The sequence below is a fragment of the Caryophanon latum genome (genome assembly GCF_001700325.1).
In the GTDB taxonomy this organism is placed as follows: Bacteria; Bacillota; Bacilli; order Bacillales_A; family Planococcaceae; genus Caryophanon; species Caryophanon latum.
Genome location: NZ_MATO01000028.1, coordinates 1 through 57,671, shown reverse-complemented (window position 1 = coordinate 57,671; position 57,671 = coordinate 1). Strand labels below are relative to the sequence as shown.

The 57,671-nt window shown below is 42.9% G+C and carries 54 protein-coding genes and 1 other annotated feature (1 of these 55 running past the window's edge); of the genes, 7 read left to right on the top strand and 47 right to left on the bottom strand.

The features are described 5' to 3' along the window. From A6K76_RS06570 to A6K76_RS06500, 15 genes are all read right to left on the bottom strand, one after another. Window positions 1-321, bottom strand: partial view of an acyltransferase family protein gene (locus A6K76_RS06570; RefSeq protein WP_066463301.1) — the beginning only. It extends 1,752 nt beyond the left edge of the window; 321 of the gene's 2,073 nt are visible here — the first part of the coding sequence; it begins with the start codon at window positions 319-321; the stop codon falls past the left edge of the window. 237 nt (window positions 322-558) lie between these two features. Next, window positions 559-1,185, bottom strand: a complete 627-nt coding sequence (pyrE, locus tag A6K76_RS06565) for an orotate phosphoribosyltransferase (RefSeq protein WP_066463300.1) — start codon at window positions 1,183-1,185, stop codon at window positions 559-561. Window positions 1,186-1,189: 4 nt separating this feature from the next. Further along, window positions 1,190-1,894 (bottom strand): orotidine-5'-phosphate decarboxylase, encoded by a 705-nt coding sequence (gene pyrF, locus A6K76_RS06560; protein ID WP_066463299.1) that lies wholly within the window; start codon window positions 1,892-1,894, stop codon window positions 1,190-1,192. Beyond that, window positions 1,894-2,805: a dihydroorotate dehydrogenase gene (locus A6K76_RS06555; RefSeq protein ID WP_066463297.1), complete on the bottom strand. Its 912-nt coding sequence runs from the start codon at window positions 2,803-2,805 to the stop codon at window positions 1,894-1,896. The genes pyrF and A6K76_RS06555 overlap by 1 nt, the downstream gene beginning before the upstream one ends. Next, window positions 2,802-3,575 (bottom strand): dihydroorotate dehydrogenase electron transfer subunit, encoded by a 774-nt coding sequence (locus A6K76_RS06550; protein WP_066463295.1) that lies wholly within the window; start codon window positions 3,573-3,575, stop codon window positions 2,802-2,804. The genes A6K76_RS06555 and A6K76_RS06550 overlap by 4 nt, the downstream gene beginning before the upstream one ends. Beyond that, entirely contained in the window at window positions 3,576-6,773 is a 3,198-nt protein-coding gene (gene carB / locus A6K76_RS06545) for a carbamoyl-phosphate synthase large subunit (protein ID WP_066463293.1), read from the bottom strand. Next, window positions 6,766-7,866, bottom strand: a complete 1,101-nt coding sequence (gene carA, locus A6K76_RS06540) for a glutamine-hydrolyzing carbamoyl-phosphate synthase small subunit (RefSeq protein ID WP_066463291.1) — start codon at window positions 7,864-7,866, stop codon at window positions 6,766-6,768. The genes carB and carA overlap by 8 nt, the downstream gene beginning before the upstream one ends. After that, the gene (locus tag A6K76_RS06535) at window positions 7,866-9,140 is read right to left on the bottom strand and encodes a dihydroorotase (RefSeq protein WP_066463290.1); all 1,275 of its coding nucleotides are present in this window, start codon (window positions 9,138-9,140) and stop codon (window positions 7,866-7,868) included. Before A6K76_RS06535 ends, carA begins: the two co-directional genes overlap by 1 nt. Next, window positions 9,141-10,019, bottom strand: a complete 879-nt coding sequence (locus tag A6K76_RS06530) for an aspartate carbamoyltransferase catalytic subunit (RefSeq protein ID WP_066463288.1) — start codon at window positions 10,017-10,019, stop codon at window positions 9,141-9,143. 450 nt (window positions 10,020-10,469) lie between these two features. Then, the gene (locus A6K76_RS06525; protein ID WP_066463286.1) at window positions 10,470-11,768 is read right to left on the bottom strand and encodes a solute carrier family 23 protein; all 1,299 of its coding nucleotides are present in this window, start codon (window positions 11,766-11,768) and stop codon (window positions 10,470-10,472) included. 24 nt (window positions 11,769-11,792) lie between these two features. Next, complete coding sequence (pyrR, locus tag A6K76_RS06520; protein WP_281181424.1) at window positions 11,793-12,428, bottom strand: bifunctional pyr operon transcriptional regulator/uracil phosphoribosyltransferase PyrR; 636 nt, start codon at window positions 12,426-12,428, stop codon at window positions 11,793-11,795. 792 nt (window positions 12,429-13,220) lie between these two features. Beyond that, entirely contained in the window at window positions 13,221-14,138 is a 918-nt protein-coding gene (locus A6K76_RS06515) for an RluA family pseudouridine synthase (RefSeq protein ID WP_066463277.1), read from the bottom strand. Continuing rightward, on the bottom strand, window positions 14,135-14,605 hold the full coding sequence (gene lspA, locus A6K76_RS06510; RefSeq protein WP_066463421.1) for a signal peptidase II: 471 nt from the start codon (window positions 14,603-14,605) through the stop codon (window positions 14,135-14,137). Before lspA ends, A6K76_RS06515 begins: the two co-directional genes overlap by 4 nt. Window positions 14,606-14,772: 167 nt before the next feature. Then, window positions 14,773-16,341, bottom strand: coding sequence for a sodium/solute symporter (locus A6K76_RS06505; protein WP_066463275.1), 1,569 nt, complete (start codon window positions 16,339-16,341; stop codon window positions 14,773-14,775). Beyond that, complete coding sequence (locus A6K76_RS06500; RefSeq protein ID WP_066463270.1) at window positions 16,316-16,690, bottom strand: DUF485 domain-containing protein; 375 nt, start codon at window positions 16,688-16,690, stop codon at window positions 16,316-16,318. Before A6K76_RS06500 ends, A6K76_RS06505 begins: the two co-directional genes overlap by 26 nt. 220 nt (window positions 16,691-16,910) lie before the next feature. Here A6K76_RS06500 and A6K76_RS06495 point away from each other — a divergent pair, with 220 nt between their 5' ends. Then, window positions 16,911-18,101, top strand: a complete 1,191-nt coding sequence (locus tag A6K76_RS06495; RefSeq protein ID WP_066463268.1) for a helix-turn-helix transcriptional regulator — start codon at window positions 16,911-16,913, stop codon at window positions 18,099-18,101. A 370-nt stretch (window positions 18,102-18,471) separates the two neighbouring features. Here A6K76_RS06495 and ileS read toward each other — a convergent pair whose 3' ends face one another. From ileS to A6K76_RS06400, 19 genes are all read right to left on the bottom strand, one after another. Continuing rightward, on the bottom strand, window positions 18,472-21,237 hold the full coding sequence (ileS, locus tag A6K76_RS06490; protein WP_066463266.1) for an isoleucine--tRNA ligase: 2,766 nt from the start codon (window positions 21,235-21,237) through the stop codon (window positions 18,472-18,474). Between the two features lie 60 nt (window positions 21,238-21,297). Then, window positions 21,298-21,519, bottom strand: a binding site (T-box leader). Between the two features lie 52 nt (window positions 21,520-21,571). Next, window positions 21,572-22,132 carry a DivIVA domain-containing protein gene (locus tag A6K76_RS06485; RefSeq protein ID WP_066463265.1) on the bottom strand — a complete coding sequence of 187 codons (561 nt, stop codon included), beginning with the start codon at window positions 22,130-22,132 and terminating at the stop codon, window positions 21,572-21,574. 92 nt (window positions 22,133-22,224) lie between these two features. Then, window positions 22,225-23,013 (bottom strand): YlmH family RNA-binding protein, encoded by a 789-nt coding sequence (locus A6K76_RS06480; protein WP_066463264.1) that lies wholly within the window; start codon window positions 23,011-23,013, stop codon window positions 22,225-22,227. A gap of 81 nt (window positions 23,014-23,094) precedes the next feature. Further along, a complete protein-coding gene (locus tag A6K76_RS06475; RefSeq protein ID WP_066463263.1) occupies window positions 23,095-23,385 on the bottom strand; it encodes a YggT family protein in 291 nt (96 codons plus the stop codon). 104 nt (window positions 23,386-23,489) lie between these two features. Then, window positions 23,490-23,996, bottom strand: a complete 507-nt coding sequence (locus tag A6K76_RS17250; protein ID WP_083995307.1) for a cell division protein SepF — start codon at window positions 23,994-23,996, stop codon at window positions 23,490-23,492. Window positions 23,997-24,021: 25 nt separating this feature from the next. Further along, window positions 24,022-24,696: a YggS family pyridoxal phosphate-dependent enzyme gene (locus tag A6K76_RS06465; protein ID WP_066463418.1), complete on the bottom strand. Its 675-nt coding sequence runs from the start codon at window positions 24,694-24,696 to the stop codon at window positions 24,022-24,024. Window positions 24,697-24,839: 143 nt separating this feature from the next. Next, the gene (gene ftsZ / locus A6K76_RS06460; protein ID WP_066463262.1) at window positions 24,840-26,030 is read right to left on the bottom strand and encodes a cell division protein FtsZ; all 1,191 of its coding nucleotides are present in this window, start codon (window positions 26,028-26,030) and stop codon (window positions 24,840-24,842) included. A gap of 30 nt (window positions 26,031-26,060) precedes the next feature. Further along, the gene (gene ftsA, locus A6K76_RS06455; protein ID WP_083995306.1) at window positions 26,061-27,371 is read right to left on the bottom strand and encodes a cell division protein FtsA; all 1,311 of its coding nucleotides are present in this window, start codon (window positions 27,369-27,371) and stop codon (window positions 26,061-26,063) included. A 424-nt stretch (window positions 27,372-27,795) separates the two neighbouring features. Further along, window positions 27,796-28,716 carry a cell division protein FtsQ/DivIB gene (locus tag A6K76_RS06450; RefSeq protein WP_169817988.1) on the bottom strand — a complete coding sequence of 307 codons (921 nt, stop codon included), beginning with the start codon at window positions 28,714-28,716 and terminating at the stop codon, window positions 27,796-27,798. Window positions 28,717-28,790: 74 nt separating this feature from the next. Next, window positions 28,791-30,140, bottom strand: coding sequence for a UDP-N-acetylmuramoyl-L-alanine--D-glutamate ligase (murD, locus tag A6K76_RS06445; protein ID WP_066463260.1), 1,350 nt, complete (start codon window positions 30,138-30,140; stop codon window positions 28,791-28,793). Window position 30,141: 1 nt separating this feature from the next. Then, window positions 30,142-31,110 (bottom strand): phospho-N-acetylmuramoyl-pentapeptide-transferase, encoded by a 969-nt coding sequence (mraY, locus tag A6K76_RS06440; protein WP_066463259.1) that lies wholly within the window; start codon window positions 31,108-31,110, stop codon window positions 30,142-30,144. A 171-nt stretch (window positions 31,111-31,281) separates the two neighbouring features. Then, window positions 31,282-33,645 carry a penicillin-binding protein gene (locus A6K76_RS06435; protein WP_066463258.1) on the bottom strand — a complete coding sequence of 788 codons (2,364 nt, stop codon included), beginning with the start codon at window positions 33,643-33,645 and terminating at the stop codon, window positions 31,282-31,284. Then, window positions 33,642-34,019, bottom strand: coding sequence for a cell division protein FtsL (gene ftsL / locus A6K76_RS06430; protein WP_066463256.1), 378 nt, complete (start codon window positions 34,017-34,019; stop codon window positions 33,642-33,644). The genes A6K76_RS06435 and ftsL overlap by 4 nt, the downstream gene beginning before the upstream one ends. Then, window positions 34,020-34,970 (bottom strand): 16S rRNA (cytosine(1402)-N(4))-methyltransferase RsmH, encoded by a 951-nt coding sequence (gene rsmH, locus A6K76_RS06425; protein WP_066463254.1) that lies wholly within the window; start codon window positions 34,968-34,970, stop codon window positions 34,020-34,022. A 513-nt stretch (window positions 34,971-35,483) separates the two neighbouring features. After that, the gene (gene bshC / locus A6K76_RS06420) at window positions 35,484-37,097 is read right to left on the bottom strand and encodes a bacillithiol biosynthesis cysteine-adding enzyme BshC (protein WP_066463252.1); all 1,614 of its coding nucleotides are present in this window, start codon (window positions 37,095-37,097) and stop codon (window positions 35,484-35,486) included. A gap of 330 nt (window positions 37,098-37,427) precedes the next feature. Next, the gene (locus A6K76_RS06415) at window positions 37,428-38,270 is read right to left on the bottom strand and encodes a ketopantoate reductase family protein (RefSeq protein WP_066463250.1); all 843 of its coding nucleotides are present in this window, start codon (window positions 38,268-38,270) and stop codon (window positions 37,428-37,430) included. Window positions 38,271-38,339: 69 nt separating this feature from the next. Further along, window positions 38,340-39,104, bottom strand: coding sequence for an enoyl-CoA hydratase/isomerase family protein (locus tag A6K76_RS06410; protein WP_066463248.1), 765 nt, complete (start codon window positions 39,102-39,104; stop codon window positions 38,340-38,342). Between the two features lie 606 nt (window positions 39,105-39,710). Then, complete coding sequence (gene rpmF, locus A6K76_RS06405; protein WP_066463246.1) at window positions 39,711-39,884, bottom strand: 50S ribosomal protein L32; 174 nt, start codon at window positions 39,882-39,884, stop codon at window positions 39,711-39,713. Window positions 39,885-39,904: 20 nt separating this feature from the next. Further along, window positions 39,905-40,438, bottom strand: a complete 534-nt coding sequence (locus A6K76_RS06400) for a YceD family protein (protein WP_066463244.1) — start codon at window positions 40,436-40,438, stop codon at window positions 39,905-39,907. 125 nt (window positions 40,439-40,563) lie between these two features. Here A6K76_RS06400 and A6K76_RS06395 point away from each other — a divergent pair, with 125 nt between their 5' ends. Then, complete coding sequence (locus A6K76_RS06395; RefSeq protein ID WP_066463242.1) at window positions 40,564-41,766, top strand: nucleotidyltransferase; 1,203 nt, start codon at window positions 40,564-40,566, stop codon at window positions 41,764-41,766. Between the two features lie 51 nt (window positions 41,767-41,817). Here the strand turns inward: A6K76_RS06395 and A6K76_RS06390 are convergent, their stop codons facing one another. The 4 genes from A6K76_RS06390 to A6K76_RS06375 all read right to left on the bottom strand — a co-directional run bounded on the left by A6K76_RS06390 (window position 41,818) and on the right by A6K76_RS06375 (window position 45,448). After that, a complete protein-coding gene (locus tag A6K76_RS06390; RefSeq protein ID WP_066463240.1) occupies window positions 41,818-42,861 on the bottom strand; it encodes a SepM family pheromone-processing serine protease in 1,044 nt (347 codons plus the stop codon). A gap of 75 nt (window positions 42,862-42,936) precedes the next feature. Continuing rightward, window positions 42,937-43,416 carry a pantetheine-phosphate adenylyltransferase gene (gene coaD / locus A6K76_RS06385; protein WP_066463239.1) on the bottom strand — a complete coding sequence of 160 codons (480 nt, stop codon included), beginning with the start codon at window positions 43,414-43,416 and terminating at the stop codon, window positions 42,937-42,939. 4 nt (window positions 43,417-43,420) lie between these two features. Then, a complete protein-coding gene (gene rsmD, locus A6K76_RS06380; protein ID WP_066463238.1) occupies window positions 43,421-43,993 on the bottom strand; it encodes a 16S rRNA (guanine(966)-N(2))-methyltransferase RsmD in 573 nt (190 codons plus the stop codon). 33 nt (window positions 43,994-44,026) lie between these two features. Next, complete coding sequence (locus A6K76_RS06375) at window positions 44,027-45,448, bottom strand: hypothetical protein (protein ID WP_066463237.1); 1,422 nt, start codon at window positions 45,446-45,448, stop codon at window positions 44,027-44,029. A gap of 53 nt (window positions 45,449-45,501) precedes the next feature. On the opposite strand from A6K76_RS06375, the gene A6K76_RS06370 reads away from it, so the two are divergent. After that, window positions 45,502-45,891: a DUF7147 family protein gene (locus tag A6K76_RS06370; protein WP_066463234.1), complete on the top strand. Its 390-nt coding sequence runs from the start codon at window positions 45,502-45,504 to the stop codon at window positions 45,889-45,891. Window positions 45,892-45,901: 10 nt separating this feature from the next. Here A6K76_RS06370 and A6K76_RS06365 read toward each other — a convergent pair whose 3' ends face one another. Continuing rightward, window positions 45,902-46,174: a YlbG family protein gene (locus A6K76_RS06365; protein WP_066463233.1), complete on the bottom strand. Its 273-nt coding sequence runs from the start codon at window positions 46,172-46,174 to the stop codon at window positions 45,902-45,904. Window positions 46,175-46,300: 126 nt separating this feature from the next. On the opposite strand from A6K76_RS06365, the gene A6K76_RS06360 reads away from it, so the two are divergent. Beyond that, a complete protein-coding gene (locus A6K76_RS06360) occupies window positions 46,301-47,203 on the top strand; it encodes a glycerophosphodiester phosphodiesterase family protein (RefSeq protein ID WP_066463231.1) in 903 nt (300 codons plus the stop codon). A gap of 112 nt (window positions 47,204-47,315) precedes the next feature. Here A6K76_RS06360 and A6K76_RS06355 read toward each other — a convergent pair whose 3' ends face one another. Beyond that, window positions 47,316-47,762, bottom strand: a complete 447-nt coding sequence (locus tag A6K76_RS06355) for a YlbF/YmcA family competence regulator (protein WP_066463229.1) — start codon at window positions 47,760-47,762, stop codon at window positions 47,316-47,318. Window positions 47,763-47,844: 82 nt separating this feature from the next. Between A6K76_RS06355 and A6K76_RS06350 the strand changes: the two genes are divergently transcribed. Beyond that, window positions 47,845-48,327 (top strand): PaaI family thioesterase, encoded by a 483-nt coding sequence (locus A6K76_RS06350; RefSeq protein ID WP_066463227.1) that lies wholly within the window; start codon window positions 47,845-47,847, stop codon window positions 48,325-48,327. Between the two features lie 38 nt (window positions 48,328-48,365). Here the strand turns inward: A6K76_RS06350 and A6K76_RS06345 are convergent, their stop codons facing one another. Continuing rightward, a complete protein-coding gene (locus A6K76_RS06345; RefSeq protein ID WP_066463225.1) occupies window positions 48,366-49,409 on the bottom strand; it encodes a CAP domain-containing protein in 1,044 nt (347 codons plus the stop codon). Between the two features lie 129 nt (window positions 49,410-49,538). Between A6K76_RS06345 and A6K76_RS06340 the strand changes: the two genes are divergently transcribed. After that, complete coding sequence (locus A6K76_RS06340; RefSeq protein ID WP_066463223.1) at window positions 49,539-49,931, top strand: YugN family protein; 393 nt, start codon at window positions 49,539-49,541, stop codon at window positions 49,929-49,931. 372 nt (window positions 49,932-50,303) lie between these two features. On the opposite strand, the gene A6K76_RS06335 is transcribed toward A6K76_RS06340, so the two are convergent. From A6K76_RS06335 to coxB, 6 genes are all read right to left on the bottom strand, one after another. Beyond that, a complete protein-coding gene (locus A6K76_RS06335; protein ID WP_066463221.1) occupies window positions 50,304-50,777 on the bottom strand; it encodes a DUF420 domain-containing protein in 474 nt (157 codons plus the stop codon). A gap of 17 nt (window positions 50,778-50,794) precedes the next feature. Beyond that, window positions 50,795-51,718, bottom strand: coding sequence for a cytochrome c oxidase assembly factor CtaG (gene ctaG / locus A6K76_RS06330; RefSeq protein ID WP_066463219.1), 924 nt, complete (start codon window positions 51,716-51,718; stop codon window positions 50,795-50,797). 181 nt (window positions 51,719-51,899) lie between these two features. Further along, window positions 51,900-52,244: a cytochrome C oxidase subunit IV family protein gene (locus A6K76_RS06325; protein ID WP_066463217.1), complete on the bottom strand. Its 345-nt coding sequence runs from the start codon at window positions 52,242-52,244 to the stop codon at window positions 51,900-51,902. Beyond that, on the bottom strand, window positions 52,245-52,874 hold the full coding sequence (locus tag A6K76_RS06320; RefSeq protein ID WP_066463215.1) for a cytochrome (ubi)quinol oxidase subunit III: 630 nt from the start codon (window positions 52,872-52,874) through the stop codon (window positions 52,245-52,247). After that, the gene (ctaD, locus tag A6K76_RS06315) at window positions 52,874-54,766 is read right to left on the bottom strand and encodes a cytochrome c oxidase subunit I (RefSeq protein ID WP_066463213.1); all 1,893 of its coding nucleotides are present in this window, start codon (window positions 54,764-54,766) and stop codon (window positions 52,874-52,876) included. The genes A6K76_RS06320 and ctaD overlap by 1 nt, the downstream gene beginning before the upstream one ends. A gap of 36 nt (window positions 54,767-54,802) precedes the next feature. Further along, window positions 54,803-55,894, bottom strand: coding sequence for a cytochrome c oxidase subunit II (gene coxB / locus A6K76_RS06310; protein WP_066463211.1), 1,092 nt, complete (start codon window positions 55,892-55,894; stop codon window positions 54,803-54,805). Window positions 55,895-56,685: 791 nt separating this feature from the next. On the opposite strand from coxB, the gene A6K76_RS06305 reads away from it, so the two are divergent. Further along, entirely contained in the window at window positions 56,686-57,609 is a 924-nt protein-coding gene (locus A6K76_RS06305; RefSeq protein ID WP_245671963.1) for a COX15/CtaA family protein, read from the top strand. Window positions 57,610-57,671 lie beyond the last annotated feature (62 nt).

The following is a 57,671-nucleotide window of genomic DNA, read 5'->3' as shown; positions in this document are numbered from 1 at the left end:
TTGTAAAACAGTTGACCATTGAGACATCGGGTAAAACATGTACATTAAAACGACCGTCATCATCGCTACCGTTAACGCAGGCGGCCATAAGCTTGTAATGGAGCGTAAAATAATTTGATGAATTGAAAATGTACGCTGACGTTCAATTTGCTGTTGCAACGATACCATCGCAAAATAACCAGTTAGCACAAGGAAAATATCAATACCACCAGATACTTTCCCGACCCAAATATGATACGTCATAATGAGCATGATACATAATACACGAAGCCCTTCTATTTCTTTTCGAAATTGTTTAGGCGCTACAGGCAGATCCTTCATTGCCTAAACCCTCCTCTAATCGTTCTTTCGAGCAATCACTTGTACAATTGTTAGTCTCGATTATTTTTAATAAATCTACACTTGCTATATTTTACATAATTTCACGCGCTATGCCAACCACCTATTAAACTTAAAAGCCTGCGTAGATTCCTACGCAGGCTTTTACTGTTGATCTTTGCACTACTATTGTACATATGTCGCCGATTTATTTCAACGATGCTATTGCTTTTTTGCCGCTTATAGCTCGCCTGCTTTTAATTTCGCATGCCAATCTTTTAAAAATGGAATTTGGTCTGCTTCAATCGCACCTGTTTCAGAAGCCGCTTCAATTAAATAATCGAAGTTCGTAAGTGATACGTATTTCACGCCGATTTGTTCAAATGCTTGCTCTGCTTTTGGTAAGTTGTACGTGTACACACATACTACACCTAGCACTTCACAGCCAGCTGCGCGTAACGCTTCTACTGCTGTAATCGATGAGCCACCTGTTGATACGATATCTTCTACAACGACAACTTTTTGTCCTGCTGTATATTTACCTTCGATTTGATTACCGCGACCGTGCTCTTTCGCCTTTGAACGCACGTACACCATTGGTAAATCTAAAATATCTGAAACCCATGCCGCATGTGGAATACCAGCCGTTGCTGTTCCTGCTACGATGTCTGTACTTGGGAAGAATTCTTGAATGTTTGCTGCTAAGCCTTTTGCTAATGCTTTACGTGCTGTTGGATCTGAAATCGTTAAGCGCGTGTCGCAGTAAATTGGTGATTTAATGCCTGAAGCCCATGTAAATAGCTCCGTTGCATTTAATTCTACTGCGCCAACACGTAACATTTCTTTTGCGATGTCTTTTTGTAACATAGTTTTATGCCTCCCATAATGTGCGTACTTCATGATATGCTGCGACTGGGTTAGCCGCTCCTGTAATCGCACGACCGACAACGATTTGTGTCGAACCGTCCTTTTTCGCTCCGTCTGGCGTTGCGATGCGCTTTTGGTCATGCGCCTCACCACCGAGCATACGAATGCCTGGTGTAACACGTAAAAAGTCTTCACCGCACGCCTCTGCAATGGCACGCGCTTCATGCACAGAGCATACAACGCCGTTTAAGCCTGCTGCATGCGTTAATTTTGCATAGTGCAGTACTGCCTCTTGAAGCGATAACGGAATTTGTTGCTCCTGCTGCATCTGCGCTTCTGTCGTTGATGTTAATTGTGTTACCGCGATTAATGCTGCGCGGCTTTGCCCTGCTGGCGTTCCTGCATCAAGCCCTTCTAATGCACCTTCCATCATCGCACGGCCTCCTGCTGCATGGACGTTTACTAAATCAACGCCAAGCTTAGCTAAGCCTTTCATTGCCGACTTTACCGTGTTCGGAATGTCGTGCAGCTTTAAGTCTAAAAAGACGTCGTGTCCAAGGTCTTTTACTTGCGCGACAATTTGTGGACCTTCCTGCATATAAAGCTCCATGCCGATCTTCACAAATAACGGCTCGTTAAATTGCTTTAAAAACGTTAGCACGCGCTCCTCTGTCGGAAAATCAAGTGCGATAATTGGTTTTGTGTTCATTATCGGTGGCTCCTTCCAATAAGCTCTGAAATATGATTTACACCTAATGCATCTAATTTTGCTGGTAATTGTTCAATAATGTTTGGGCAAACGAAGTGGTCAACGAAGTTCGCTGTGCCAACCGCAACGGCTGATGCACCGACAGACATAAAATCGATGACGTCTTGTGCGCACGTTACGCCGCCCATACCGATGATTGGAATGTTTACTGCTTTATATACGTCATACACCATGCGAATCGCTACTGGCTTCACAGCAGGTCCTGATAAGCCACCTGTACCATTGGCGATAACCGGTTTACCTGTATGCTCATGAATACGCATCCCAACAAGTGTGTTGATCATCGTAATGCCGTCTGCTCCGCCTGCTTCTACCGCTTTTGCGATGTCGACAATGTTCGTTACGTTCGGTGAAAGTTTCACGTATACCGGCACTTCTGATACTGCTTTAACGGCTGCTGTTAACTGCTTTGCCGTTTCAGGATCCGTACCAAATTGAATGCCGCCGCACTTTACGTTTGGACAAGAAATGTTAAGTTCTAATGCATGGACGTTTGGCGCTGCTGAGATGCGACGCGCTACTTCTACATAATCTTCAATTTCCGTACCTGCAACGTTTGCGATAATTGGCACATCGTAGCTTTCTAAAAACTTTAATTCTTCGTTCATCACTTTGTCGATACCAGGGTTTTGTAAGCCAATTGCATTTAGCATACCTGCTGCTGTTTCAGCTACGCGTGGTGTCGGGTTGCCGCGACGTGTTTCTACTGTCGTTGCCTTAATCATAATGGCACCTAGCTTTGATAAATCATATAGCTGTGCGTACTCGCGACCGAAGCCGAAGCAGCCTGACGCTGGCATAATTGGGTTTTTTAGCTCTAACCCAGGTAATGTCATATTTAAACGGCTCATAGTGCCACAACTCCTTTCGGGAATACCGGCCCGTCTGAGCATACTTTTACATACGCTTTGTCTTGCCCTTCTGTCGTATCACATACGCACGCGAAGCACGCACCGATACCACAAGCCATGCGTTCTTCAAACGACATGAAGCCTTTTTTATCTGGATAATACTGCTCTAATGCACGTAGCATCGGCAGCGGCCCACAAGAATAAAATACATCAAACTGTGGTGCGACATCGTCAAACACAGTCGTCACAAAACCTTTTGTCCCTTTTGTGCCGTCTACTGTTGCGTAATGCGTGTCACCAAGTGCGCTAAATTGTTCTTCATAGAAGCATACGTCCTCTGATTGGAAGCCAAGCACGTGAATAACGTTCACACCGCGAGCTTTTAATTGCTTCGATAATTCATGAAGCGGCGGTACACCGATTCCTCCTCCAACAAGTAGCGCCGTTTGACCAGGCTGTGCTTCCTCCACTGGGAAACCATTACCGATTGGACCTAGCACGTCGACTAATTGCCCTTCTCGGTTCGTTGAAAGAATTTGCGTACCGCGCCCCTCTGCACGATAAATCATCGTAAATTCCTGTTTGTCTTTGTCAATGTTTGCGATACTGATTGGTCGGCGTAAAAGCGGCTCATATGAGTCAGACACTTTAACATGGACGAACTGGCCAGGAGTCATTTCCTGTACCAGTTCCCCTTGAAGTGTTAATTCAAAAATGTTCGTTGCGATTTGCTTTTGCGCTACGACCGTCATTTTTTGTTGACGGATCATTTAGTGCACTACCTCCGCTTTTGGCATTGTTTCAGCCGTAAATGTCATTGATTCGATTACACGTAACATTGCTTCAGCTGTATCAAGTGATGTTAAACATGGAATACCATTTTCTACAGATTCACGACGGATACGGAAGCCGTCACGCGCTGGTTGTTTACCTTTTGTTAATGTGTTGACAACTAATTGTGCTTCACCGTTTTGAATGACATCAAGTAACGTTTTGCCTTTTGCACCGATCTTTTCGATGATGTCTGTGCGCACGCCTGCAGCTTCAAATGTTGCCGCTGTACCTGCTGTTGCCATAATGCGGTAGCCGACTGTTGAGAAGCGTTTTGCTAACACAACTGCTTCTTCTTTATCTTTATCAGACACTGTAAATAATACAGTACCTTCTGTTTTAATTTTCGTACCTGCTGCAACAAAGCCTTTGTATAATGCTTTTTCGTACGTTGCATCTTTACCCATTACTTCGCCTGTTGATTTCATTTCAGGACCGAGTGTAATGTCTACGCGGCGTAACTTCGCAAACGAGAATACTGGCACTTTTACGAACACGCCAGCTTGCTCTGGTGCTAAGCCAGTCGGGTAACCTTGCTCCACGATTGAGTGACCAAGAATCGCTTTTGTTGCGATATTTGCCATCGGAATGTTTGTAATTTTTGATAAGAACGGTACTGTACGAGATGAACGTGGGTTTACTTCGATTACGTAAACTTCGCCGTCTGATAATACGTACTGAATGTTCATTAAACCAACGATGCCTAAACCTTTTGCTAAACGTGTTGTGTAGTCTACTAACGTTTCTTTTTGTGCATCTGTTAATTTTTGTGGTGGGTATACAGAGATCGAGTCACCTGAGTGAACACCTGCGCGCTCAACGTGCTCCATAATACCTGGGATTAATACGTTTTCACCGTCGCAAATTGCATCGACTTCGATTTCTTGACCTGTTAAGTAACGGTCTACTAATACTGGGTGATCCGGTGATGCTTCTACCGCATTTTCCATGTAATGTGCAAGCTCGTCTAAGTTATAAACGATTTCCATTGCACGTCCACCTAGTACGTAAGAAGGACGTACTAATACTGGGAAGCCAAGGTCGCGACCGATTGCTAACGCTTCTTCTTTTGATACAGCTGTTTTCCCTTTTGGTTGTGGGATGTTTAATTCTTGAAGTGCTGCTTCGAACTTGTTACGGTTTTCCGCGCGATCGATATCTTCAAGTGATGTACCTAAAATTTTCACGCCGTGTGCTTCTAATTTATCCGCTAAGTTAATTGCTGTTTGTCCACCGAACTGTACAACAACGCCCATTGGTTTTTCTAAGTCTACGATATGCATTACGTCTTCGATTGTTAATGGCTCGAAGTATAATTTATCAGAAATTGAGAAGTCTGTTGATACCGTTTCAGGATTTGAGTTAATAATAATTGCCTCATAGCCTGCTTCTTGAATCGCCCATACAGAGTGTACTGTTGCATAGTCGAACTCTACCCCTTGACCGATGCGGATTGGACCAGAACCAAGTACGATTACTGACTCTTTTTCAGAGCGGATTGATTCGTTCTCTTCCTCGTACGTGCCGTAGAAGTAAGGTGTGCTTGACTCGAACTCAGCTGCACACGTATCAACCATTTTGTATACTGGTGTAATGCCTGCTTCTTTACGGAAGTTGTAAATTTCCATTTCCGTCATGTTCCAAAGCTCAGCTACTTTTTTGTCCGCAAAGCCTAAACGTTTCGCTTTATATAATACGTCTTTGTCGCCTTTGTTATCCGCAAGCGTTTGCTCCATATCCACAATCTTTTTCAGCTTGTGTAAAAACCAAAGATCGATTTTAGACCATTCGTGAATCGTTTCTACTGTTACGCCGCGACGTAATGCTTCACCGATGAAGAATAAACGCTCATCGCCTGCTTTTTTAATACGCTTTTCGATCCATGCATCCGTTAAGTCTTCCGCATGTTTCATTTCAATGTGTACGTGCCCTGTTTCAAGTGAACGCACCGCTTTTAAAATCGCCTCTTCAAACGTACGACCTAGTGACATAACTTCACCAGTTGCTTTCATTTGCGTGCCTAAGTTACGTTTTGCAGATTCGAACTTGTCGAACGGCCAGCGTGGAATTTTTGCCACGATGTAGTCAAGTGCCGGCTCGAAGCAAGCGAATGTTGAACCTGTTACTGGGTTTTTAATTTCATCAAGCGTTAAACCGACAGCGATTTTTGCTGCTAATTTTGCAATTGGGTAACCTGTTGCTTTTGATGCAAGTGCAGATGAACGAGATACACGTGGGTTCACTTCGATTACGTAGTATTGGAAGCTATGTGGATCAAGTGCTAACTGTACGTTACAGCCACCTTCAATTTTAAGTGCGCGAATGATATCTAATGAAATGTTACGTAACATTTGGTTTTCGCGATCAGATAACGTTTGTGTCGGTGCAACTACGATTGAGTCTCCTGTATGAATACCTACTGGGTCAAAGTTTTCCATATTACATACTACGATGGCGTTGTCTGCTGAGTCACGCATTACTTCATATTCAATCTCTTTCATACCAGCGATTGATTTTTCAAGTAAACATTGCGTTACTGGTGAATATTTTAAACCTGACGTTACGATTTCTTCTAAGTCTTGATCGTTGTAGCAAATACCGCCGCCTGTACCACCAAGTGTGAATGCAGGACGTACGATTACTGGGTAGCCGATACGTGCAACTAACGCATATGCTTCTTCCATGTTGTGAATAATATCTGACTCAGGAACTGGTGCACCTAGCTCATACATTAAGTTACGGAAAAGGTCGCGGTCTTCTGCTTTATGAATCGCGTCTAATTTCGTACCAAGAATTTCGATGCCTAGCTCGTCTAAAATACCAGACTCATCAAGCTCGATTGCCATGTTTAATCCCGTTTGACCACCAAGTGTTGGTAAGATTGCATCTGGACGCTCTTTACGTAAAATGCGTGATACGAATTCTAACGTAATTGGCTCGATGTATACTTTGTCTGCATTTTCTGTATCCGTCATAATTGTTGCTGGGTTTGAGTTAATTAAAATTACTTTGTAGCCTTCCTCTTTTAATGAAAGACACGCTTGTGTACCTGCATAGTCAAACTCCGCTGCTTGACCGATGACGATTGGGCCTGACCCGATTACTAAAATAGTTTCAATATCTTGACGTTTAGGCATTTTGTTTCTCCTTTGCTGCTTCATTTTCCATCATTTCGATAAACTCATCGAATAAGTGATTTGAATCTTCTGGTCCAGGTGATGCTTCTGGGTGGTATTGTACCGTGAAGATTGGGAATTTTTTATGACGTACACCTTCACAAGTGCCATCGTTTAACGCTACGTGTGTAAGCTCTAAATCTGTATCTTTTAATGATTCAATATCAATTGCATAGCCGTGGTTTTGAGATGTTAAATCTGTGCGACCTGTGCGTAAATCTTTTACTGGATGGTTCCCGCCGCGGTGACCGAATGGTAATTTGAATGATTTCGCGCCACATGCTAATGAGAAGATTTGGTGACCTAAGCAAATACCGAACATTGGTACTTTACCAACTAGCTCGCGTACTGTTTCGATTCCTTCTGTTACGTCCTCTGGGTTACCAGGGCCGTTTGAAAGCATAATGCCATCTGGATGCCACGCTAAAATTTCTGATGCTGGCGTGTTGTAAGGAACGACTAACACGTCACAGTCACGTTTATTTAATTCGCGTAAAATACCGTGCTTCATACCGAAGTCAATTACGACTACGCGCTTGCCACGACCTGGTGATGGATAAGCGGCTTTCGGTGATACTTCTTTTACGTGATGCGTAATATGTGGTGTTGCTTGTAACTGTGCTACAATTTCTTCTACATTTACGTCTGCGCCCGCTTCTGATAAGTATGCACGAACGGCACCTTTTGCACGGATGATGCGCGTTAATTTACGCGTATCGATTCCTTGAATACCTGGGATGTCTTTTGATGCTAAGTAATCGCCAAGTGAAGAATCTTTACGGAAGTTTGATGGATGCTCTTCTAATTCACGTACAACGAATCCGCGGATTGCTGGTGTAATTGATTCAAAGTCATCACGGTTAATGCCGTAGTTCCCTACAAGCGGGTATGTTAATGTAACAATTTGCCCGTAAAATGATGGATCTGAAATTGTTTCTTGGTAACCTGTCATACCTGTTGTGAATACAACTTCACCTTTACTTGCATTGTTGCCACCGAACGCTTCTCCGGTAAATACTGTACCATCTTCTAAAATTAATAAACGTTTTGTCATTATTGTGCCTCCTCGTATACGATCTTACCTTCAAAAATTGTCATCATCGGCCAGCCTTGTGCTACCCAGCCATTAAATGGTGTGTTGCGACCTTTTGATACGAATCCTTCTGCATCAACTGTTTTTTCTGCCTCTAAGTCAATTAACACGAAGTCTGCTGAAGCGCCTACTTCTAATGTTCCGTACGGTAAGTCAAAAATCTGTGCTGCTTTTACACTCATCCAGTCGATTAACTGTTGAAGCGTCCATTTCCCTGTTTTTACGAACTGCGTATATAATAGTGGGAATGCTGTTTCAAAACCTACGATACCAAACGGCGCGCCAACCATGCCGCAGCACTTCTCTTCAACTGTATGTGGTGCGTGATCTGTTGCGATACAGTCAATTGTGCCATCAAGCAGTGCTGCATGTAATGAATCTTTATCATCTGCTGCACGTAACGGCGGGTTCATTTTCCAGTTTGCGTCGTCTGACGGAATGTCCATTTCTTCTAATAATAAGTGGTGTGGACAAACTTCAGCTGTAACGCGGATACCTGCTGCTTTTGCGTCGCGCACGGCACGTACTGATTCTTTCGTTGATACGTGACAAACGTGGTAGCGAGCGCCTGCTGCTTCTGCAAGTAATACGTCACGTGCAATTTGTACTGATTCACAAATTGACGGAATACCTGGTAAGCCAAGCTCTTTGTTACGCGTACCTTCGTGCATAACCCCCTCATAAATAAGTGAGTTATCTTCACAGTGTGCAACAACGACTGCGTCAAGTTTTGCTGCTTGCTGCATTTGCTCATACATTGTTGATGCTAATTGAATGCCAACGCCGTCATCTGAGAAAGCAACTGCGCCGTTTGCTTTTAACTCTTCCATGTTCGTTTTCACTTCACCTGAAATATCTTTCGTAAGTGAGCCGTATGGAAGCACGCGGATAACTGCGCTTTTTTCGATTAAGCCGTTGATCAGCTGCATGTTTTCTACTGAATCTGGTACTGGCTTCGTGTTTGGCATCGCACAAATTGTTGTGAAGCCGCCCTTTGCCGCTGAAGCTGTTCCTGTTGCGATCGTTTCTTTATGCTCAAATCCTGGCTCGCGTAAATGTGTATGTACATCGACAAAACCTGGTGATACGACGTAACCTTTACCGTCGATTACTTCCGCGTTTGCTGGTTGCTCGCCACCGATTGCTGTAATTTTGCCGTTTTCAATTGTAATGCTAGACGTTACTAAATCATTGCCTTCTTTTACGATTTGAATATTCGTTACGAAAGTTGTCATTTATGCTCTCTCCTTTAAAATCGTTTCTAAAATTGCCATTCGTGCAAATACACCGTTTCGTACTTGTGAAAAAATGCGTGAACGTTCACATTCGACTAGCTCATCTGCAATTTCAACGTCGCGGTTAATCGGCGCTGGATGCATAATGATCGCGCCTTGTTTCATGCGTTTTTCGCGAGCTGCTGTTAAGCCGAACTCCTCATGATAGCCGTCCTTTGAGAAGTTTTTACTTACTGCATGACGCTCGTGCTGAATGCGTAGTAGCATAATGACGTCGCTATCTTCTAACACATCTTCCCAACTATGCGCCGCTTCAAAATCGCCCGCCCATTCTGCTGGACAAAGGAATCGAACGTTCGCTCCAAGTCTAGTTAATGCATTCGCGTTTGATTTGGCTACGCGGCTATGTGTAATGTCGCCAACGATCGTAATGTTTAAGCCTTCAAAATGCCCAAATTCTTTATAAATCGTGTATAAATCTAACAAACATTGTGATGGATGCTGACCTGCACCGTCTCCTGCGTTAATAACTGCACATTCAATGCCTTCAAGCAGCTCATTGTAGTACTCATCTTCTTTTGCGCGAATAATTACAGCATCAATACCGATCATCTCAAGCGTTTTCACTGTATCGTACATCGTCTCACCTTTTAATGCGCTAGAAAATCCTGCATCAAATGGGATGACCTCACAACCAACGCGGCGTTCTGCCATTTCAAAGCTCGTTTTCGTACGCGTACTCGGCTCAAAAAATAAGTTTGCTACATTGTATGTGCGGTTTAGCTGCGCAGCCTCTCCTTTTTCAAATGCAGCTGCTCGTGCAATAATGTGTAAAATTTCTTCTTTTGTTAAATGTTCCATCGACAATAAGTTTTTCATATCGCTTGCGCCTCCAATTTGAAATCGCTTCGTACTATTCTATAGTATAAATGAATTTAGACAATTCACACTTTACAGATTGATGAATTTTTGTACGGTTTTGTGTAAAAAAATACCCCACTTTTTAGAAAGTGAGGCATTTCAGGGTGCAACAAGCTAAGGCAGCATCATATTGATGTGCTTTTTTGCAAGCTCCCCTTCTTTGCCTCTCTGGACAATCTTTAAAAGGTGTTTATGTAGTTGAATGATGCTGTCCACTTCGAGGCAGGCTTTCCGCGGGCTCGGCGGCGAACACGATGTTTATTCTGAAGGTGATGGCTCGTGTAGTGGCGCTTATCACCTTCCTCAAGCCTCCTCGACGCTCATACTTCGCGTCTGTGAGGTCTTGAGACACGAGCTGTTCCCGCTGGAGTCCGCCTCTCATGTTAAGCATTTCAGTTATTCATACAATCAATAATCATGTGCGTCCGTTACGCCTTTTTCGCGTCCTGGTAACACTAAGTTCAGCACAACACCGACTACTGCTGCTAGCGCCATGCCTGACATGACGAACGCGCCGTCAAACAGCTCTAGCTTCGCACCACCGATTCCGATGACTAAAATAACCGAAGCGATGACCATGTTGCGGTTGTTGCCGAAGTCTACTTTACTTTCAACGAACATGCGCAGCCCGCTTGATGCGATAATCCCGAATAATAAAATCGAAATGCCACCAAGCACTGCTGTTGGAATCGTCGCAATGAGTGCCATCACTTTTCCGAAAAAGGCGATGAGCATTGCGACAACTGCCGCTCCTGCGATCACGTACACCGAGTACACTTTCGTAATCGCAAGCACGCCGATGTTTTCACCGTACGTCGTTTTCGGTGGACCACCGATTAACGCACTAACGAACGTTCCTAAACCGTCACCGAGTAACGAGCGATGTAAGCCTGGATCTTTAATGTAGTTGCGATTTACGACTTTTCCTAACACGAGCTGATGTCCGATATGCTCTGAGATCGTTACAATTACAATCGGTAGCATCGCCGCTAAAATCGTCGCTGTGACGTTTAGCTCATAATGCACACCTGGAATTAAAAAGTTCGGCATTTCAATCCAGCTTGCTTCTTTTACTGCTGTGAAATCGACAATGCCAATGACGATTGAGTAAAGGTAGCCGACGATTAAACCGAGTAAAATCGGCATCGCACTTAAAATATTTTTGAAGTACACATTAAAGACGATTGCTGCGAATAATGTGACAAGTGCTGCCGAGAAATGTAGCACACTATACTCGCCGTTTACATTCATCGCCATATCGACTGCTGTGCCTGCTAAGCCAAGACCGATAACGATAATGACTGGCGCAACGACGATTGGTGGCAGTAGCGCCATTAACCATTTATAGCCCGCTTTCCATATGAGGAGCGACACGAGCGCATACGTTATACCGACTGCCATCGAGCCGATCATCGCATTGCCAGGATTAACGGCTACACCTGATGCGTCTAAACTTGCGACTGTAATAATCGGTGCGATAAACGCAAACGATGAACCTAAGTAAGCAGGTACTTTAAATTGCGTAATCAGTAGGAAAATGATTGTCGCAATCCCGCTCGTTAATAGCGCAATTGCTGCGTCTAATCCGACTAATTTCGGTACTAAAATTGTTGAACCGAACATGGCGAACAAATGCTGAAAACTAAGTGTTGCTAGCTGCAATGGTGTTGGTTTGTCATGGATGTCTAACACTGGTTTATTGGACATAATTTGTTCCTCATTTCATTCAATTTAATCGCGATGGATGAGCACGACATCTTGGCCGTCCACTTCATCTAATTTTACGACGATACGCTCATGCCCCGCTGTTGGAACATTTTTCCCAACGTAATCTGCTCGAATTGGCAACTCGCGGTGACCACGGTCTACTAAAACAGCTAATTGAATTTGAGAAGGTCGCCCTAAATCCATTACTGCATCAAGTGCAGCACGTACTGTACGACCTGTATATAGCACATCATCTACTAAAATGACTTTTTGGTTGCTAACAATATGTGCAATATCGACTTGCTGTACTTGCGCTTCTTCATTTTCGTATTTCGTTGATAAATCGTCTCTATACAGCGTAATGTCTAACTCGCCTGTACGTACTTTTTTACCTTCAATTTGAGCGATGCGTTCTGATAAACGTTTTGCTAAATATGCGCCTCGTGTTTTAATACCGACAATAATGACTTCATCAATTCCTTTATTGCGCTCAATAATTTCATGGGCAATGCGCGTAATTGCTCTATTCATTGATGGGCCATCTAAAAGTTCTGTTACTTGTGGCATCCTTTTCTTCTCCTTCCTGTTTGTCGTACTGTGTTTCAAGGCAAAAGAAAAACCCTCTACATTAAAAATGATAGAGGGTTGAAAAGTTTGCATGTTGAAATAACGCAACGACCGCATTTTTGCGCACAAAAATACATGTTGCTTCACCAGTACCTTCTCAGCCTCTCTGGACTGCCTTTAAAGGTTAAATTGTATTGTTCATTAAAGTCTGTGCAGCAAGTGTTGCTCTCTGACAACGTGCTATGCTGTTCACTTGTTGCTAGTATATGCCTCATGCTACATGTTGTCAACAAAAGCAGTAAAGGTCGGACAACTAAATGGAATTGTCTTTTTTATCTGAATGAACAGTTTTTTCTGTCAATTAACGAATTATTCACACTACAAAGAAAGTTGACGTTTCAAGTAGTAATTGCGCACCAAATTTTATATATGTAGACGGTGAATATTAAGCGTGTTAATTAGCCAATCAATTGTCAGAAGCGTATTTCGGCTCGCTTACTGCCATTAACATGCAGCATTAATTTCCAATTTTTTCGCTAAAAACAGCCGATTTCACTGTATATAAATAGCTAATCAACAAACTTGGGGGAATATATTTTAGCATTTTGTTAATCGGCTCTCCACATCGAGGCAAGCTTTCCGCGGGCTCGGCGGCGAACACGATGTTGGTCATGAAGGCGATGACTCGTGTAGTGGCGTTTACTGCCTTCCGCGAGCCTTTCGTGTCGTGCTCATGCCTCTGCGATTACTCGAGGCAAAAAGAATTTTCGCTATTCCCGCTGGAGTCCGCCTCTCGTTTCGAGCCTCGTTCGCACTGTAAATTTCAATCACCTTGTATATATACAAAAAAGCTGCCCGAAAAAAATCGGACAGCTTTCAATATCATTACGCTTGCTGCTCACGTAACGTTTGTAATAATGTTGTGAAATCTTCTGGTAATGGTGCTTCAAATTCTAAATATTCACCTGTCGTCGGATGCGTGAAGCCAAGCACACCTGCGTGTAACACTTGTCCGTTAAACTCAACTGTTTTACGTGGACCGTATTTCGGATCACCTGCAAGAGGGAAATTAATGTAGTTCATGTGTACACGAATTTGGTGTGTACGACCTGTTTCAAGACGGCACTCTACAATTGTGAAATCTTTACCGATATGATCTAACACGCGGAAATGCGTAACAGCGTGCTTCCCTTTATCAACAACTGCTTGTTTTTGACGGTCTCGTTTATCGCGGCCGATCGGTGCATCAATTGTGCCTTTTTCATGTGCGATATGTCCGTGTACAAGCGCTGTATAACGACGTGTCACCGTTTTCGCTACTAGCTGATTCACAAGCGATTCATGTGCGATGTCGTTTTTCGCAACCATTAATAAGCCTGACGTATCTTTATCAATACGGTGAACAATCCCTGGACGTAACACGCCGTTAATGCCTGATAAATCCGTACAATGGTGCATTAAGCCGTTTACGAGCGTATCATTTAAATGCCCTGGCGCTGGGTGTACGACCATGCCGCGTGGTTTATTAACAACTAATACGTCTGCGTCTTCATACACGATTTCTAAATTCATATTTTGTGGCACAACGTCTAATATTTCTGGGTCTGGCACGTCAACTGAAATTTCATCGTTTAGTTTTACTTTATATTTCGGTTTTACTTGCTCGCCGTTTACAAGCACGATGCCATCCGTTGCCCAGTTGCCGATTTGTGTGCGTGACCATTCTGGCTGGATGCTGCTTAGCGCCTTGTCGATACGCTCGCCTGCGAATTCCTCTGTAATAATTAAAGTTTGTACTGTCATTGTTTCACCTGTTCCTTCTGCTCGTCTTTTTCAAAAAGTACGAGAATAAATAATAAAATAACGGCAATCGTTAATGCCGCGTCTGCGATGTTGAAAATCGGGAATTCATAATTAATGATTGGGATGAGTACGTCGAAGAAATCGACTACTTCTCCGCGGAATAATCGGTCGATAAAGTTACCGATTGCACCACCTAATAGCAGCATTAAGGTCATCTGCATAAACGGCTTGCCTTTTGCCTCTGTATGGTTGAAATAAATGATCCCGATAATTACGGCGATCGTTACAATTGTAAAGAACCACATCTGTCCTTCAAGAATGCCCCATGCTGCTCCGCGATTGCGATGCGATAAAAACGCAAACCATGGCTCCCAAAGTACGATGCGTTCTCCTAATTCCATATTTTTAACGACTAACCATTTCGTCCATTGGTCAATCAATATAACGAAAAATGCAAGTGCATACATTTTTTTCACGAATTACGCCCTCCTACTCATACGTCCTTTATTTTAACATAGCTATTCCACTATGTCCTACTGAAAAGAAAAAAGCGTACTTCCTCATGAAAGGAAAATCGCTTTCTATAACATAAAAATCGTGCCCAAGCCATTTTAGCCTGGACACGATTGTTTTATTAAATAGACTCCGCTTCTTTTGAGTGAACTTTTTTCATGAAATCGTTCACGTCTGCTGGTACGCGACGGTCAATTAATGACACGATAATTACCGCTAAGAAACCGGCTGGTACTGTTACGATACCTGGTACTTTGAATGTTAAGAAATCCGGTACTGTTCCAGGTAAGAAAATCATCCACATCGATACGATTAAGCCGACTAATAAACCTGCAATCGCACCTTTTTCAGTCATGCGGCGCCACCAAATACCTAATATAAATATTGGAGCAAACGTACTCGCAGCTACTGTAAAGGCGAGTGCTACTAAGTGACCAATCGATGCATCTTTTACTAATAAACCAAGTGCTCCGTATACGACTGCTAATACTAAAATCGCGACTTTACCAGCCATTACACGTTGCTTTTCTGTCATATCTTTTTTGATGAATGTTCCGTATAAATCATGGGCTAATGCACCCGAACTTGCAATGAATAAACCTGAAAGATTTGAGAATACTGCGGCGAATGCTCCGGCAATTACGAGACCGAGCAGCCACTCCCCACCAAGTGCTTGCGCTGTTGATGGAATAACCATGTTATTACCGCCTGTTACCATGTCGGACATAACTTGGTCACTCGCTTCTCCACTAATAAAGATGCCACGTCCAACTGTTCCTAAGTATACAGCGAATAAGAAGAACACAGAGGCGATACCAATTGCCATCAGTGCGGACTTACGCGCAGCCTTCGCACTCGGATTGGTGTAGAAGCGCAGTAAAATATGCGGTAAACCAATTGTCCCTAATGCTAATGCGATTGTAATGCTAATTGTATCCCAGAATGTTGGGAAGTAGAAGCCTGTACCAGACCATGCTTCACCATCTACTTCAACATCTTTGCCGTCTAATGCGTACGGTGATGTATCCGCGATTGGACCTGTTACAGAGTTAATGCCATCTAATACTTTGTCATAATGTAAGCCGCCATAAATCGCAACGACCGCCATAATAACGAATGCGGCTAAACGAATCCATAGCTCAAGCGCTTGGTTAATTGTCGTACCTTTCATCCCACCAACACCTACGTAGAAAATCATAACTGCACATGTGAAGATGATACCGAATTCATACGACGTACCGAAGAACATACTTAAAATTTGTGCAGCACCAAGCAATTGTGGTGCAGCGTAGAAGCCTGAAATTGAGAATACAACAAGTACAGCGACTAAGCGAGCACGTTTACTGTGGAAACGATAGCCTAAAAAGTCTGCTACTGTGTATGCACCGAATCGACGTAATGGACCTGCAACGAAAATGGCAAGTAACGTTAATCCGATTGAGAAACATAACGCGTAATACGCACCGTCATAACCTAGCTGGAACGTTAAACCAGCGATCCCTAAAAACGTTGCAGCACTTAAATAATCTCCACCGATTGCAGAGCCATTTGTGAACCAGCCAAAGCCACGTCCACCTACGAAGAAGTCTGAAGCGTTTTCGTTTTTCTTCGTCAAATATGTTATGTAAACAATCGTTCCCATAAGAATGATTGTCAAAAGCATTTTAGGAGATAGTAACGTTTCGAGCATCCTCATCATCCTCCTTCACCGGCTGTAATTTTTCTACGTTCTTTAAACGACGCTCATATAGCACTGTATGAATCAATGCAATGATAAACGCCATCGCCATCGTCACAAATGTTGTTAAAAACCACGTTAGTGACATGCCACCCCAAATTGGCTTAAATGCGATTTCTGGGAAATACCAGTTCAACACTGGAATTGAGAAAATAAAGGTGAAATAAATTGCCGTAAGAATGAGCCCTGTCGTTAACTCCCCGCGCATATTCTCTTTAATTTGCGGATCTAGCGGTGGCAAATCGTCAAACTTCACTGTACTCGCTTCAACGTAATCATAATCTTGATATTCTGCTGCCATGAACATAACCCCCTTTGTCTGTTACCTTTTATCGATAACGGTTTTCGTTTCACGTATTCGAGAAAATCTGCCCCTTTTTACAGAATTTCACTGAAACGGTCTTACTCATTAGTTTAAAATGTAACAGCTCGAAACACCTTACACTTTTTCGCTACAATAGTGCATTTTTTAACTGTTTAATGTAAAATATTTATAAGCAATCATACAAAGGAGGCTGTTTATGTTTCGCATTTGTAGTCATATTCATAATCAAACGTTATTGCATAAAATTAATACATGGCTAGATGAACTCGCTCCAACTCGTGTTCAATTCGTCAATTCCATCGAAAATGCGCATGTCTACATAAAAGAAATTACAACATTATTTGATTGGATTATTATTCGCAGGCTTCAAAAGGCGCATGCAACGTGCATTATTATCCCATTACTTCAAGAAAATCTCGCGTACTCTGCGCCAATCGCGATTGATTTACAGCTTACATATTTATTAGTCGAACCGATTCAAAAGCATAAGCTATTACGCGCTATGCGTAAAATTTATACACATATAAACGTTGAACAACAAACAGCTTTCAACTATAACGATTTATCTATTGCACTAAAAGAAAAAGATTCATTGTACTATGACACGCTGCTTCGTCATTTAATTCGTCATGAATTTCAAGATGAGACGCAATTTTTAGAAGCGAGCAAACATATTTCGATGGAGCAATTTCCAAACACCGTACTATTTTATCAAAGTTTTTCTGTTGAAAATGATAAAAGCTGTAGCATCATTTACGATACGCTCCGCCAATACATAAACGCTCCACTTCATTTTTTACCATTTGGCAAACATTTAGCCATTTTACTGCATGTGCAACAATCTTATAATAGCTTCCAACAATGGTCAGAAGGGACAAGTACATTCGAACAAGCAATTGAACAGCTGAAGCGAGAAGGCATTTATTCATACATTGGCATCGGGCAAACGTTTCGCGATCCACTTCAGCTACACATGTCGTATGCTCAAGCAAGGCTCGCTCGCCGCAAGCCACCTGCAAACTGGATTCATATGCGCTATTACGATGAACTGCCGAAGCACGACAGCATTTTGCAGGCAGTCCAATATATCGAAGCGCATTGCCATGAATCAATCAGCATTAGCCGCGTCGCTCAAGAAATCGGCTTTAGCGCACCATACTTTGGCAAGATGTTTAAAAAAGAAACCGGGTTATGCTTCCCTGAATACGTGTCGTATACGCGCATTATTCAGTCGCTCTTACCGCTTCGACGCACGACACAAACGCTCGAGCAAATTTCAGCAGAGTACGGCTTTAATACACCGAACTACTACAGCGGTACGTTCAAAAAAATTGTCTCGCTGTCGCCGAGCGAGTACCGACAGACGACGGAGATTTTATTTAATTGATTACTATAGGCAGGGCGCGTTATACGGCTCGCTTTGCCTTTGCGGTTGCTCGAGGCCAATCAATTCCTCGGGCTCGGCGGCAAACAAGATGTTGGTCATGAAGGTGATGACTCGTGTAGTGGCGTTTATCACCTTCCTCAAGCTTCCGCACCGCTCATGCTTCACGGCTTACGGGGTGTTTCGGCACGAGCTTTCCCTAAAGAGTCTCGCCGCACGTGCTCTGCCACGAATATACTGCGTAGTTTTCGGAACAGCTAGGAAACAAGCGATTTTGCTGAATATAGCGTATGAATAGATGTGAATTCATTACATAACAACATAAAAAAGGAGTGTCCAAACCAGTCTATACTGGCTCGGACACTCCTATTTATTATTCTACGTCTTTATAATGCTCTTCCACAACGGTTGCACAACGCGTACATAATGTTGGGTGTACTGCGTCTTGTCCAACTGTTTCAGAAATTGTCCAGCAGCGCTCACATTTTTCACCGTCTGCTTTTTCCACTGTTAATGCATAACCGTCAAACGTCATTGCGTTCTCTGGTGCTGACTCAAGTGAACCACCTACATTAAATTGTGATACGATTGCAAGCTGTGCAAAGTTAATGCGCGCATCATTTAAAAACTCGATCGCTTCGCCGTTACCGTAAACTGTCACTTTCGCTTCAAGTGATTTACCGATCACTTTTGCGTTACGCGCTTCTTCTAACACTTTTAATACGCTATCACGCACAGCGATAATGTTTGACCATTTCGCGCGTAAGTCGTCGTAGTTTGCATGCGTTACTGCTTCTGGGAAGTCTGTTAATTGAACAGATGCTTCTTCCTTGCCTAAGTACTGCCACATTTCGTCTGCTGTATGCGGTAAAATTGGCGTTAATACTTTTACAAGTGTCATTAACGTGTCATACATTACCGTTTGCATCGCTAAGCGGCTTGCATTGTTTGGCCCTTCAATGTACACAACGTCTTTTGCGATATCTAAGTAGAACGACGATAGCTCAATTGCAACGAAGTTATTCACCGTCGTATACACTGTTGAGAAATCGTAACGGTCGTACGCATCACGAATTGTTTGAAGCGTTTCTTGTAAGCGCATGTACATGTATTGATCCATTTCGTGCATGTCGTCGTAAGCTACGCGGTCTGCTTCGTTAAAGTCAGAAACGTTACCGTGTAAGAAGCGCAGTGTGTTACGGATTTTACGGTACACTTCTGCTACTTGCTTTAACATATCCATTGAAATACGTACGTCTGCTGTATAGTCCACTGATGCTACCCATAAACGTAAAATGTCCGCACCGTATTGATCCATTACTTTTTGTGGAATAATAACGTTACCTAATGATTTTGACATTTTGCGTCCGTCGCCGTCTAATACGAAACCGTGCGTTAATAGTCCTTTGTATGGTGCATACCCGTTAATTGCTACAGACGTAATTAATGATGAGTTGAACCAGCCGCGGTGTTGGTCAGAACCTTCTAAATAAAGGTCTGCTGGGTACTGCATGCCACGCTCTACAAGTACACCTTGGTGAGATGAGCCTGAGTCGAACCATACGTCCATAATGTCGTTTTCTTTTGTGAATTCACCGTTCGGGCTACCTTCGTGCGTAAATCCTGCTGGCAATAAATCTTTCGCCTCACGCTGGAACCAAATGTTTGAACCGTGCTCGCGGAATAATGCTGATACGTGTGCAATCGTTTCTGATGTAATGATCGGCTCGCCGTTTTCTGCGTAGAAAATTGGAATCGGTACGCCCCATGCACGTTGACGAGAAATTACCCAGTCGCCGCGGTCACGAATCATGTTGTAAAGACGCGTTTCGCCCCATGCAGGTGTAAACGCTGTCGATTTTACTGCTTGTAATAATTCATCGCGGAACATATCTACTGATGCGAACCATTGTGGCGTTGCGCGGAAAATTACCGGCTTTTTCGTACGCCAGTCATGTGGATATGAATGCTTGAATTTTGACACTTTTAATAACGCACCTAACTGTTGTAACTTTTCAACAACGATTGGGTTCGCTTTTTCATAAAATAACCCTTCAAAGCCTGGCGCTTCATCTGTATAGCAGCCGCGGTTATCAACTGGTGATAATACGTCTAAACCATATAATTTACCAACGTTATAGTCGTCTTCACCGTGACCTGGTGCTGTATGAACACAGCCTGTCCCAGCTTCAGTTGTTACGTGCTCGCCAACCATTACTAATGAATCACGACCGTAAATTGGGTGAACAGCAACTAAGCGGTCAAGCTCTTGCCCTTTAATTGTTTGGATTACTTCTGGCGCTTCCCAGCCAAACTCACCTGCAACCGTTTCTAGTAGTGCTTGTGCAACGATGTATTTGCCACCATTTGCTTCAACGACTACGTAATCGATTTCTGGGTTTAATGAAATTCCTAAGTTTGCAGGAATTGTCCACGGCGTCGTCGTCCAAATAACGAACTTCGCATCTGCTGGCACTAGCCCTTTTGTATCTTTAATGCCAAACGCTACGTAAATTGAATATGACTCGACGTCTTGATACTCGATTTCTGCTTCTGCTAATGCTGATTCAGAAGATGGTGACCAATAAACTGGTTTTAAGCCTTTGTAAATGTAGCCTTTTTCCGCCATTTTACCGAACACTTCAATTTGACGCGCTTCGAATTCTGGCTTTAACGTAATGTATGGGTTTTCCCAATCACCGCGTACACCTAAACGTTGGAATTGACCGCTTTGGTTTTCGATTTGCTCGTATGCATACTTTTCACAAAGCTCACGGAACTCAGCTACTGACATTTCTTTACGGTTAACACCTTTGTTCGTTAACGCTTGCTCGATCGGTAAGCCGTGCGTATCCCAGCCTGGCACGTAATTTACGTGATAGCCAGTCATTGACTTATGACGGTTGATCATATCTTTAATGACTTTGTTTAATGCGTGACCGATATGGATGTCACCGTTTGCGTACGGAGGTCCGTCATGTAGCATGAACGTTGGACGTCCTGCTGTGCGCTCCATTACTAGCTTGTTAATGTTTAGCGCTGCCCATTTTTCCTGTGTTTTCGGCTCGTTTGCCGGTAAGTTTCCGCGCATCGGGAATGGTGTATCCGGCATGCGCAATGTTTTTTTGTACTCTACCATGTTGTTGCTCCTCCTTTAATATGTGACGCTACAAATAAAAAAACGCCCCTCATCCCTCATGAAAGGGACGAGAAGCGATTGCTCGTGGTACCACCCTAATTTGTAAGCAACTGCTTACCTCTTAGACGCTTGTAACGTTGCGTAAACGAAATTATTTACTCGAAATTCAATAATTCAGCTCCAGAGTGATGTTCATTATGACGGCATTCGTCTAGGCTTGCACTATCCCTAGCTCGCTTTACTAGCACATATCATAACTACTGTCTCTTTCATCGCCTTAATATATGTCTTTCAGTATAAAGAATTCATCTACTATACGTCAAGCACTATTCATTTATTCGTTCGGCTTTTCATCGAGAACTTCAACGATTTGACCTTCATGTACGTTTCCATCCGATACTTGCAAATCACGAACTTCTGTAATTTCCTTCTCAAGCTTTAATAAATGATCCCAGTCATCTGTTTTTAATAGCTCTAACTGTGTTTCCACAAGAATTTGGAATCGTTTGCGGAAAATGCTTGATTGCTTTTTCAGCTCATCAATTTCAATCGTTGCTTTACGCGCATTTAATAATGCCTCGTTCACGATATGTTCGGCATTTTTCTCCGCTTCTTTTACGATTAATTTTGCTTCGTTAATCGCATTGCTTCTTACGTCCTCAGCAGTTTCTTGCGCAAGTAAAATTGACGTTTGCAGCGTTTCTTCCATCTTTTGATAGTTTTCTACAACCGTTTGTGTCTTTTTTAATTCTTCCTCTAACTCACGCTTTTCTTTAATTAAAATCTCATAATCTTTAATAACTTGATCTAAAAAGTCGTTTACTTCATCCTCACTATAACCTCGGAATGATTTGGTAAACTCTTTGTTATGTATATCAAGAGGCGATAACGGCATACTAGTCTCTCCTTTTCATGTGCATACTACGTTTATTATACATTGTCGTGCACAAAGTACATAATTTTTTTTATAATAAAGCGCTAAATTCCTTACACCTTTTGTTCTAGTCGACCGACAATTAAACGAATTTTATCCTTTTTCGTACGTCCTTCTGTCGCCATCACTTTCGCTCGTCCGAAGCCACGTACCGATAAAATGTCACCTTCTTGCAACTCAAACGCCACTTGCTCACGTACTGTCCAGTTCACCTTCACCTTACCCCCACTAATGAGTGCCTGTGATTTTTGACGTGAAATATTTAACACCGTCGCCATTACAACATCTAGGCGCATTGATGCAACCGTATGCGACTGTTCAAACCATTCTTCAGCAATCGTCAGTAACGGCTCCGTTTGTATAAGCTCCTCGACTTGAACTTTCACTTTGCCGATACTCGTCACATGCAGGCGTACGTAATCCGCAACTTCAGATGCTACCGCAAATTGCACGTAGCCATCTTCAATGCGAATATCGCCAAACTTACTACGCTCGAGCCCGCTTGATAATATCGCACCGAGCACGTCTGGATGCTTTAACGTCACAAACTTCGTCGGATACTGAATTGTACAAATTGTAATTTGGAAGTCTTCCTCAGCTGGCTCATAATACGACGGATAAATGAGCAGTCGTTTGCGCTCTGCCTCAGCAAAACAGCCGAACGTCGCAATTTGTAGCTCTTTATTTTGACGTACAACCGCCTCAACGATAAATTGCTGGCGCGGGTCTAAAAAGTCTGTCAGCTTCGGTGCATAACGGTCTGCTACTTCTCGCTGCCAACCGCTCGCCTGCTCAATAAATGGCTGTTCGTCTTGTCTGAAATGCTGAATAATATGCTCCATCGCTCACACCCCCTATTTTCTATTCGACGGAACAAATAAAACGCCCGATAGTCAAGCTATTCGGGCGCTTTATTCATTTTGTTACATCAACGCAACGAGAATGTATCGTAATACAGTAATCGCGCCTTGTTGAATAAAGCTTAATAAGAAAATCGCTACGATTGGTGAAATATCGATCATACCGATTGGTGGAATGAATCGACGGAAAATGCCTAAATATGGCTCTACAAACTTCGCTAAAATCTCACCGAATTTGGATTCTTGTAACGCGGGAATCCAGCTCATTAAAATGTAAATAATAATCATAAACGAATAAATCGTAAATAATACATTTACAAACGACAAAATATTACTTGCTAATGCTACTGTCATATATTCCCTCGCTTATTATTTTATTAGCACTACACCATTCATTAACGGCGTGAACCTTTTTCGTTCGCTTCCTAATTATTCCTCAAATTAGGAAGTATCAAACATTAAAACTCTTCCATGTTTAATAATGTAGAAATTTCACCTGTTACTTCCACATCAGCTGGTGTGCATAAATAAATATCTGCACCTACGCGTTGAATGTCACCTGAAATAACGTATACTGTACCGCTTAAAAAATCGATAATGCGTTTCTTTTGGTCGTGCTCTACACGGTGTAAATTTACGATTACTGAACGACGACTTTTTAAGTGGTCCGCAATATCTCGTACTTCTGCGTACACGCGTGGCTCCACTAACGTTACTTGTGTTGCGCCACCTTTTGATGCAGCAACTGATTGTAAATTTAAAATGCTTTTTGCTTGTTCCATTGGCTGTGTAACCTCCTTTGACATTGGTTTTTGAATATCTTGCTGAACAATAGGAGGTTGCGTCGTTTCAACATTTTGCTGCACTTGCTGATCGCCTTTTTTATTATTGCGCTTCACAAGCTTTTCTTCTGCTACTTCATTTCGTTCAGAGGCAATCAAAAGCCCTTTTAATTTATCAAACATCCCCACAAATCCGTTCCTCGCTTTCTTAGCCCACTAACGCTGTGCCAATCCGAACGAATGTTGCGCCCTCTTCAATTGCAATTTCAAAATCACCAGACATGCCCATCGAGAGCTCTTTACAAGGTGCGTAATCTAGCTGTAGTGCCTGTACTTGTAGTTGCAGTTGCTTCAATTGCTGAAAGACGTTACGAATGATTGCTTCGTCCTCGGTATTAGGCGCCATCGTCATTAGCCCAACAACTTCAATATGAGTAAACGCTGTTAGCTCATGTAAAAAAGGTTGTAGTTCCTCAGGTGTTAAGCCGTGCTTAGAATTCTCACCTGAAACATTTACTTGCACGAAGCATTTCACTGTTTTTGTCGCACGCTTATTAATTTCTTCAGCTAAGCTTAAACGATCTAACGAATGAATGTAATCAACCTCGTTTACGACTTGCTTCACTTTACGTGTTTGTAGCGAGCCGATATAGTGCCATACAGCGCGTTCTTTTTCAATTTGTTGCTGCTTTAATGCTAGTCCTTCTGGGCGATTTTCACCTACATGTAAAATACCTGCTTGCAATGCTTCTTCCGTACGCTCAACGCTTACCGATTTCGTTACCGCAATACACGTAACGTCTTGTCGAGAGCGTCCTACACGCACACAAGCATCGTTTATTTTCGCTTCAATTACTTGTAAATTATTTGTAATAGCTGTCAACTTCATTACCAACTTTGCATTTTTTCTTATATTGTAACAAGCTCTCATTAAATTATCAACGACTTGAAAAATGTACAGCTGTTCATGTCACATCCCATTTGCCGAAAAAAAGCCGACATGTACACATGCCGGCTTTTCCTCAATTAGCGGTTGTTACGACGGTTGCGAATAAATGCTGGAACATCTAAATCGTCCGTATTATATTGTTGTTGCTGCTGCTGTTGCGGCGGCGCCTGACGAAGTGGTTCTTGTTGTACTGGCGGCTGCTGCTGTTGCGGCTGTTGGTAGTAATCAAATTGTGGTTGTTGCTGTACTGGTGGCTGCTGTGGCATTTGACGACCCATACCCATACCCGGACGTGGTGCTTGACGCGTTGCCGACTCATCAGAGAAACCAGTCGCAATAACTGTTACAATAATTTCGTCTTTTAAGTTCTCGTTAATGACAGAACCGAAGATGATGTTTACGTCAGAATCTGCTGCTGCTTTAATAATATCTGCTGCTTCACCTGCTTCGAATAAGCTTAGGTTTGAGCCACCTGTAATGTTCATGATGACACCTTTAGCACCTTCGATTGATGTTTCAAGAAGTGGAGAAGAAATCGCTTTTTTCGCTGCTTCCGCTGCACGATTTTCACCTGAAGCCATACCGATCCCCATTAATGCTGAACCTTTTTCAGACATAATTGTTTTTACGTCTGCAAAGTCAAGGTTGATTAAACCAGGAACTGCGATTAAGTCAGAAATACCAGATACACCTTGACGTAATACGTTGTCTACTTCACGGAACGCTTCAAGCATTGGCGTATTTTTGTCAACGATTTGTAATAGCTTATCGTTTGGAATAACGATTAACGTGTCAACCGCTTCCTTCATCGAGTTCACGCCACCGATTGCTTGCTTTTGACGCTTGTTACCTTCGAATGTGAACGGTTTCGTTACAACACCTACAGTTAATGCACCTAAGTCACGAGCAACTTGAGCGATTACTGGTGCTGCACCGGTACCTGTACCGCCACCCATACCGGCTGTTACGAATACCATGTCTGCACCGCGTAACGCTTCTTCTAACTGCTCGCGGCTTTCTTCTGCTGCTTTTTTACCTACATCTGGATTTGCGCCCGCACCTAAACCGCGTGTTAATTTACCACCGATTTGAATGCGAATTTCCGCTTTAGATAAATTTAATGCTTGTGCGTCTGTGTTTACAACGATGAATTCTACACCTTGTACACCGTGTTCAATCATTCGGTTTACAGCGTTATTACCGCCGCCACCTACACCGACAACTTTAATAATTGCCATTTGGTCAATATTTGTATCAAATTCTAACATTTTTTCTCCTCCTACCAGGACATAAGCAAATTACTCAAAAATTTTTGAGATAAATGCCTTGAATGTACTCTTTACATTTTTAGTTTTCTTTGTTGAGTTCGTATCGTCATCGGCATCATCGTTTTCAGATGGTGTCCATTCTTGATTTTCATTACGATATGACGAATAGTTTTCCGGATCCGTTAATGCCCCTGCATTTGGCTCACCAAAAAATGCATCTTGATCTGCCATATAGTGAATTAAACCAACCGCAGTTGTATATCCTGGATCACGAATACCGATGTAATCTGGTGTATAAATGCGTACACGAGTTTGCATAATTTGACGCGCTAATTGAGCGATGCCTTCCATCTTTGCCATGCCGCCCGTTAATACGATGCCTCCTGGTAAATCTTGAACACCCATGCGCTCTAATTCATCTAACACCATATCAAATAATTCCGCTAATCGGAAACCAATAATTTCAGCTATGTATTTCTGACTGTATTGGTCCTTAGATTCCGCACCAATGACAGGTACTTCAAATAGCTCTGTATCGGAAGCTTCTTCAAGATAAGCATGTCCATATTGATATTTAATTTGCTCTGCTGATTCCGTCGTCGTTTTTAACACGATTGATAAATCTTTTGTTACATGATCACCACCGACTGGAATGATTGCAGTTTGCTGTAAAATGCCGTTTTCAAATAATGCGATTGTCGTAGAGCCACCACCGATATCGATGTAAGCTGTTCCTTGGTTTAACTCATCTTGCGTTAAAGCTAAATGACCTCCAGCTAAAGGTTGTAAGACGATTTCACGAATATTTAACCCAGCGCGCTCTACACAACGCATTAAATTATGACCAAGCGTGCGAGATGTCGTAATTAATGTTGTTTCAACTTCTAAACGCACACCCATCATACCACGAGGATCTTGAATTTCACCTAAGCTATCCACAATAAATTGACGTGGGATAATGTTGACTAATTCGCGATCCGGTGAAATAGACATCACTTGCGCTGATTCCATTACACGATGTAGATCTTCATCAGTAATTTCTTTGTTCTCGCTATTAACAGCGACTACACCTTTAGCAGACTGTAACGCAATTTGGTTCGCAGGAATCCCTAAAATGACTTCATCAATTTTTAAATTCGTCATTCGTTCTGCACTCTCAACCGCTCGTTTAATTGATTGAACTGTCGCCTCTATATCAACAATAGCGCTTTTTTTAACGCCACTTGACTGTGCATAACCGTCGCCAATTACGTGCAGCTGACCGTTGCTGACTTCACCAATAAGTACTTTAACTGCTGATGAACCAATGTCTAACGCTGCATAAATTTTTTGTTGACCCAACTGACTGCACCTCCTTCTTATACTCCTATTTACATTCTATTGTAAATCGTGTCAGTTGTCTAAGTAAAACAGTAGAAAAGCATAATTTTTTCATTCGATTATTTTTTTTTTTCATTTATGCCACGTTAGTCGAACATTATGTCACGCACAACGAAACTGCATATATAAAAATAATACGTTGTCGAATGATAACTCTTAACCAAAATATGTTCTTGACGGTCCCTTTACACAATATCAGTCACAAAGGCGTTATCGCTTAAACGCGAAGAACGTATCCTTTACTTCTCGATATTCGGCTCAGGCAACTTTTCGGTTACTGTAAAGAAAGTTTGTGCTCCTGCAATTGCTCGTCGCAAAAATCGCCGCCTTTTAGAACAAACATTCACATGTAGCAAACACCGATTTTGAAATAGAGTCCGAATGATTATGCAAATTTGTTCGATGTAATCATACCATATGATTGATCTTCACTTGAAGGTGATTCTTCTTTTTTCTCATCTTTATCTTGTTTTTCATCCTCATCCTCAGAAGCGTCATTTTGCTCCACTGATTCATCTAACGCTTCCTCCATATACGTGCTTTCATCAATGCGAATGCCGTACTCGGAGTCATATGATGTAAAATATGAGCCTACTTCTAAATCAACAATACCTTTTACATCTAAATCGACGAGCTGCTTCACGATCGACGGATAGTGATTAAGCTTGTCTGCAAATTCATAAATGAGTGCACGCACTTCATAGCCATCTGTCATATATAACGTTACAACGCTGTTATCTGATTTAGACGGCGTATAATTAATTTGCGAAATGAGCGCATGGACCTCATTGTCGAGCTGTGCAAGCTGCTTTAACAGCTCAGCTAAATACGCATCATCCTTAAAGTTCGTCAACAACGGCGCATCCATCACAAATGTTTTTAATGGCTCGCCGACAATTTCACCATTTTCTAAAATCGGGTAGTAGCTGCCGTCTCGTTGAAGGTAGCCAACGTGCGCGTATTCTTCAATTGTAACAATGACATGCGTTAACCATTCACGCTCAATTTTCACGCTTTTTAGCCAACGATTGTTCATCGCTAACTGCTCGACCTCTTCTACATCAAACCACATCGACTCACCGACTTCAATCGGGAGTTGATTTAAATGATATTGCATCGACTTATAATCTGCCCCGTGCAGCTCAATCGATTGAATTTGGCTGAACTCAGACTGACGATACCATAAAATAGTCACGAGTAACACAACAAGCAATACAATAAAGCTAACTTGACGAATAAATCGAAGTTTTTTGCGACGAGCTAGCTTTGGAATACGATTTTCCAAGTCGATTACTTTATCTGCCACCATCTCACCTCTTTCATATTACAAAAAAAGTGATAGAGAAGTCGCTATGATTCCTCTACCACTCCTTTTTGCTGTTAAAATTTCATCACTGCTTCAATAAATAAATCGCCACGTACTTCAAAGCTCTCATATTGATCCCAGCTTGCACATGCCGGTGATAATAACACTACATCACCTGCTTGCGAAATTTTACGCGCATAGGCAGCGGCATCTTCTACGTTAACAGCAACGATCGCTTCTTCTACGCCGCAAGATTTTGCGAACTCCGCAAAGCGCATACCCGTTTCGCCAAATGAAATTGACACGCGTACATTTTTCATTGCCTCTCGTAGCTCCTCAAAGGAATGCCCTCGATCTAAACCACCTGCAAGCAACACGAGCGGTGCATCAAATGCTTCGATTGCACTTTTCGTCGCTAAACAGTTTGTCGCCTTTGAATCATTGTAAATGCGGCGCCCTTGCCATTCACGTACAAATTGCGTACGATGGCGAACACCACCAAATGTAGCAAGCACTTGCGTCATCGCCGACACATCGCAGCTAAGCAACATTGACGCAGCGACTGCACATAAAATGTTTTCGACGTTGTGCTGTCCTGGTAATACGATATCTTTACGCTCAGCAATTTTTTCACCGTTCCAATAAATCGCATCAGCGTCTGCACTTGCGCCAACGTCTGTACGTCCCTTTGTCGTAAACGGAACTTTTTGTGCCTTTGACTTTTCTGCATATGCTACGACGATTGGCTGGTCCGCGTTATAAATAAAGAAATCATTCTCATCTTGATTGCGCGTTACGCCAAACTTCGCATCTGCATACGCATCAAACGTGCCGTGATAATCTAAGTGCGCATCGTATAAATTTGTCAAAATGGCGATGCGCGGCTTAAAGCTTTCTGTTCCCATTAGCTGAAATGACGATAGCTCTGTGACGATGACGTTATCTTTCGTCGCTTTTTCCGCTACGCCACACGCTACTGTGCCGATATTCCCTGCGATTAACGGCTGTAGCCCACCGACGCGTAGCATTTCATAAATAAGCGTCGTCGTCGTCGTTTTGCCGTTTGAGCCCGTAATACCGAGCATCGGTGCTTCGCTTACTAAATACGCAAGCTCCACTTCTGTCCAAATAGGAATACCGCGACGTACCGCATCTGCTACAACTGGGTTAAAGTACGGAATACCAGGATTTTTCACGACAAGTTCGAAGCCTTCGTCGAGCAAGTCTTCCGGGTGGCGACCGCAAATAACGGTAATGCCTTTTTGTAATAAGCCTTGTGCATCAGGGCTTGCATCAAATGGCTTTGCGTCGTTTACTGTAACGAACGCGCCAAGTGAATGTAATAATTCTGCCGCTGCAACGCCAGATCGTGCTAAACCTAGCACTAACACTTTCTTTGCGACTAAGTCTTTATATTGCTTCATGTTACAACGCCTCCACTAATACACCTATTATAGCAACGACTAAGCCAACTGCCCAGAATACGAGCACGACTTTCCATTCCGACCAGCCACCTTCTTCAAAATGATGGTGAATAGGGCTCATTCTAAAAATACGCTTCTTTGTTTTTTTGTAATACGACACTTGAATAATAACCGATAACGTTTCAACGACGAATACTAAACCGATTAGTAATAATAAAAATTCTGTTTTCGTTAGCACCGATAACATTGCAAGTGCGCCACCGAGTGCGAGTGAGCCCGTATCACCCATAAATACTTTTGCAGGCTTTGCGTTAAATAGTAAGAAACCAAGTAACGCCCCTGTTACAGCAAATGCAAATAATGCTACGTCCGCTTGTTCTTGTAGCGTCGCAATAATACCGAACGCCGCAAATGCAATTGACGATGTACCTGCTGCTAGGCCGTCTAAACCATCTGTTAAGTTGACTGCGTTTGAAAAGCCAACAAGCCAGAAAATTAAAAAGGCAATATAGAAAATACCAACGTCCACTGTTAAACCGAATAATGATAATGTCGGCTCAAAGGACTCACTCATTTGTAGCAGTAAATACGCTACGATGGCAATGCCAATTTGTCCGAGTAGTTTTTGAAGAGATGTTAAGCCTAAATTACGCTTAAAAATCACTTTTAAACCATCATCTAAAAAGCCGATGATGCCAAAACCAATAAATACTAATAGTAAAATCGTTGTTTGTACTGTAAAGAACCCATAAATAACACCGAGTATGAGCGTCGTTAATAAGATGGAAATGGTAAAGATTACGCCACCCATTGTCGGTGTGCCTGCTTTTTTCATATGTGATTGCGGTCCTTCTTCACGAATGCTTTGACCGAATTTCCAACGTGTTAGCATCGGAATCGCAAATGGCGCGATCACAACCGATAAAATTAATGCTACGATTAAAATAATTAATGTCGATGCGACTGTCATAAAATTCTCCTTTTGTATTTTGCTCAAAATGCGTGAATGTATCACACTTTATAATAGAGCTTTCTCGTCCATTTTAAAAGATGCGTTTCAAGCATTTTTATAATTAAATTGCATTTTCAGCAGAAAAATTGAAAGTCATTTGCAGTTATGCACCGCAAATGACTTTCTTGTTTACTGCTCGCTTTCAGTCGATTGCTCCTCAGCAGGTATTCGTGTTGGCGCTTCTTCTACTTCGGACGCATCATCTTGTTCGATTTCAGCTTCGGTGCCGTCATTCGCATCATCTTGTTCGATTTCAGCTTCGGTGCCGTCATTTAGTTGCAGTTCGTCCGTCACAGCATCTTCTTCTACAATTTCTTCCACCGTGTATTGCTCCTGTGGTGTTTGAAGCTGTAGATGAATGACACCGTTTTCTACGATGACCGATCCAGCCTTCATGTCCTGCTCTATTACGTAGCCTACACCTTCGAGCTCAATGCGAATGTTCGCAAGCTGCTCGAATGTTTTCAAGTGACGCAATGACCAGCCAGTGAAGTCTGGTAAAATCGTCGTTCCTGCTGTTTTAATAAATACGCGGTCGCCTTCTACAACAGTTGTACCTGCTGCAGGATATTGCCCTTCAATGCGACCACCTTCACCAGTAATAATCGCTTCAATGCCGCGTTCTTCTAGCTGTACTTTCGCTTCTTGCGCGGCGCTACCAACATAATTTTCAAGCTCAATTTTCTCAGCCGCTTCGATGTTGGCAGGATCGATATTTAAATACTTTAAGCTGTTTTCCATAACCGATTTAAACACTTCCGATACCGGCGTACTACCTGTTACACCGTCAAGCTTCGGTTTTTGTACAGCAACATATACAATTAACTGCGGATTTTCCACTGGTGCCATGCCAAGAAACGAGTATAAAAATTCCTCTGCGCCCCAATCGTACGTGCCGTTTTCATTAACGATTTGCGCCGTACCCGTTTTACCCGCAACGTTGTAGTTGTCGATTTTAAATTGCTTCGCCGTACCAGCTGGTGATGTAACTGTCGATGCTAAAATCGTTCGTACTTGCTCGGCTGTTTCTGGTGAAATCGGTGTACCTTGTTCAGTTGGCTCATTCTTTTCAATCATCTCGCCAGTATTCGGGTCAACAATGCTTTCGACAATGTATGGCTTCATCATAACGCCGTCGTTTGCAATCGCTGTCATCCCTTGTACTAACTGAAGCGGTGTCACCGTCGATGCTTGACCGAACGCTGTGGAAATAATATCTTGCTTATTTTTATTTAAAATAACACCTGTTGCTTCCTCACTTACTGGGAAGCCTGTTTTTTGACCGAAGCCAAATTTCTCTAAGTATTGTAAAAACGTATCCGTACCGATGCGCTCCATCATGTACGCCACTGCAACGTTAGATGAACGCTGAATCCCTTCTAAAAACGAAATCGTTCCCCAACCAACGCCGTTATGGTCGCGCACAATACGCATTGAGTTTGGCATGCGGTATTGACCTGATTTATATTGCGAATTTGGCGTCCAGTTGCCCGTTTCAATCGCTGTCGCTAGCGTAAACACTTTCATCGTCGAGCCAGGTTCAATCGTGTCCGACGTCGCTTGATTTAACCAAATTGACTGCGAGTTTAACTCCTCACGTGTGTTCGGGTTAAATGCTGGGCTTTGCGACATCGCTAAAATACCGCCCGTTTTCGGATCCGCTACAACAACAACCATTTCCTCAGGCGTATATTTTTCATACGCGCGCAACAATGCGTCGTCCACAAAGTTTTGAATCGTCTTATCGAGTGTTAGCTTCATGTTAAAGCCGTGTCGTGGCTCCTCAATGAAATGCGTCGCTCCTGGTAACAAGTAGCCACGACGATCCGCCTCATAGTTTTCATAGCCGTCCGTTCCTTCAAGCAATTTGTCGTAATAAGACTCTAAACCCATTTCACCGACTGTTCGAAGCTTGTATTTATTCGTGTGCTCGTCTTTCACTTCTTCCTCGCGCGCATAGCCGATTAAATACGACGCAAAGCTACCATTTGGGTAATAACGCTTCGTATCGCTAAAGAAAATAATTCCTGGTAGTTCTTCTGCTTCAATTAACGTTTTCGTTTCATGTGATAGCTTTCGACCGAACGCCCCGAACTCTACTTGCTTTCGATCTGGCTGGTCGAGTATTTTATAAATTTCGTCCTCTGTTGCATTTAAATAATTCGATAAAATGCGCGCTGTTTCTCGCTTATTGACAACATGCACTGGCTCGCGTCCTGGCTGAGTTAACGATTCATCAAGCACCGCTGCAACGCGATAGCTCTGCGTATCCTCTGCGATAATGCGCCCGTAACGATCGACTATATCACCGCGCTTTGCATCTAAAATATATTCACGCTCATACTGTGCCGCCGCACGCATGAGTAAATCTTGTCCGTGCGTCTCGCCTGAAGTTTGTAAAATGAAAAATCGTCCGATGAATAGCAAAGAGAGCCCTGCGAAAAAACTTAGTAATGCAAAGGCTCCCCATTTTGATACTGCTTTTTGCTTCATTGACCAGGTACTACCCGCACGTTTTGTTCATTTTGTGTAAGTCCTAAAGCTTGTGCACGTTCCCAAATACGCTCGTAACGTGAAAGCTCGGATACTTGTACGTATAGTTCTTCATTTTCATCGGAAATTTTACTAATCTCTGCTTCAGTTTGCGAAATTTTAATGTTTGTTTGTTGTACCGAAGATTGCGCACTTAAATTCATGCCAATCGTAATTGCTAATATAATACAAAGGAATGCTGCAATTCCTTTTTCCCCAGGTGTAATATGAAACCAGCCATATTTTTTGCCATCTTTTAATTGACGGCTTTGATGTTGTTCATCATGACGTGGTTGTTGCGGCTCATATTGAGGCTGTGGTGCACGTAATGCCATCTAATCACGTCCTTTATCGTTGATTTTCTCCGCGATTCGTAACTTCGCAGAGCGAGCTCGATTATTGTGTTCCAGTTCTTCATCAGATGGTAACATCGGCTTGCGCGTTACAAGCTTCAATACTGGCTTTAAATGGTCTGGAATAACAGGAAGCCCATGAGGTAAGTCTGGTAACGATGATGCTTCTTTAAAAATCGTTTTCGTTAAGCGGTCCTCCAATGAATGGAACGTAATGACGCTAATACGACCACCGATTTTCAAACAATCAATTGCTGCTGTTAATGAATCCTCAGCTGCTCCTAATTCGTCGTTCACCGCTATGCGGATTGCTTGGAAAATACGCTTCGCTGGGTGTCCACCTTTACGACGCGCTGGCGCTGGAATACCGTCTTTTATTAATTCAACGAGTTCTCCTGTTGTACGAATCGGTGCAACTTCACGAGCCGCTTCGATTTTACGTGCAACTTGCTTGGAAAACTTCTCTTCTCCATAACGGAAAAAAATACGCACTAAATCCTCATAGCGCCATTCATTCACGACGTTATATGCGGATAATTCGGCTGTTTGATCCATACGCATGTCAAGCGGTGCATCATGATGATAGCTAAAACCACGCTCTGGCGTATCTAGCTGTGGTGACGATACACCTAAGTCATACAAAATACCGTCTACTTCGTTAATTTGTAATGCAGCAAGTTCCTCTTTTAAGTAACGGAAATTTGAATGTACAAATGTTACGCGATCTATATAAGGTGCTAAACGTACCTTTGCATTTTCAATTGCTGTTGTATCTTGGTCAAAACAAATTAAACGACCTTTTTCTGATAATTGTTTGACTAAATATTCACTGTGTCCAGCTCCACCTAATGTACAGTCGACATAAATGCCATCTGGTTTGATGTTCAAGCCATCTACAGTTTCTGCCAGTAAGACAGTAGTATGATCGAACATACTAGTTGACGCTCCTTCACGGCTTCTTTAAATTAAAAGCCCATTAAATTTTCGACAAGCTTCCTCGTAGTAGACGTTACGGCATGCCAAAAGTTGCGCCTGCCTTGCGTGCTTCGTATCGTTTATGTATGATGAACAGCTCGCACATCTTTCTACAATGGTGATTGCTTGTATGTGAGCATTATACATTCGTCCGTCGATGCAAAAAACACGAACATTCGCCCTATGTCTTATAGAAAAAGCACTTCAATACGGACATATTTCGAGCATGTAATTCGCGCGATCGATTTCACGTTCAATCACAGTGTATAACCCGATGCTACAACACCTAATGTACCACAATACCCGACTTTCCTCCACAGCATTTCTGCAATTGTAATGTACATTACAAAAAATAGACCAAAATACCCTTTCTTTTTAGAAACATCATAATTTATCGTCATGCAAAACGACCGCTAACCTATAGAAAAAGCAAGCAAAAAAGGCAACACCTCATTCACTTGCTTACAAAATTTATAGCGTCACAACTTTATGTGTATCGTCCACATCATACGACAATGTAAGTAAACGGTCAACGAAATCTTTACCGTATAAGTTCATCATATAATGCGGTGCATAAACGCGTTCTTGATATGAGCCGTTTGGACGAATGCGGCTCGCTAACTCATCATAACGAGACAACGTAACATGATGCTGCTGTAGCACTTGCTCCTCGATTTTTGTCATCAAATAGTCAAACTGGCTCGCGTCATTCGCCATATTTTTTTTAATGACGTTTGATACGTCGATGTGCTGCTGCTTCAGTGTACTTTGAAGCTGCACGTATTGCGCTCGTAGCTGCTGCGCCATGTCGACTACCGGTGCGAGCGCGTCTTCTGTTTGCAGCGATGATGTAAACGCATCACGTGCAGCGGTCACATTTTCGCCAATTACTTGTGCAATGGTCATATTCACGTCTGTGGCACATTTTTCTAAATGCGCATCAACAATCGTAAACATGAAGCGCGGCACGAAAATCGGCATTTGTAGACCTATTTCCTCAAAACCTTTGCCAAGCGTTGCCCAGTAAGCTAACTCACCAGGTCCACCAACGAATGCGAGCACTGGAAATACCATCTCTTGCATCATCGGGCGCGTGACGACGTTATTGCTTAGCTGCTGTGGCATTTGACGCGCAATATTCTTTAGCTCTTCTGCTGTAAAGCGCACGTTCGCCTGTTCGTTAATGAACAAGCCTTCTGTAAGCGACAGTAAAAAGCGTTCGCCGTCTTTCACATAAAATAAATTGGCGTTCGTCTCCGTTGCATAAATCGGTGTACCGTAGCCTGCTTCGCTAAATGCTTGCTCCGTTTTCGTCACAATGCTTGCAACGTTTGCAGCACGATCAATTAAACGTACAAAATACTCGCCTTGTAGTGCGCGCATGTCGTCACTTGCTGCATCAATCATGAGCAAGCCGTACTGTTTAAATAAGTCGTGCATAACGTACGTAAAGAACTGCGTAAATGTTTCGCTTTTATTTGCCGCTTCCTTTACGTCTGCAAGCAGTTGCTTCGTATACATCGTCTCGCCGTAATCAAAAAACACCGTATCGATTAATTGCTCAATCGCCTCGTTCGATAGTTTCGTTTGTGAAGCCATCGTTTTACGGCGCGAGCGCTCACTATAGCCGCGCTTTTTCACAACGTTGTTTACATTTGTAAACGTATGGTTAATTTCATCGATGTCATGATCTTCACCGGCAATCCAAAACACCGGCACAACGTCTGCACCGAGCTTATCGCTTTGCTGCTGCGCTACTGTTAACACCGTGATCGCTTTATATACTGAATAAAGTGGTCCTGTAAAAACGCCTGCTTGCTGACCACCGATAACGGCGACTGCACCGTTTGCGAGCGCGTCAATATTTCGCTGCACGGCTTCTGTCATGCCAAATGGTGCCATGTAAGTCGCAATTGCCTCTGCTAGCCCTACTGTACGCGGCTGTGCTTGTAAATAGCGATAGCGCGCCTCAAATGCGTCGTCATTTAACGCATATGGAAAAAATGGCGTCAGTTGCTCATTTGCCTCGTAATAATGCTCTAAAATTTTATTGTTCAATGGGACACGAATTTGTTCCAGTTGCATAGTCAAATCTCCTCTACTTGCACGTATGTGTAAATGTTTTGATCAAGCTCGTTGTTTAGCCTGCTAATCGGCAGTGCGCGGTTTGCGGCTCGCGTTCCTCGGCCCTGGCTTGAGCCTGTAGTCTCATCGCACGCGCTCTGCCACTAACATGCATCACTTCTTTTCAATTTGTTGCTGAAAACAATTAATTTCACTGCATAAAAATAGCTAATCACCATACATATGTTTTCATCTCGTTGTATTATAGTATGTCAAAAATTCATCTTTAAAAATATACCATAACTTTAGGAGAAAAAATAAGCGGCAAGCGTTATTCGTATAAGTCGCGCTTTATTGCATTGATTTTATTTGTAAATACAGCATACGGAGCGTCGGCAAGCGATGTGTTGTTGCCATCATAACTGCACCGACGATTTCATCAATTTCTGTTTGGCGTCCGTCGCGCACATCGACACACATCGATGAATAATTCGCCGCCGTCTTGTCACATAGTGCGATAATGTCTTGTATCGACACGTCCTCCATTTGCACCGGGAATGCTTCGTTTAGCTCGTCAAACAGCTGCATGACGATTGCACGTAACGATTCATTTTGAATAATATCACCGTTACGCACTTGCATAATCGCCGTTAGCGGATTAATGAAGCAGTTGAGCAGCGCTTTTCGCCACACGATGCGCTCAATATGTTCACTATAGACGACTGGTAATGCGTCCGATGAATCGACGTCAGGGCTTTTTCCACCTGTTAACGAGCCAATGACGATGCGCCCAATGCCTGTATGGACGACTGTCGCTTCATCTTTTTTGAATGCGCCGAACTCGACGACGCATGCGTTACTGTTTCGTAGCGTGCGGAGCAGTTCCATATGTGCTAAGCCGTTTTGACAGCCGCTTACTGTACGATACGCTACGTGCTGCAACTGCTCAATCACCTCTACTAATGCATACGCCTTCGTGCAAATGAAAATGTGCTGCGTGTCGTCATTTGGAATTGCCGTTGTGACCGTCACACGATATGTCGTTTGCTCGTCACCGCAAATGCGAGTGAGTCCGTTTTGTAGCGTTTCTTGCTGCGCCGCTCTTCTAACAACGATTGTAACGTCTCCTTGCTGCACTAAATAGCTTGCAAGTAGCAACCCTACTGCACCGCCGCCAATGACTGTAAATTTCATTTGTTGTCCTCCTTATAATTACTCATATAAAAAGTCTAGCGATGACGTGCATCACTAGACATTCATTACTTATTTTGCTTTTTTCGATAAGAAATTATTTACTGCTTCGTGGTGTGCGTCGCTTTCCCAAAGCTTTGCACATAAACGAATTTCTTCCATGACGCGGCCATACATGTTACGCTCGCGCCATTTGCGAAGCTCGATTTCTTTGTACGCATGGTGAACAGACGGATGAATGTGACGCATATTTTCGATAAACTCATTTAACGCCTCTTCCTTGTCGCCATCAAATACGCGCATTGCCCAGCCGATGTCGTATAAAAGCTCTGCATCGTACGGTTTTGCGTCAACTAACATTTTCAGCGCACGGTCGTGACGTAGCCCGCGCTCGAATAAGTACGTGCCGCCTCCCCAGCCGCTCGTAATTGCAAGCGTTCCTTGAATGAACCCTGCTTTTGCGCCGCGCTTCATTAAACGAAAGTCACATGCCGTTGCGATTTCACAGCCACCGCCAACTGCTGTCCCGTTAATAAGTGCAATTGTTGGAACAGGTAATGTCGCAAGCTCGTATAAAATGTTGCCCATTTTACTTAACATGCCGAACGCCTCGTCCTCTGTATGTAACGAGTGGAACTCCGCTAAGTCGCCGCCTGAACAGAACGAACGGTCACCCGCACCTGTTACGACTAAAAAGCGCACGTCGTCATGCTCTTTTACGTATGTAATAACTTCCTTTAAGCCATCCATTACTTCATTGTTGATCGCGTTACGCTTTTCCTCGCGATTAATTGTAAACGTTAAAACCCCATCTTGTTTCGTGATTTCGTATGCCATTTTTATATCCCCCTTAGTTTATATGTGTGGACTATTTTCGTATGTGCTCTTCACTTCGAGGCAGGCTTTCCGCGGGCGTGGTTCGAGCCTGTAGTCTCTCACTCACGCTTTTCCCGCTGGAGTCCGCCTCTCGTTTCAAGCAACCTGTATGCGTCAATCCCAATTTATCGTGACGAACGAGTTCCAGGTGGTTATAAAATAGTTTTTAGACAGAACCTAGCCATTTTATACAGCTGAATCGATTGTATTCAGCAGCAAAACTGAAATAAGTGCAGCAGTGTAGTGGCATGGAGCGTGCGGCGAGACTCCTTGGGGAAAAGCTCGTGACTCAAGACCCCGTAAACCGCGACGTAGGAGCGGTGCGGAGGCTTGAGCCGAGCCCCAGGAACGCGAGCCGCCATACGCGAAATGCCAATTGACTGGCTAATCAACATGCTTGATTAAAAACATATTTTATTGAAAAGCAAAAAACATAGCGAACTTATTGTATCACACGACATTCACCGAATATTCAGAAACGACATGAATTAGCATTTTTGTGCATAGAAAAAAGACGGGAAAAGAGCCATGGTCTCTTTTCCCGTCTTCGAATTTGCAAATACTGAATTATTTGCTTACTACTTCTTTACCTTTGTATTGTCCGCAAGCTTTGCAAATGCGGTGAGATAATTTTGCCTCACCACAGTTTGGGCAAGCTACCATACCAGGTACAGATAATTTGAAATGCGTACGACGCTTTCTTTTTGCAGTTTTAGATGTTCTTCTAAATGGTACAGCCATTGTGGCACCTCCTTACAGATCTATTCGTCTGTTTGATCAAAATACTTAGCTAAAGCAGCCAGTCTTGGATCCAATTTTGGTTCGTCTTCTTCCGCTTGACGCGCAACATCTTCTTCCGTTAAATACGACCAGCTTTTCCCACCTTGCATTTGTCCTTCGGTATCCGGTTTGAATACTTGCATCGGGATTTCAAGAAGAATAATTTCCTCTAGTACTGGCTGTAAATCGATTACGTCTCCATCCACCCAGTGAATGTCGGCGAACTCATCTACACGTTTTTCAGGATCGATCCAGCTGAAAACTTCAACTACCTCTACCTCAATCGGGTATTCAACGTCTTCCCATGTGCGTGCACACGGTAGCGTTAACGTTGCTGTCATCGTCAGTTGACAAGTCAGTTGCGATGCACCAAAAGTACAAAGCCCTTTTAAATGAACGGGTGAAATTTCGCGAATTTCTTGGTTCCGATCTTTTACCTCATCCAATTGTACATGCGCATCAATCGGCATCCCGCTTTGGCGATACTTAGATAATTGATGAATTGACCATTTCATTCGTTTCATCACCTCGAGACAACACTGTTGATTATATAATGTGTATTTTGGGATGTCAAGATAATTTCTTGTCACTACGTAAAATCACCTCTATAATTAAAAAAACATGAATTTGAGGTGATTTTATGCGCGCTACAGGTATTGTCGTTGAGTACAATCCATTCCATAACGGACATCTTTATCACGTCGCACAAGCAAAAAAAATCGCACAAGCAGACGTTTGTGTCGCCGTCATGAGCGGCTCGTTTTTACAGCGCGGTGAACCAGCTGTCGTCGATAAATGGACGCGCACGAAAATGGCACTGCACGCAGGTGTCGACATCGTTATCGAGCTTCCCTATGCATATAGTACCGCACAAGCACGTCAATTTGCGAGCGGTTCGATTTCACTTTTACACGCAATTGGCTGTGAATCGGTCGTTTTCGGCAGCGAAAATGGCGATATTGCCCCATTTTCACATACACATCATTTAATTTCGTCACATCGTACGGAATATGAGGCAAAAATTCACGAGGCGATGCAGCTCGGCTTAAGCTACCCAAAAGCGCTGCAGCACGCCTATCAGCACGTATTAACATACGCGACAGAGGCAACGGTCGACTTAGCCCAACCAAACAACATTTTAGGCTACCATTACGTCGAGGCAGCACATGAGCTAACGATCCGTCCATTAACAATTCCGCGCATCGCTGCTCATTACCACGACGAGAATATGGCACACGATACGATTGCAAGCGCGACCGCTATTCGAAAAGCGCTGTTTGATACGAAAAATTTACGCGACATCGAAGCGTTCGTGCCTGCACCAACGTATGAAGCATTAACGGACTGGCAAACGCATAGTGACTTTATTCAATGGCAAACGTTTTGGCCGTTGCTCCAGCATACGATTTTACAAAAAACGCCTCAGCAACTCACGCAATACGTCGACGTGTCCGAGGGCATCGAGTTCGCCTTTATAAAAGCGGCTAAAACTTCAACGTCATTTGCGGAGTTTATGCAAAAGGTAAAATCAAAGCGCTACACATGGACGAGGTTGCAGCGCATGATTACGCATATTTTCACAGGCTATACGAAAGAGCTGAATGCGACGTTTACTGCGCCGCGCTACATTCGATTGCTCGGCATTACGAAAAACGGACAAGCGTTTATTTCGCAGCAAAAAAAATCAATTCCGCTACCGCTCATTAGTCGCGTTGCCTCAAGCGACGATGCGATGCTACAATTCGATTTACAAGCGGCTAACCTTTATGACGTCGGGGCAAATATGACACGCTCAGCACCACGTTTAAACGTCGATTACCGCACCCCACCTCTTCGTCTATAAAAAATAAAAAAAGCTCTCTACAGCACGTCACAATGCGTTAGAGAGCTTTCGTCATTTTTTCGGCTGTAGCTGCGCTAAATAAGCGAGCGCATCGTCTACTGTTTTGACTGGTACAATGTCCATATCCGTCTTTAATGATTTAGCGGCTTCGAGCGCTTCCTCATAATTCGATTGCAGCTTTGGATTTTGTTCGCGCATTTCATCGGTTACATCATCTGGCACGAAAAAAATGTCCATGTCGTCATTCGCTGCAGCAATCACTTTGAACGCTGCGCCACCGATGCGTCCGACTGTACCATCTTTGTTCATTTCACCTGTTCCTGCAATGTGATACCCCTTCGTAATGTCCTCATCGACGAGCTGGTTGTAAATTTCAAGCGTAAACATTAATCCTGCTGATGGGCCGCCAATATCTTGCGCTTGTGACGTCACAGTTGGCGTCGTAGTAATCGTTTCGTTGCCTGCATACGTAATGCCAATGCCGATACGTTCCTCCCCTGGAAGCGGCGCTAATACGACATCCTTTTGTAACTCCTTGTCGTCGCGCACAATGCGAAGTGACACGACATCTCCTTGCTGCTGATCTTTTAATAAAGCAGCTACATCTTCAGTCTGTTTAATCGATTTGCCGTTTAGCGCGATGATTTCGTCACCTGCTTGTAGCACGCCGTCTGATGCACTGCCGTCTAGCACACTTAGCACAAAAATACCTTCGCCTGTTACAGTAAATGGCTTATTCGCTAACGTAAACGCCACGTATTTTGCATGAAACTGTGAATCAGTCATCATCTTCAGCTGGCGTACGTTATATTCCTTGTCGTCCTCTCCATCATAGCGCACGTCCTCCGTTTTTAATAGCTCACGGTTTGGCAGCACTTTGGCCATCGCATAGCTAATCGGTGAGGCGGGCATCATCGCAATTGTCATTAAATTTAATGTGCCTTCGTCGCCTGTATCTCCGTCTTCTACTGCAATGTACTCGGCGATGTCATGCGCATTACCTGGTTTCATAATGTAATAATCAAGCGGGTAAATAGCTAACGCGCCACCGAGCACGATGCCAAGAACGGCTGCGATCATCGTTCGTTTTGTCATAGTTTCTCCTTTCGTTATCGCGAAATGAAAAAAAGAACGTGCTAATGTCTATTGACTTTTAGCACGCTCCTTTCCTTAAAATTTTTCTTTTAATGCGGCTGCAACAACAGGTGGCACAAGCTCTTTTACGTTGCCACCATATTTCGCGACTTCCTTGACGATGCTTGAGCTTAAAAACGAGTATTGATTTTTTGTCATAATGAAAAATGTTTCAATCGATTCGTCTAAAAAACGGTTCATCGATGTAATTTGCATTTCATATTCAAAATCCGATACTGCACGTAAGCCACGTACAATCGCCTTTGCATTTTTTTCACGCGCATAGTCAATTAATAAACCCGATGAACTTTCGATGCGAATGTTCGGTAAATCCTTCGTTACTTCTGCCATTAACGCTTTACGCTCCTCGACATCAAATAACGGATTTTTTGAAGAATTGTTTAATACCGCCACGTACACGACGTCAAACACATCGGCTGCGCGACGAATAATGTCTAAATGACCATATGTAACTGGATCAAAGCTTCCTGGTACAACTGCGATTTTGTCTCCCACGATTTTATTCCCCTTCTCCCTGTTGTGTCACACGATAAATTGAAACGACCGTACTGCCATACGTTTCACGACGCACGCACGTAAACGGACCATATGCCTTTGGTAACGTCACGTCGTTCGCATGTTCGCACATAATAACCCCTTTGTCATCTACTTTGCCGTGATCAATTAATACACGCACTAAATCATAATAATCTACCTTATGATACGGTGGGTCAAATAGCACGACATCAAATACGACGTCCTCGCGTTTTACGAGTGCCTTTACCGCACGCACCGCATCGTTACAAAAAATTTCTACTTGATCGTCATAACGACATTTTGCGACATTTTCCTTCACGATGCTAAACGCTTTGCGATCCTTTTCAACGAAGATCGTACGCTCGATGCCACGGCTTAACGCCTCAAGCCCTAAGCCGCCGCTTCCTGCGAATAAATCGAGTGCGACACCACCGTCAAAAAACGGACCAATCATGTTAAAAATAGATTCTTTTACTTTATCTGTCGTCGGACGCGTGTTGTTGCCTGGCAATGCTTTTAACGGCATGCCTTTACGGTCACCTGCTACTACTCTCATATTGAAGACACCAAACTTTCTGCATTCGGGCGCTTATTGCTCGCCTTGAATCGTTGTAATTTCAATGACACGGTCTTTTTTGCGAACGTCTACTTTAAATAAACGTACTAACCATGCTTCTTCAATATAATACTGTCCGCCGATTTTGTCGAATGGACGTGTTTTCACATCATAGCGGCGCTCATTAAATACGTAAAACATCTCTGATACTGGGAAGCGATATGAATGCCCATTACCTGTCACATAGAAGCCATTTTCCCCTTCTGCGCCTTTATAGCCGAGTGTTTCTAATAGTGGCGTCGCTAAATAATATGTTAAGTCGTTATATTTAATTGCCTTTAATTCGTCGATGCGCACCTCGTCAATATAAATGCCACGCTCATCTTCAAATAATAACGGATACAATGTTTTGCTCGTTGCGTTCGCTGTGAAGAAGCTCGTTTTTTCTCCAATAATTGACGTTAACATCGTATCTAATTGCTCTAGCGTTACCGTTTCGCCTTTTAATGCGACAATTTTTTCGTGGAGTAATTCGTTTTGCTTCGTCGTTAAACGCTTCGTTAGCTCTTGTCTAATTTGCTGCGCGCGTGGATCCGTTAATGTAATGTCCGCAACTTCCGCAATTAATAGCTGACTAAGCCACGCTGGTGAATCGGCTGGTACTTTATATTTCGTTGCAAGCTGTGCCGCAACAATTTGTGTCTTCACTTGCGCCAAGTTTAACTCTGGCATAAAAATAAAACGTGAATTTTCATGTACATTTTGCTTCTTCGCCTGAATGATCGCTACATGCTGATTAAATTCGATTTCCATCTTGCTTACTTCTTCTACAAACTTATCCGTTACGTTATATGCGCTATAAATAGAATAATCCTCTGTTGCTGTTTTTAGCGCTATATCGCCTGCTTGCCAATATAAATCATAGACGTTTCCTTTACCTGAAAATACCGTATACGTTAAGCCATCAAGCGTGTTCGTACTTGAAAGCGGCAGCCCGGTAATCCATTGTCCTTTTTGACCGTTCTTTGTCGAAATATGAACAGTCGATGTGTCGGCAGTGCCTGCTTGCAGCTGTACGAAAACATTTTGCATTAATGTTTGGCTTTTTAATCCACCTGCAATTGGCACTTTATACGTCAGCACTTGCTGATTCGTATCGCCTGCTGTAAACGTCGCAGAGTTGCCTGCTAATCGGTTACATGCACCTTCCTCACAAGCAATCGCCGTTGCAGCTTTCGGCCAAACGAGCGTCAATTCGCCGCTTGGTAAATCGGTAAATGTATGACGTACTTCGAGCGTTGCATTCGCATACGTCACTTCAATTTCTTGCGCGTACGAAAAATCAACGAGCGCTTTTTCGTCGCCGCCCTCTGAAAAGCCGTAATACTGGAAAAATACAAGCCCTGCATTTACAAGTAATAAAACAACAAAAAGTGAAACTGCAATTTTTTTCATGTGCTTACCTCCTGCAGCATGATAAGATAAATGGCGAAAGGAAGTGTACTAAAATGATTCAACGTTTTATTGAATTAGGTGAAGGCTATGGTGATATTTTTGAGCTGTGCGAGCTTGCACGTACAAACGCAAGTCGCCTTGACCAAACATACATTATGTATGCGAAAAAGAATGATAAAGTCGTCGCATCACTTGCAATTAGTTTAAAGCCAGTCGGTGATAGCAAGTTTATGCCGATTTATTTATGTCGAGAAGGCATTCCATATGAGGATGAGAAGCCATCAAAACGACTTGACATTTTCGAGCAAGCAATGACAGAGCTTGGACATGTGCCAAACCGCTTCGAAATTAAGCATTCATCTATATTTTCGGAAAATAATTTGTATTATCAATACTTAATCGGTATTTTACGACTAAACCACTACATCCCACCTATGAACTAAAAAGCAACCATTATAAGCCTGTTTTATAATCGTACTCTTTCGCTTTATCGGGCTTCGCGTTTTCGAACTCCGTTTTCACAAATGGGCGGTACGAAGGTACAACGTCTTTCACAAAAGGAAGGCGTTGTAGCTTTTCCATTAATGCCTCCACATCTTGCTGGTTACAATACATCACAACATATTTAAGCTTGCGTGAAATGTAATGCACATTGCCATATTTGCGCAACGTCTTCGCATGCTTTAGCTGATTGACATAAATAATAATTCCTTGGCGTTCGTTCATCATTGTTCCCTCATTTCTTACTTTTGAGCTTACCATACCATTTTCAATCGTGGCAACAGCGATTAGCTGACTATTTCCCAAATTTCGTATATAATAGATTGGAGAATATTGTTAAGGAGGATGACGATGGGAAAAAAGACAAAAGTAGCAATTGCAATCGCTGCAGCAAGTGCAGCTGCTTGGGCAGGTACGAAAGCTTTATCGAAGCCGGAACGACGCCCTGGTAAACCCGCTCTACAATCCGAACGACCATTAATTTTTGCACACCGAGGTGGCTGCCAGCTAGAACCAGAGCATACGATGCTTGCATTCAAACGCTCCGCTGAACTTGGTGTAGATGGATTTGAAATCGATATTCGTTTAACAAAAGATGAAGAAATTTTAGTATTTCATGACGAAACAGTAGACCGCACGACGAACGGTACAGGAGCAGTGGCATCATTAACGCTTGACGATTTACGCGAGCTAAACCACGGCTACCATTTCCAAAACTTAGACGGTGAATACGTATATCGTGAAAAGCAAGTCGCACCGGTTACACTGCGTGAGCTATTAACGGCATTCCCGACAACACTCATTAACATCGATATGAAGGACGGTCCAGATACTTATGAAGGTAGTTTAATGCCTTCAAAACTATGGCGTCTTATTGAAGAGCTTGATGCAGCAGAGCGCGTAATTGTGACGAGCTTCCACTGCGAGCAAATCGATCGATTCAATTTATATGCACAAAACCGCGTCGCATTAGGTGCAGGCGAAGCAGAGGTGCGCAACGCCTTTACGACATTTACAGGGCAATTTGGACATTTATATCATCCAAAAGCAGATGTATTCCAAATTCCAATTAAACATAATCGCATCGCACTCGACTCACCAAAGTTCATTCAATTTTTAACGTCTTTAAATATCCCAGTTCATTACTGGGGCGTTGACGACGTCGTGACGATGCAGCGCTTAATTCGCCTCGGTGCAAAAGGAATCGTAACCGGTCGACCAGACTTAGCGCATTTCTTATTGCAAGAAGCATAAAAAAAGGGAGATTCAGAAGTCTATCTTGACTTCCGAATCTCCCTTTCGTTCGTTCATCTTACAACATATTCGCCGTTCCATGACTAAACGCATAAAGCTAAAAAGAGCTGAATTACGCTGAACAGCCGCAGCCGCCACCAGTACCACAGCTGCTTCCACAAGATGAATTCGTTTCAAAAAACGGATTGCTCATCGGTACTTTTACAGCGTCTGATACCGAACGCCCAATAAGCAAGCTCACCTCGTCTAATAAATATTGTACTTCGTTTTCTGCTACACGCAGCGCAGAAATAGCCTCGTTCAAATCAAGCTCGCGTTTTTGTTTGCGAATCGATTTCATAATTGTATTGTAATCCGGATGGTACTTACCGAAACGTTGCACGTCTTCATACTGATCCTTCATTCGTTGAAATGCGTTTATTTGCTGAACAAGGGCTTCGTTTTCATATACTGCTTTATATGCAAGACGATATTGCTGCACCGGCTCTGATTGTAAAATCATCGCACTCAGCTCGTCTGCTCCATCAAGAATATGCAGCCATTCTGATGTCATCATCATGATTAACTCCCCCATTCTCCTTCTATCATATCAAACAATGTGCTATTTTTACATTACACGAACAAAAAAGGAGCTGTAACATATGAAAAAATTTCAACAACTGCTCGACCAAAGCAACGAGGAGCAACGAAAATTAATCGATGAAGTTGTTGATCGCCTGCTTCTGCATACAGCAGGTGACGACACATACCGCTTCCCGCTAAATGCGCTTATCGGCTCGACAGGTGAAACACTTGAAAATGCTGGTATTGTGCGCGTCAAAAACACGAGCGCAATCGGCAATTCACTTGGCTACCCACACGGCGGCATTATCGCAACGATTGCAGATGGGGCGATGGGACGCATTGCAAACGCCCACGCACAAAAGCATGGCAAACGCGTCGTTACATCTAATTTAAACGTCCATTACTTAGCCACGACGACCGACGACGAGCTCATCGCAACTGGCTCCATTATTAAAGAAGGGCGCACCGTTATCGTCGCTGAATGCACAGTAACTGATTCTACTGGACGTGAGCTTGCATTTGCTACTGCAACGTTCCAGCTCATTACACCACGCACGTAAATAAAAAATCAATCGCCAATGAATGCGCGATTGATTTTTTATTGTGCGATGAACATTTGCGTATAATTATTTAAAAAAACACCAGAGCCCATCGCTGTAAAGCTTTTATTTAAAATCATCGAACGATGGCTTTTTGAGTTTAACCAACCGTGCATTGCCTCAATTGCATCAATGTACGATAATGCGACATTGGAGCCTGCCTGCTTGTACGTCATACCAATTTGCGCAAGCTGCTGCTTAATATCCCCTTTTGTTGGTGATTCACTTGATAAATAACCTTCTCGCACCATTTCCTCACTATGTGTTCGCGCTAATTCACTTAAACGTGTTTCAACAAGTAATTCCGGCAGCTGCTCCTTCGCACGTGCTACATTCGCTAAATCTGTTAGCAGCAACGCTTGTGCGGCATCAATTTCCGTTTGCTCATACGACGTTGGCGGCTTCGTATTAACAAGTTCACCCATAAAAATCATTTCATACGGCTGTTGTGCGACGAGCGTGCTCGCATTTAAAAAACGCACCCCTTGAATCGTCCCTACATTTTCACTAACATACACTTGGGCATATAAATCCTCATAGGCAATTAGCAAACGCTGATGCAAATCTTCCTCCGACAACGTAAAGCTATATACGCTCTCACCGATCGTGACGTTGACCTCAGATTGAATAATCATCGAGCGATACAGCTCCTCTAACGGCTGATTAATCGCAAATGGCGACATATCAATACTTGCACCACCGACATAAATTTGTGCGACGTTGCCATCTTCTACGCCGACAAGCATAAACGTATCATGCGAAGCGTTGTAAACGTGCCACTCCTCATTAAACTCCGCTACGTCAATGCGATCAGCTTTGCCATACTTCTTTTGAAACGCTTCAATACTTCCGTCAATAAATGTTGAAATGCCATCATCTGGACGTGCGAGCGCATCATGCTGTACATTTATTTGTTGCTGGGGCAACGGTTCGGTAACATTTGGCCCTTCTAAAACTTCATTTTCTTTCACTGAATTCGTTGTGTAATATGTAATCACACCAATAATAACAACAGCAATGACGATTTTATAAAACGTTTGCAAGTCTTTTCCCCCAACATATTTTTCATAATTATAGCAATTTCATCAGCCTTTATACAATGTAAGCATTGCAACTACAGAACTGTTCATCTATTATGAATAGTAAGACAATTGCAAGGGAGGAAGTTCATTATGTATTTGAATCACCACCAGCTTGACGGCGTCATTGCAGAACAAGAATTACTCGAAAAAGTTATGGCACAGCAAGGTCTTGAATGTACCGGTGCATGGGATTACGACCGTAAAACATTTGACCGTCGCTTCGATTTACAGGAAGGTTGCTATTATTTACGCGTTTTCACGTATGCGATCGAAGGCGATGTCGGCGCGCACAATGCCGTACTAAAAATCGTCAAACCTGCACTCGGAAAATATTACTATCCACACGGCGTTGAATATACAGACGAAGTATTTCCATCACACCTCGTCGAAGCATGTGAACGCATTTTGCAAAATGTGGAGCAAGCATTAAAGGAACACGGTCGCGCTGTTACATTCCCACACGAAACAGAAGAAACTGTCTAGGTTCTGTCTAAAAACTAGTTTATTAAGCGGGTTGATTCGCCATTCCATTGGCAGTTCGCGTATGACGGCTCGCTTTGCCTCTGCGGTTACTCGCGGCAGATCAATTCCTAGGGCTCGGCGGCGAACACGATGTTTGCCATGACAATTCCGTATAGATTTCAAGTTGGGTCCTTACAACAACCGATTTTGCTCTATAAAAGTGGCGAATTAACCGACCTACTTTTGAATCAACTAACTCTACCAAGAGCTGATAAAACTACTCATTCGTTTACAGCGTTCATTTATGCGGATGCGGAATTATAAAGTTTTTAGACACGTCCTAATACAAAAAGGGCTACTCGAAAAAATTTTTTCGAATAGCCCTTTTTCATATTAAAATCCTAAAATTGCTTTAAATACCGATGTCGTCGTACCACCTGGGTATTTCACATACAGTAAGTAGTATACTGCCACACCTGTAATAGCTACGAAAAACCATACGATACTCGTAATCGGTCCTATCTTACGGTGCTTTTGAATGTTGTTTTTAAACCCTAACCAAAGTGTCACAATACCGAACACCGCGCCCGACGTTGCAAGAACGATGTGGAAAATTAAAAACACTGTGTAATAAATTTTTAAATCTGCTGGGCCACCAAACGCCGTGTTGCCGACAAATACTGTGCGTGATGCGTAAATAATAAAGAATAAAATAGCTGCAATCGCCGCCGCAATCATCGTCTTTTTATGCGCTTCTACTTTGCGCTGCGCAATTAAAATCCAACCGATTGCAACAAGCACTGCACTTAGCACGATAAAGCCTGTACTAATTGTTGGTAATAAATATTCTCCTAAAAGCTTATCCATAAGTTGTCTCCTAAACGTTAATAATAGTCATTCATCGTTTTACGTTCTGCTAATGCTGCTTCTGTAATCGCATCCGCATCCCGCTGCTCATGCTTATACCAAGCGCGAAACACCGTATACAGCAGCACGCCGAAAATAAGCTCTTGAATGATTTTCATGACAATGCCGCCGAGCTGCTGATCTTCTAGCGTCGACATAGACATAAATAACTCCGGTCCTGTAATTCCTGCACTCGCTAAACTGGCAAGCATCGTTGTTGGCACACAAAGCGCCATCGACTGCAACCACGCTTCCCCTGATTGATAAGTGGCATAAAGTGGCGTATCCGCAAAAATAATTAATGCACACGCTGGCGTAATAAGTACCGCATTACTAATAATCATCGCCGTTTTATGTAGCCCTTTTAACTGCCGCTCACCTGGCACACTATTAACCGTCGTCCAGTACATCGCAATCGCACTACTAAACAACATAACCGTATAGAGCGCATGCAACGCCTCACTCAATTTAATCGCATCTAAAATTACAGGAATATGATAAAAACTAAACAGTAGCACAAAGCTAAATAACGCTATAATAGGCTGCGTTACAATGCGCCAAATTGGTTGCACGAGTGGATTAGAAATAAAGGTTTGCCAAAGCCATGCCGGAATGCCTTTAATGATGAAAATCGGCACAAGCAACAATAAAAACGCCATCTGTACCATGTGCATCGTAAAGCTAATATGCGCTAATACGTCTAGCGGTGATCCTTTAATAACATAAATAAGTAAAAGTGCGCTATAAAAATAGAACGCTTCACTTTTCTTTATTTGCTCACTATGCGCAAAACGTCCACGCCATCTTCCTGTGCATTGTGCATATAGAAAACCAACAATCATTAACAAACATAAGAAATAAGGGCTCCATAACGCCTGAAAACCAAATATGCGCAGTTCCATATGACCGCTCCCTCTCCACTAGCTTCATTATAAGGATACTATGATAAGACATCAAATGAACAACCTATGACATTTTACAATCGATAATGAAAATGATGTGCCGCTCCACAAACATCCGTTCAAGCGCTCATTGCCCCAATCATAAAAAAGCTGCTTGCGTAAACACAAGCAGCTCCGTTCGTTACCACGCTGTATTCCACCAAATAATTGTGACGAAGCATAGCATCGTAATAAATGTAATAAAAATGCCGCTCCACATGAAAAATGAAATTAAACCCATGTTTTTTTCATTCATATGCATGAAGTAATACAGCTGCAAGACGACTTGAATGCCTGCAAATAATAAAATGATTGGCGTCACATAATATGGCGAAAATCCTGCATTGACCGCGATAAATGCGATAAGCGTTAAAAAAATCATAAGCGCAAATGTCACGACTTGCATTTTCATTTGATCCGCGCGGCGTTGTCGTTCATACTGAAATTCCGTTGTATTTCTAACGATGACTTCTTCATGATGTGCCAATTACATCGCCCCCATTAAATAAACTACCGTAAAGATAAATACCCATACGACGTCGATAAAATGCCAATAAAGCGCAGCTACGTAATATTTCGGTGCGTTGTATAAATTTAAGCCTCGCTTGCTGTTTCGAATGATGAGCGACGAAATCCAGCAAAGCCCTAGCAGTACGTGCGCCCCGTGCGTCCCAACTAACGTATAAAACGCTGACGAAAACGCTGATTGCGAATAATGAAACCCTAAATGCACGTAATGATTAAACTCGTAAATTTCAAGCGCTAAAAATACAGCGCCTAAAATAACGGTAATGCCCATCCACGTTTGCGTCCCTTTAAAGTTATGATTTTTCATATGATACATCGCATATACCGACGTAAGCGACGATGTAAGCAGCACCATCGTCATGACGAACACGAGCGGTAACTCAAATAAATTTTGCGTCGTAAATTCCTCACCCATTGAAGCAGGGCCGCGATTTTTTAACGCTAAATATGTCGCAAACAAGGAGGCAAATAACACAACTTCACACGCTAAAAAGATCCAAAAGCCGACAAACTTATTTTTGCCCTCAAGCGTCGCCTGCTCTGGATGATCTGGCCACGTTTGTGCTGTAAATTGTTTATTCATATCCATTAGTCATTGCCCCCCTTTTTTCCATAAAGGCGCTCTTCCTCTGCTAAAATTTCCTCAACATGTACGTGATAACCATGATCATCTTTAAACGAGCGAATGAACATACATACAAACAACATCCCTAAACCGCCGACAAGTAAATAAATCGACCACGGCTTATCCGCATCCATATTGTACAACGCACCGAATGAGGCGATAAACAACCCAACTGTCATCATAAACGGTAAAATCGAGTTGTTCGGCATATGAATATCGCTCAGTGGCTCAGCGTACGTCATTCCCTCCTCATTACCTTCTTGCTTTTCAATCCAGTACGTATCTAAACCACGAACGAGCGGCGTTTGACGGAAGTTGTAAAACGGCACTGGCTGCGGAATTGCCCACTCAAGCGTACGTCCATCGCCCCACGGATCGCGCCCAACTTTTTCATTTTTCACAGCGGTAATGACAACATTTACGACAAGCGTAATGACACCAATTGCCATAAGCACTGCCCCGACTGTTGAAATCATGTTGAATAAATCCAGTCCTTGCCCCGCGTCGTATGTAGAAACGCGTCGTGGCATCCCCATTAATCCTAAGAAATGCTGTACGAAGAATGTGCAGTGGAAGCCGATAAAGAACAGCCAAAATGTTACTTTCCCTAGCTTTTCACTAAGCATTTGATTAAACATAAGCGGCCAGTAATAATGCGCTGAGCCAAATAATGCTAGTACGATACCACCGACAATTACGTAATGGAAGTGAGCGACGATAAAGTACGAGTCGTGCAGCTGATAGTCAAGCGGTGCAGCTGCCTGCATAACGCCGGTTACCCCACCTGCTACGAACGATGGAATAAAACCTAGTGCATACAACATCGGCACCGTTACTTTAATCGAACCACCCCACATCGTGAGCAGCCAGTTGAACACTTTCATGCCGGTCGGAACGGCGATAAGCATCGTCGCTACTGCGAAAATGGCGTTAGCTGTCGCACCTAAGCCGACTGTAAACATATGATGCGCCCATACCATGAACCCTAAAAACCCGATTAAAATTGTCGCAAATACCATCGACGAGTAACCGAATAATCGTTTGCGAGAAAACGTTGCGAAAATTTCAGAAAATAGTCCGAACGCTGGTAGCACTAAAATGTATACTTCTGGATGTCCAAAAATCCAGAATAAATGCTCCCAAATAATCGTATTTCCACCCATCGTATGATCGAAGAAATTCGCTCCGAACATGCGGTCAAATAGCATTAGTGCTAAACCGATCGTTAACGGTGGGAATGCGAATACGATTAACGCACTCGATACGAATGTCGTCCACGTAAATAACGGCATGCGCATATACGTCATTCCTGGCGCGCGCATGTTGACGATCGTTACTAAAAAGTTAATACCAGAAATAAGTGTACCCGCCCCCGACACTTGAAGTCCTAGCACGTAAAAGTCAATGCCATGCCCTTCTGAATAAAGCGAAAGTGACGCATACGACGTCCACCCAGCATCCGGCGCACCACCTAAAAACCACGATAAGTTTAAGAAAATGCCTCCGAAGAAAAATAGCCAAAATCCGAGTGAATTTAAAAATGGAAACGCGACGTCACGCGCACCAATTTGCAGCGGTACGACGGCGTTCATAAATGCAAACAACAGCGGCATGGCAGCTAAAAAGATCATCGTCGTACCATGCATCGTCATTAATTCATTAAAAAACCCTGCTGATACGAAATCATTGTTCGGCTTCATTAATTGAATACGCATAAGCATTGCTTCAATTCCGCCAAGCACGAAGAAAAATGTACCTGCAATTAAATACATCACGCCTATTTTTTTATGGTCAACGGTCGTCATATAATCCCAAACCGTTGCGCCAAAGCCTTTTTTATTAGCGATTGAGCTCACGATGAATTACCTCCCCCAGTTCACGATTCTCACTTCTTATTCCTGTTCTACTGAAAGACTCATTAAATACGCAGCGATTGCTTCCAGTTCTTCCTTTGGTACGTCATCATACATTGGCATTAAGTTGCCTGGCTTTAACGTTTCTGAGTTTTGTAGCCAGTTTACAACTTCTTCCTCTGTATGATCTAGCACACCTGCTACACGATTTCGATCACCGAATGTTGCTAAGTTAGGTCCGAGTGCATTTGAAGCGTACGCATCGTCTGGTGTCGTCGCAATCGCATCTGTCGCATGACAAGCAATACAGCCGTTTGCTACAAACGCCTCTTCTCCAGCTTGCACGTCCGCGGCCACTGTGCGATTTTGTGTATTTTGCATCGCCGTTACCCATGCGTTGAAATCTTCACGCTTTAACGTTTTTACTTTAAAATCCATTAGCGCATGTGACGGTCCACATAACTCCGCACATTTACCGTAAAATACGCCATCTTTTAACCTTGCTGATTCCTCACTAAACTCTAAGTAAAATTTATTTAAGTTCTCTACATTCGTATCCATCTTACCTCCAACTGCCGGGATCCAAAATGAATGCTTTACATCTGCTGCAATTAAGTTGAAATACACGTTTTCATTCGTTGGTACTACAAGTTCCTGAGACGTTACGATACCTAAATCAGGATATTCAAATTCCCACCAATAAAGCTTCGCCGTTACATTTACTGTCAACGCTCTTTTATCGCCATTTTCATCGACCGCATCCATGCCCGACGTATCGCCAAGCTCATATGTTGCCATTACGGTTGGCACTGCTAAAATTAACAGTAAAATAATCGGAATGACCGTCCAAATAACTTCTAGTGTATGACTGCCTTCCACTTGCTTCGGAATGACATCTTCTCCGATAACAGAACGTCGGAATTTAATGAACGAAATGAAATAAATAATACATACTACAATTATGACAAGTGCCATAATTGCCGTTGCTAAAAGCAATAAATTAAACTGCTCTTGTCCGACCTTCCCAGCAGGTGTAAGCGTTGATAAATACTCTTCACCACAAGCTGTTAAAAAGACGGTCATCGTCGCCAACAATGCTACTAAACGCCATTTTTTAAACTTTCTCATCATAGCTCCCTCGAACCCCTCTTTCTTTGTTGTATTTGCCCATCGTTACAACAGTAAAGACGCATTGCATAAAGCAACGTTTAAAAGAAGTTGCTTTGTAACTATACGAGCATTTGAAAAAGACACATCTTAATTAGTGACACGCGTGTTGATTAGCCATTCAATTGGCAGGGCGCGTATTGCGGCTCGGCGGCGAACACGATGTTGGTCATGAAGGCGGTGACTCGTGTAGTGGCGCTTATCGCCTTCCTCAAGCCTCCGCACCGCTCCTACGTCACTACGGGGTGTTTCGTCACGAGCTTTTCCCCAAGGAGTCTCGCCGCACACTTCCTGCCACTACAAAACAAGCGATTCAGCTGTATAAAAGTGGCTAATCAACAGACCTGAATTAGTGAGTCGTTTTCATTTACTCAAAACTATACGAATAGCATCACGCCAAAAAATGACTCACTTTTGACGAATGAGCATATTCCGCTAATTCAACTATACCGAACTCCGTCATTTATTTCTATATATTATCGAAAAATTACGAAAAATGCTAAATTTAACATATTACCTACTATTATATTGATATAAAAAAAATAGCCACTCTTTTACTGACTGCATACACGTAACAAATGCGTATATTTCCTTGCACTGCGATCGTTTACTATAGCCGATTTATGAGCGATGAAACATCAGCTAAAAATCTCTTTCGTACACATATATGCTAAAAGTTGTATTTTTTTTCTACATTCGATAACATAAAGGGGCAGGGACGTTTTTAAACGTTCGTTAAAAAGTAGGTGGCGCGTATGATCCAACAACGTACATTCATGAAAATTATCGCCGTCTTGTCAACAGTCGGCATGTTGTGTATTTTACTAGGGGGAGCACTCGTTACGAAAACTGACAGCGGTTTAGGATGTGGGCGCAATTGGCCTGACTGTAACGGCTCGCTTATTCCAAAAGAAATAACAGCAGAAGTACTCATCGAATTTTCGCATCGTGCAGTAACTGGCTTTGTGTCCATTTTCATCGTACTGCTAGCCGTTTTATGCTGGCGCAAACTTGGACATATTCGCGAGGTGAAGTTTTTAGCAGCTGTATCGCTGTTCTTTTTATTTGCCCAAGCACTTATTGGCGCGGCACAAGTAAAATGGGGACAAGGAGATTTCATATTAGCATTGCATTTTGGCATCTCACTTATTTCATTTTCTTCAGTCTTTTTATTGTCGCTCATCGTCTTTGAAGTCGACAGAAAATTCGATGCTGAGCATGTCCAAATAAGAAAAAAGCTTCGGATACATACAATTGCGGTTACACTTTATTCTTACATAGCTGTTTACACTGGTGCACTTGTACGTCATACCGAAGCGAGTTTAGCTTGCCTCGATTGGCCGCTTTGTCATTATGAACGTGGCTGGAATCTATTACCTGCCAATAAATACGAATGGATTCAAATGGGGCATCGTGTTGCTGTTTTTTTACTAATTGTTTGGGTTTTATATATTACGTATACGGTGATGAAGCACGACCGTCATCAAAAAGCACTTCGTTACACGTGGCTAGCCGCTTCGATTTTAATTATTTGTCAAATGCTTAGTGGCATGCTCATCGTGTTAACGCGACTGGACTTGTTCGTCGCACTTGCACATTCTCTCTTTATTTCGATGCTGTTTGGCTTGTTATGCTATGCCGTGTTGCTCGTTTCAAGAAGCGTCGAAAAAGAACAATAAAAAAAGACTCATTCAACGGTAAAGTGTACCCTTTGTAAAGGACATTTTGAAAAAGAGCTAGC

Excerpts from the sequence above, each read along its gene's own strand:
- pyrE (WP_066463300.1), bottom strand. The coding sequence starts at position 1,185 with ATGTTACAAAAAGACATCGCAAAAGAAATGTTACGTGTTGGCGCAGTA.
- pyrF (WP_066463299.1), bottom strand. The coding sequence starts at position 1,894 with ATGAACACAAAACCAATTATCGCACTTGATTTTCCGACAGAGGAGCGC.
- A6K76_RS06555 (WP_066463297.1), bottom strand. The coding sequence starts at position 2,805 with ATGAGCCGTTTAAATATGACATTACCTGGGTTAGAGCTAAAAAACCCA.
- A6K76_RS06550 (WP_066463295.1), bottom strand. The coding sequence starts at position 3,575 with ATGATCCGTCAACAAAAAATGACGGTCGTAGCGCAAAAGCAAATCGCA.
- carB (WP_066463293.1), bottom strand. The coding sequence starts at position 6,773 with ATGCCTAAACGTCAAGATATTGAAACTATTTTAGTAATCGGGTCAGGC.
- carA (WP_066463291.1), bottom strand. The coding sequence starts at position 7,866 with ATGACAAAACGTTTATTAATTTTAGAAGATGGTACAGTATTTACCGGA.
- A6K76_RS06535 (WP_066463290.1), bottom strand. The coding sequence starts at position 9,140 with ATGACAACTTTCGTAACGAATATTCAAATCGTAAAAGAAGGCAATGAT.
- A6K76_RS06530 (WP_066463288.1), bottom strand. The coding sequence starts at position 10,019 with ATGAAAAACTTATTGTCGATGGAACATTTAACAAAAGAAGAAATTTTA.
- A6K76_RS06525 (WP_066463286.1), bottom strand. The coding sequence starts at position 11,768 with ATGTCCAATAAACCAGTGTTAGACATCCATGACAAACCAACACCATTG.
- pyrR (WP_281181424.1), bottom strand. The coding sequence starts at position 12,428 with ATGCAAACTTTTCAACCCTCTATCATTTTTAATGTAGAGGGTTTTTCT.
- A6K76_RS06515 (WP_066463277.1), bottom strand. The coding sequence starts at position 14,138 with ATGACAGTACAAACTTTAATTATTACAGAGGAATTCGCAGGCGAGCGT.
- lspA (WP_066463421.1), bottom strand. The coding sequence starts at position 14,605 with ATGTATGCACTTGCATTTTTCGTTATATTGATTGACCAATGGACGAAA.
- A6K76_RS06505 (WP_066463275.1), bottom strand. The coding sequence starts at position 16,341 with ATGCTCGAAACGTTACTATCTCCTAAAATGCTTTTGACAATCATTCTT.
- A6K76_RS06500 (WP_066463270.1), bottom strand. The coding sequence starts at position 16,690 with ATGGCAGCAGAATATCAAGATTATGATTACGTTGAAGCGAGTACAGTG.
- A6K76_RS06495 (WP_066463268.1), top strand. The coding sequence starts at position 16,911 with ATGTTTCGCATTTGTAGTCATATTCATAATCAAACGTTATTGCATAAA.
- ileS (WP_066463266.1), bottom strand. The coding sequence starts at position 21,237 with ATGGTAGAGTACAAAAAAACATTGCGCATGCCGGATACACCATTCCCG.
- A6K76_RS06485 (WP_066463265.1), bottom strand. The coding sequence starts at position 22,132 with ATGCCGTTATCGCCTCTTGATATACATAACAAAGAGTTTACCAAATCA.
- A6K76_RS06480 (WP_066463264.1), bottom strand. The coding sequence starts at position 23,013 with ATGGAGCATATTATTCAGCATTTCAGACAAGACGAACAGCCATTTATT.
- A6K76_RS06475 (WP_066463263.1), bottom strand. The coding sequence starts at position 23,385 with ATGACAGTAGCATTAGCAAGTAATATTTTGTCGTTTGTAAATGTATTA.
- A6K76_RS17250 (WP_083995307.1), bottom strand. The coding sequence starts at position 23,996 with ATGTTTGATAAATTAAAAGGGCTTTTGATTGCCTCTGAACGAAATGAA.
- ftsZ (WP_066463262.1), bottom strand. The coding sequence starts at position 26,030 with ATGTTAGAATTTGATACAAATATTGACCAAATGGCAATTATTAAAGTT.
- murD (WP_066463260.1), bottom strand. The coding sequence starts at position 30,140 with ATGAAGCAATATAAAGACTTAGTCGCAAAGAAAGTGTTAGTGCTAGGT.
- mraY (WP_066463259.1), bottom strand. The coding sequence starts at position 31,110 with ATGACAGTCGCATCGACATTAATTATTTTAATCGTAGCATTAATTTTA.
- A6K76_RS06435 (WP_066463258.1), bottom strand. The coding sequence starts at position 33,645 with ATGAAGCAAAAAGCAGTATCAAAATGGGGAGCCTTTGCATTACTAAGT.
- ftsL (WP_066463256.1), bottom strand. The coding sequence starts at position 34,019 with ATGGCATTACGTGCACCACAGCCTCAATATGAGCCGCAACAACCACGT.
- rsmH (WP_066463254.1), bottom strand. The coding sequence starts at position 34,970 with ATGTTCGATCATACTACTGTCTTACTGGCAGAAACTGTAGATGGCTTG.
- bshC (WP_066463252.1), bottom strand. The coding sequence starts at position 37,097 with ATGCAACTGGAACAAATTCGTGTCCCATTGAACAATAAAATTTTAGAG.
- A6K76_RS06415 (WP_066463250.1), bottom strand. The coding sequence starts at position 38,270 with ATGAAATTTACAGTCATTGGCGGCGGTGCAGTAGGGTTGCTACTTGCA.
- A6K76_RS06410 (WP_066463248.1), bottom strand. The coding sequence starts at position 39,104 with ATGGCATACGAAATCACGAAACAAGATGGGGTTTTAACGTTTACAATT.
- rpmF (WP_066463246.1), bottom strand. The coding sequence starts at position 39,884 with ATGGCTGTACCATTTAGAAGAACATCTAAAACTGCAAAAAGAAAGCGT.
- A6K76_RS06400 (WP_066463244.1), bottom strand. The coding sequence starts at position 40,438 with ATGAAATGGTCAATTCATCAATTATCTAAGTATCGCCAAAGCGGGATG.
- A6K76_RS06395 (WP_066463242.1), top strand. The coding sequence starts at position 40,564 with ATGCGCGCTACAGGTATTGTCGTTGAGTACAATCCATTCCATAACGGA.
- A6K76_RS06390 (WP_066463240.1), bottom strand. The coding sequence starts at position 42,861 with ATGACAAAACGAACGATGATCGCAGCCGTTCTTGGCATCGTGCTCGGT.
- rsmD (WP_066463238.1), bottom strand. The coding sequence starts at position 43,993 with ATGAGAGTAGTAGCAGGTGACCGTAAAGGCATGCCGTTAAAAGCATTG.
- A6K76_RS06375 (WP_066463237.1), bottom strand. The coding sequence starts at position 45,448 with ATGAAAAAAATTGCAGTTTCACTTTTTGTTGTTTTATTACTTGTAAAT.
- A6K76_RS06370 (WP_066463234.1), top strand. The coding sequence starts at position 45,502 with ATGATTCAACGTTTTATTGAATTAGGTGAAGGCTATGGTGATATTTTT.
- A6K76_RS06365 (WP_066463233.1), bottom strand. The coding sequence starts at position 46,174 with ATGAACGAACGCCAAGGAATTATTATTTATGTCAATCAGCTAAAGCAT.
- A6K76_RS06360 (WP_066463231.1), top strand. The coding sequence starts at position 46,301 with ATGGGAAAAAAGACAAAAGTAGCAATTGCAATCGCTGCAGCAAGTGCA.
- A6K76_RS06355 (WP_066463229.1), bottom strand. The coding sequence starts at position 47,762 with ATGATGATGACATCAGAATGGCTGCATATTCTTGATGGAGCAGACGAG.
- A6K76_RS06350 (WP_066463227.1), top strand. The coding sequence starts at position 47,845 with ATGAAAAAATTTCAACAACTGCTCGACCAAAGCAACGAGGAGCAACGA.
- A6K76_RS06340 (WP_066463223.1), top strand. The coding sequence starts at position 49,539 with ATGTATTTGAATCACCACCAGCTTGACGGCGTCATTGCAGAACAAGAA.
- A6K76_RS06335 (WP_066463221.1), bottom strand. The coding sequence starts at position 50,777 with ATGGATAAGCTTTTAGGAGAATATTTATTACCAACAATTAGTACAGGC.
- ctaG (WP_066463219.1), bottom strand. The coding sequence starts at position 51,718 with ATGGAACTGCGCATATTTGGTTTTCAGGCGTTATGGAGCCCTTATTTC.
- A6K76_RS06320 (WP_066463215.1), bottom strand. The coding sequence starts at position 52,874 with ATGGATATGAATAAACAATTTACAGCACAAACGTGGCCAGATCATCCA.
- coxB (WP_066463211.1), bottom strand. The coding sequence starts at position 55,894 with ATGATGAGAAAGTTTAAAAAATGGCGTTTAGTAGCATTGTTGGCGACG.
- A6K76_RS06305 (WP_245671963.1), top strand. The coding sequence starts at position 56,686 with ATGATCCAACAACGTACATTCATGAAAATTATCGCCGTCTTGTCAACA.